This is a genomic window from Marinobacter xestospongiae, from assembly GCF_023156385.1.
Lineage (GTDB): Bacteria > Pseudomonadota > Gammaproteobacteria > Pseudomonadales > Oleiphilaceae > Marinobacter > Marinobacter xestospongiae.
On sequence record NZ_JAKZAK010000024.1, the window covers coordinates 1 to 57671 of the forward strand.

At 59.9% G+C, this 57671-nt stretch carries 52 protein-coding genes and 1 riboswitch (1 of these 53 running past the window's edge); of the genes, 26 read left to right on the forward strand and 26 right to left on the reverse strand.

The window, feature by feature from the left end:
* From MLD24_RS16645 to MLD24_RS16680, 8 genes are all read right to left on the reverse strand, one after another.
* Positions 1-1117, reverse strand: a 1117-nt coding sequence (locus MLD24_RS16645) for an ATP-binding protein (RefSeq protein WP_248168135.1), incomplete at its 3' end; no start/stop codon positions are given.
* Positions 1118-1155: 38 nt separating this feature from the next.
* The gene (aroB, locus tag MLD24_RS16650; RefSeq protein ID WP_248168137.1) at positions 1156-2253 is read right to left on the reverse strand and encodes a 3-dehydroquinate synthase; all 1098 of its coding nucleotides are present in this window, start codon (positions 2251-2253) and stop codon (positions 1156-1158) included.
* Entirely contained in the window at positions 2246-2812 is a 567-nt protein-coding gene (gene aroK / locus MLD24_RS16655; RefSeq protein WP_227172344.1) for a shikimate kinase AroK, read from the reverse strand. Before aroK ends, aroB begins: the two co-directional genes overlap by 8 nt.
* A gap of 122 nt (positions 2813-2934) precedes the next feature.
* Positions 2935-5016, reverse strand: a complete 2082-nt coding sequence (locus tag MLD24_RS16660; protein ID WP_248168252.1) for a type IV pilus secretin PilQ — start codon at positions 5014-5016, stop codon at positions 2935-2937.
* A gap of 66 nt (positions 5017-5082) precedes the next feature.
* A complete protein-coding gene (locus tag MLD24_RS16665; protein WP_248168139.1) occupies positions 5083-5634 on the reverse strand; it encodes a pilus assembly protein PilP in 552 nt (183 codons plus the stop codon).
* 2 nt (positions 5635-5636) lie between these two features.
* Positions 5637-6248 carry a type IV pilus inner membrane component PilO gene (locus tag MLD24_RS16670; RefSeq protein WP_248168141.1) on the reverse strand — a complete coding sequence of 204 codons (612 nt, stop codon included), beginning with the start codon at positions 6246-6248 and terminating at the stop codon, positions 5637-5639.
* A complete protein-coding gene (locus tag MLD24_RS16675) occupies positions 6248-6811 on the reverse strand; it encodes a PilN domain-containing protein (RefSeq protein ID WP_248168143.1) in 564 nt (187 codons plus the stop codon). The genes MLD24_RS16670 and MLD24_RS16675 overlap by 1 nt, the downstream gene beginning before the upstream one ends.
* Positions 6811-7875, reverse strand: a complete 1065-nt coding sequence (locus MLD24_RS16680; RefSeq protein WP_248168145.1) for a type IV pilus assembly protein PilM — start codon at positions 7873-7875, stop codon at positions 6811-6813. The genes MLD24_RS16675 and MLD24_RS16680 overlap by 1 nt, the downstream gene beginning before the upstream one ends.
* A 185-nt stretch (positions 7876-8060) precedes the next feature.
* Here MLD24_RS16680 and MLD24_RS16685 point away from each other — a divergent pair, with 185 nt between their 5' ends.
* A complete protein-coding gene (locus MLD24_RS16685; RefSeq protein WP_425562313.1) occupies positions 8061-10499 on the forward strand; it encodes a penicillin-binding protein 1A in 2439 nt (812 codons plus the stop codon).
* Positions 10500-10601: 102 nt separating this feature from the next.
* Here MLD24_RS16685 and MLD24_RS16690 read toward each other — a convergent pair whose 3' ends face one another.
* Both MLD24_RS16690 and rpmE read right to left on the reverse strand, forming a co-directional pair.
* Positions 10602-11867, reverse strand: a complete 1266-nt coding sequence (locus tag MLD24_RS16690) for a malic enzyme-like NAD(P)-binding protein (RefSeq protein WP_227172352.1) — start codon at positions 11865-11867, stop codon at positions 10602-10604.
* 308 nt (positions 11868-12175) lie between these two features.
* Positions 12176-12397 carry a 50S ribosomal protein L31 gene (gene rpmE / locus MLD24_RS16695; protein WP_227172354.1) on the reverse strand — a complete coding sequence of 74 codons (222 nt, stop codon included), beginning with the start codon at positions 12395-12397 and terminating at the stop codon, positions 12176-12178.
* A 221-nt stretch (positions 12398-12618) separates the two neighbouring features.
* On the opposite strand from rpmE, the gene MLD24_RS16700 reads away from it, so the two are divergent.
* From MLD24_RS16700 to MLD24_RS16730, 7 genes are all read left to right on the forward strand, one after another.
* Entirely contained in the window at positions 12619-14784 is a 2166-nt protein-coding gene (locus MLD24_RS16700) for a primosomal protein N' (protein WP_248168148.1), read from the forward strand.
* Positions 14785-14864: 80 nt separating this feature from the next.
* Complete coding sequence (locus MLD24_RS16705; RefSeq protein WP_248168151.1) at positions 14865-16889, forward strand: Ig-like domain-containing protein; 2025 nt, start codon at positions 14865-14867, stop codon at positions 16887-16889.
* Positions 16890-17047: 158 nt separating this feature from the next.
* The gene (gene argS, locus MLD24_RS16710; protein WP_248168153.1) at positions 17048-18733 is read left to right on the forward strand and encodes an arginine--tRNA ligase; all 1686 of its coding nucleotides are present in this window, start codon (positions 17048-17050) and stop codon (positions 18731-18733) included.
* 173 nt (positions 18734-18906) lie between these two features.
* Positions 18907-19419, forward strand: coding sequence for an SPOR domain-containing protein (locus MLD24_RS16715; RefSeq protein ID WP_316974650.1), 513 nt, complete (start codon positions 18907-18909; stop codon positions 19417-19419).
* A gap of 109 nt (positions 19420-19528) precedes the next feature.
* Positions 19529-20059 (forward strand): ATP-dependent protease subunit HslV, encoded by a 531-nt coding sequence (gene hslV / locus MLD24_RS16720; protein WP_227172362.1) that lies wholly within the window; start codon positions 19529-19531, stop codon positions 20057-20059.
* Between the two features lie 14 nt (positions 20060-20073).
* Complete coding sequence (hslU, locus tag MLD24_RS16725) at positions 20074-21405, forward strand: ATP-dependent protease ATPase subunit HslU (RefSeq protein WP_248168155.1); 1332 nt, start codon at positions 20074-20076, stop codon at positions 21403-21405.
* A gap of 79 nt (positions 21406-21484) precedes the next feature.
* A complete protein-coding gene (locus tag MLD24_RS16730; protein WP_248168157.1) occupies positions 21485-21844 on the forward strand; it encodes a gamma-butyrobetaine hydroxylase family protein in 360 nt (119 codons plus the stop codon).
* A 21-nt stretch (positions 21845-21865) separates the two neighbouring features.
* On the opposite strand, the gene MLD24_RS16735 is transcribed toward MLD24_RS16730, so the two are convergent.
* The 3 genes from MLD24_RS16735 to MLD24_RS16745 all read right to left on the reverse strand — a co-directional run bounded on the left by MLD24_RS16735 (position 21866) and on the right by MLD24_RS16745 (position 26070).
* Entirely contained in the window at positions 21866-23107 is a 1242-nt protein-coding gene (locus MLD24_RS16735) for a patatin-like phospholipase family protein (protein WP_282450695.1), read from the reverse strand.
* A 116-nt stretch (positions 23108-23223) separates the two neighbouring features.
* Positions 23224-25524: a phosphoenolpyruvate--protein phosphotransferase gene (gene ptsP / locus MLD24_RS16740; protein WP_248168159.1), complete on the reverse strand. Its 2301-nt coding sequence runs from the start codon at positions 25522-25524 to the stop codon at positions 23224-23226.
* Between the two features lie 18 nt (positions 25525-25542).
* Positions 25543-26070, reverse strand: coding sequence for an RNA pyrophosphohydrolase (locus MLD24_RS16745; protein WP_227172369.1), 528 nt, complete (start codon positions 26068-26070; stop codon positions 25543-25545).
* 269 nt (positions 26071-26339) lie between these two features.
* Here MLD24_RS16745 and MLD24_RS16750 point away from each other — a divergent pair, with 269 nt between their 5' ends.
* Positions 26340-26996 carry a histidinol-phosphatase gene (locus tag MLD24_RS16750; protein ID WP_227172371.1) on the forward strand — a complete coding sequence of 219 codons (657 nt, stop codon included), beginning with the start codon at positions 26340-26342 and terminating at the stop codon, positions 26994-26996.
* A 12-nt stretch (positions 26997-27008) separates the two neighbouring features.
* Positions 27009-27797, forward strand: a complete 789-nt coding sequence (locus tag MLD24_RS16755) for an imelysin family protein (protein ID WP_248168161.1) — start codon at positions 27009-27011, stop codon at positions 27795-27797.
* Here MLD24_RS16755 and MLD24_RS16760 read toward each other — a convergent pair.
* Positions 27777-28973, reverse strand: a complete 1197-nt coding sequence (locus MLD24_RS16760; RefSeq protein WP_248168163.1) for a class I SAM-dependent rRNA methyltransferase — start codon at positions 28971-28973, stop codon at positions 27777-27779. The two genes, MLD24_RS16755 and MLD24_RS16760, sit on opposite strands and share 21 nt — an antisense overlap.
* Positions 28974-29138: 165 nt before the next feature.
* On the opposite strand from MLD24_RS16760, the gene MLD24_RS16765 reads away from it, so the two are divergent.
* The gene (locus MLD24_RS16765; RefSeq protein WP_248168165.1) at positions 29139-30011 is read left to right on the forward strand and encodes an HDOD domain-containing protein; all 873 of its coding nucleotides are present in this window, start codon (positions 29139-29141) and stop codon (positions 30009-30011) included.
* 76 nt (positions 30012-30087) lie between these two features.
* Here the strand turns inward: MLD24_RS16765 and gcvH are convergent, their stop codons facing one another.
* The 6 genes from gcvH to thiC form a co-directional block, all read right to left on the reverse strand.
* Complete coding sequence (gcvH, locus tag MLD24_RS16770; RefSeq protein WP_248168167.1) at positions 30088-30480, reverse strand: glycine cleavage system protein GcvH; 393 nt, start codon at positions 30478-30480, stop codon at positions 30088-30090.
* A gap of 73 nt (positions 30481-30553) precedes the next feature.
* Positions 30554-31153 carry a YqiA/YcfP family alpha/beta fold hydrolase gene (locus MLD24_RS16775; protein ID WP_248168169.1) on the reverse strand — a complete coding sequence of 200 codons (600 nt, stop codon included), beginning with the start codon at positions 31151-31153 and terminating at the stop codon, positions 30554-30556.
* 2 nt (positions 31154-31155) lie between these two features.
* Positions 31156-31959 carry a 3',5'-cyclic-AMP phosphodiesterase gene (cpdA, locus tag MLD24_RS16780; RefSeq protein WP_248168171.1) on the reverse strand — a complete coding sequence of 268 codons (804 nt, stop codon included), beginning with the start codon at positions 31957-31959 and terminating at the stop codon, positions 31156-31158.
* Between the two features lie 213 nt (positions 31960-32172).
* A complete protein-coding gene (locus tag MLD24_RS16785) occupies positions 32173-32658 on the reverse strand; it encodes a DUF1249 domain-containing protein (RefSeq protein ID WP_248168173.1) in 486 nt (161 codons plus the stop codon).
* Position 32659: 1 nt separating this feature from the next.
* Positions 32660-33292 carry an NUDIX domain-containing protein gene (locus MLD24_RS16790; RefSeq protein WP_248168175.1) on the reverse strand — a complete coding sequence of 211 codons (633 nt, stop codon included), beginning with the start codon at positions 33290-33292 and terminating at the stop codon, positions 32660-32662.
* Between the two features lie 126 nt (positions 33293-33418).
* Positions 33419-35296: a phosphomethylpyrimidine synthase ThiC gene (gene thiC / locus MLD24_RS16795; RefSeq protein ID WP_248168176.1), complete on the reverse strand. Its 1878-nt coding sequence runs from the start codon at positions 35294-35296 to the stop codon at positions 33419-33421.
* An 80-nt stretch (positions 35297-35376) separates the two neighbouring features.
* A riboswitch (TPP riboswitch) is annotated at positions 35377-35486 on the reverse strand.
* 161 nt (positions 35487-35647) lie between these two features.
* On the opposite strand from thiC, the gene MLD24_RS16800 reads away from it, so the two are divergent.
* On the forward strand, positions 35648-37012 hold the full coding sequence (locus MLD24_RS16800; protein WP_248168178.1) for a TolC family outer membrane protein: 1365 nt from the start codon (positions 35648-35650) through the stop codon (positions 37010-37012).
* Positions 37013-37129: 117 nt separating this feature from the next.
* Here the strand turns inward: MLD24_RS16800 and waaA are convergent, their stop codons facing one another.
* Positions 37130-38410, reverse strand: coding sequence for a lipid IV(A) 3-deoxy-D-manno-octulosonic acid transferase (gene waaA, locus MLD24_RS16805; RefSeq protein ID WP_248168180.1), 1281 nt, complete (start codon positions 38408-38410; stop codon positions 37130-37132).
* Positions 38411-38624: 214 nt separating this feature from the next.
* Between waaA and lpxL the strand changes: the two genes are divergently transcribed.
* The 4 genes from lpxL to MLD24_RS16825 are packed head-to-tail and all read left to right on the forward strand — an operon-like array spanning position 38625 to position 42668.
* Positions 38625-39578, forward strand: coding sequence for an LpxL/LpxP family Kdo(2)-lipid IV(A) lauroyl/palmitoleoyl acyltransferase (gene lpxL / locus MLD24_RS16810; protein ID WP_227172398.1), 954 nt, complete (start codon positions 38625-38627; stop codon positions 39576-39578).
* Positions 39575-40513: a mitochondrial fission ELM1 family protein gene (locus tag MLD24_RS16815; protein ID WP_248168182.1), complete on the forward strand. Its 939-nt coding sequence runs from the start codon at positions 39575-39577 to the stop codon at positions 40511-40513. Before lpxL ends, MLD24_RS16815 begins: the two co-directional genes overlap by 4 nt.
* Positions 40510-41622: a glycosyltransferase family 4 protein gene (locus MLD24_RS16820; protein WP_248168184.1), complete on the forward strand. Its 1113-nt coding sequence runs from the start codon at positions 40510-40512 to the stop codon at positions 41620-41622. Before MLD24_RS16815 ends, MLD24_RS16820 begins: the two co-directional genes overlap by 4 nt.
* 2 nt (positions 41623-41624) lie before the next feature.
* The gene (locus MLD24_RS16825) at positions 41625-42668 is read left to right on the forward strand and encodes a glycosyltransferase (RefSeq protein WP_248168186.1); all 1044 of its coding nucleotides are present in this window, start codon (positions 41625-41627) and stop codon (positions 42666-42668) included.
* 124 nt (positions 42669-42792) lie between these two features.
* Here the strand turns inward: MLD24_RS16825 and MLD24_RS16830 are convergent, their stop codons facing one another.
* The gene (locus tag MLD24_RS16830) at positions 42793-43476 is read right to left on the reverse strand and encodes an SGNH/GDSL hydrolase family protein (RefSeq protein ID WP_248168188.1); all 684 of its coding nucleotides are present in this window, start codon (positions 43474-43476) and stop codon (positions 42793-42795) included.
* 212 nt (positions 43477-43688) lie between these two features.
* On the opposite strand from MLD24_RS16830, the gene MLD24_RS16835 reads away from it, so the two are divergent.
* From MLD24_RS16835 to MLD24_RS16875, 9 genes are all read left to right on the forward strand, one after another.
* Positions 43689-44357, forward strand: coding sequence for a YrbL family protein (locus MLD24_RS16835; protein WP_248168190.1), 669 nt, complete (start codon positions 43689-43691; stop codon positions 44355-44357).
* Between the two features lie 115 nt (positions 44358-44472).
* Positions 44473-45378 (forward strand): lysophospholipid acyltransferase family protein, encoded by a 906-nt coding sequence (locus MLD24_RS16840; RefSeq protein WP_248168192.1) that lies wholly within the window; start codon positions 44473-44475, stop codon positions 45376-45378.
* Between the two features lie 107 nt (positions 45379-45485).
* Positions 45486-46340, forward strand: coding sequence for a glycosyltransferase family 2 protein (locus MLD24_RS16845; protein ID WP_248168194.1), 855 nt, complete (start codon positions 45486-45488; stop codon positions 46338-46340).
* Positions 46341-46346: 6 nt separating this feature from the next.
* Entirely contained in the window at positions 46347-47510 is a 1164-nt protein-coding gene (locus tag MLD24_RS16850; protein ID WP_248168196.1) for a glycosyltransferase, read from the forward strand.
* On the forward strand, positions 47507-48607 hold the full coding sequence (locus tag MLD24_RS16855) for a glycosyltransferase family 4 protein (RefSeq protein WP_248168198.1): 1101 nt from the start codon (positions 47507-47509) through the stop codon (positions 48605-48607). The genes MLD24_RS16850 and MLD24_RS16855 overlap by 4 nt, the downstream gene beginning before the upstream one ends.
* 53 nt (positions 48608-48660) lie before the next feature.
* Positions 48661-49416, forward strand: a complete 756-nt coding sequence (locus MLD24_RS21700; protein ID WP_248168200.1) for a lipopolysaccharide kinase InaA family protein — start codon at positions 48661-48663, stop codon at positions 49414-49416.
* Positions 49417-49568: 152 nt separating this feature from the next.
* Positions 49569-50495 carry a glycosyltransferase family 2 protein gene (locus MLD24_RS16865; protein WP_248168202.1) on the forward strand — a complete coding sequence of 309 codons (927 nt, stop codon included), beginning with the start codon at positions 49569-49571 and terminating at the stop codon, positions 50493-50495.
* Positions 50496-50524: 29 nt separating this feature from the next.
* The gene (locus MLD24_RS16870) at positions 50525-51214 is read left to right on the forward strand and encodes a sulfotransferase family 2 domain-containing protein (protein ID WP_248168204.1); all 690 of its coding nucleotides are present in this window, start codon (positions 50525-50527) and stop codon (positions 51212-51214) included.
* Between the two features lie 62 nt (positions 51215-51276).
* Positions 51277-52071: a glycosyltransferase family 25 protein gene (locus MLD24_RS16875; protein ID WP_248168205.1), complete on the forward strand. Its 795-nt coding sequence runs from the start codon at positions 51277-51279 to the stop codon at positions 52069-52071.
* On the opposite strand, the gene MLD24_RS16880 is transcribed toward MLD24_RS16875, so the two are convergent.
* Both MLD24_RS16880 and MLD24_RS16885 read right to left on the reverse strand, forming a co-directional pair.
* On the reverse strand, positions 52034-53389 hold the full coding sequence (locus MLD24_RS16880; RefSeq protein WP_248168207.1) for an O-antigen ligase family protein: 1356 nt from the start codon (positions 53387-53389) through the stop codon (positions 52034-52036). The genes MLD24_RS16875 and MLD24_RS16880 overlap by 38 nt on opposite strands.
* Positions 53390-53462: 73 nt before the next feature.
* Positions 53463-54200, reverse strand: a complete 738-nt coding sequence (locus MLD24_RS16885; protein WP_248168209.1) for a 3-deoxy-D-manno-octulosonic acid kinase — start codon at positions 54198-54200, stop codon at positions 53463-53465.
* Positions 54201-54333: 133 nt separating this feature from the next.
* On the opposite strand from MLD24_RS16885, the gene MLD24_RS16890 reads away from it, so the two are divergent.
* A complete protein-coding gene (locus MLD24_RS16890; protein WP_248168211.1) occupies positions 54334-55407 on the forward strand; it encodes a glycosyltransferase family 9 protein in 1074 nt (357 codons plus the stop codon).
* Positions 55408-55453: 46 nt separating this feature from the next.
* Here the strand turns inward: MLD24_RS16890 and MLD24_RS16895 are convergent, their stop codons facing one another.
* Both MLD24_RS16895 and glnE read right to left on the reverse strand, forming a co-directional pair.
* Positions 55454-55858, reverse strand: coding sequence for a DUF6165 family protein (locus tag MLD24_RS16895; protein WP_227172429.1), 405 nt, complete (start codon positions 55856-55858; stop codon positions 55454-55456).
* Positions 55859-55971: 113 nt separating this feature from the next.
* Positions 55972-57671, reverse strand: partial view of a bifunctional [glutamate--ammonia ligase]-adenylyl-L-tyrosine phosphorylase/[glutamate--ammonia-ligase] adenylyltransferase gene (glnE, locus tag MLD24_RS16900; protein ID WP_248168213.1) — the 3' portion only. 1204 nt of this gene lie beyond the right edge of the window; the window shows 1700 of its 2904 coding nt (coding positions 1205-2904); its start codon lies off the right edge, out of view; it ends in the stop codon at positions 55972-55974.

Genomic DNA, 57671 nt, shown 5'->3' on the forward strand with positions numbered 1-57671 from the left:
CTGGCTCTGGCTCTGGCTCTGGCTCTGGCTCTGGCTCTGGCTCTGGCTCTGGCTCTGGCTCTGGCTCTGGCTCTGGATCAGTTTCCGGGGGAGACGCTTTTGTCGTCAAGGGCGCAGGCTCTTCTGTCGCCTCAAGCGACAGCGCATTCGGGTTATCCGGCCCCAGGGTAATGCTTCGACGGACAGGCTCCGGTACGGGCTCTGAAACGACGTCTTCAGACATCACCTGATCATACTGCCGGGACACCAGCCACCAGGACACGCCCAACAACAGCAGCGCCAACGCACTCCAGCGCAAAGCCCCAAGCCCCGGCAGTCCAAACGGCGAAGGCCAGCGCGGCTGCGCCATATCAAGCCAGATCGCGGGGGCCACGCGCTTAAGTCGCCCAAAGCTGCCCTGGCTCAACTCAGCCAATTGATCCAGCTTGCTACCGGAAAGCAGACTGTCGGGATCACCACCCACACGAACCAGACGCGGCGAGAGAAACGCCTTGATGTCCGCCGGTGTAAGTGGCGGCAGGCGCAGCAGGTGCAGGCCAGCGACGTCACCTTCCACGCCAGTTCCAGCTTCATTTGCCCCCAGGTTGGCGAGCAGGGCCTCTCCGCCGGTCAAAACCGGAACCGCAGCGAGGGAGGCATCGGCAGCCCGAAAACTGTGCAGCAATCGCTTGAGCAATGGGGAGGGCACCTGGTCGGCATTGTCCAGCAGCAGCACCTGTCGGCGCCCCTTTCGGGTGGCGGCTTCAGTCCACTGGAAGAACCCGGATAACGCGGTCGTTACGTCGGTAAACTGCTCGAGTGGTTGGCGGGAAATGGCAAGGAGATGGCGAACCAGAGCCTCGTCGCCGGTCAGTGCGGCGGCTTCCAGGTAGTGAAAGTCAAGACGACCGGATTCACTGCGAACCAACTCGGCGAGCAGCCGGGTCTTTCCGGAACCTCTGGCACCGACCACCGCGAGAGCTAGATCGCCGAACCCACATAAATGACGCAGGGTCTCCAACGCATGCTGGCGGCGAGCCTCGCCATAGAAAGGGGCCTCGATGGCCAGAGGATCGTCGCTCAGGCCATAGCGGTCCTGCAACCGGGCAAACAAGCCACCGGTTTCCAGTCCGTTCATACCCTTGTCACCGGACGTCATCCCCAGGCACCTGTCTGTCAGTCAGCTGTTTGGCAGAACGAAAGGAGGGTTTGCTGCAAGGCATCGGCATCAATGTCAGCGGTTACCACGGCGTCCCCCAGAGCGCGCATCAGTACCAGGCGAAGACTGCCGTCGACGTTCTTCTTGTCCACGGCCATCAGTGTCCTGAAATCGTCCGGGGTCATTCCCCCTGGTACCGTCGTGGGCAGTCCGGCTTTTTGCACCAGCCGCCGAACCCGATCATCGTCTTCCGGGGAAATCATACCCATCCGGCGTGACAGGTCCGCAGCCATCACCATGCCGCTCCCCACCGCTTCACCGTGTAGCCAATTGCCGTAGCCGGCGAACGTCTCGATGGCATGGCCGAAGGTATGACCAAGATTGAGGATAGCCCGCAAGCCTCCCTCACGCTCATCCTGCGCGACCACCTCTGCCTTGCAGGCGCAAGAGCGGTAAATCGCCTCAGCAAGGGCCACAGAGTCCAACCCCATCAAACGATCCATCTCGGATTCCAGCCAGGCCAAAAACTCGACATCTCGAATCAGCCCGTACTTGATGACCTCAGCCAGTCCCGCTGAGACTTCCCGCGGGGGCAATGTCGCCAGCGTCCGGGTATCGATCAGCACCACCTCTGGCTGATGAAACGCACCAATCATGTTCTTGCCCAGCGGGTGATTGATGCCGGTCTTGCCACCCACCGACGAGTCCACCTGAGAGAGCAAGGTGGTGGGGATCTGGATAAAAGGCACTCCCCTCTGGTAGGACGCCGCAGCAAAGCCCGTCATGTCACCAACCACACCGCCGCCCAGAGCCACCAATGTGGTCTTACGGGAGTGTCGACGCTCGAGCAGCGCATCGAAAATCCGGTTCAGGGTTTCCCAATCCTTGTAACGCTCACCATCCGAAAGGATTACAGTATCCACCGCCTTGCCCGCAAAACAGCGTCGCGCAGCGTCAAGGTACAGCGGCGCGACGGTCTCATTCGTGACAATCATTACCTGATTGCCTGCAACGTAGCGCCCCAGATCACTCACCCCCAGCAGACCATCGCCGATCAGAATAGGGTAACTGCGATCGCCCAAATCAACCTGCAGCTGCTGCTTTGACTCAGTCATTCTTTCTCACTTCCTTTTTTACCTGACGACGATGACGCGGAGTTCTGGGATTGAGTTTGTTCATCAACTGACGAACCACCAGGCGAGGGCTCTTTTTATCCGTCAGCATGACAATATCGGCGAGTTTGCGATAAATAGGGTCTCGAAGGGCAAACAGGTCTCGCAGCACCGCCTCGGGATTATCGTTCTGCAGCAGAGGTCGATTGCGATCCTTCCGGGTCCGCTCAACCTGTTGTTCGATGGATGTGCAGAGGTACACCACAACGGCCCGATGCTTGAGCAGGCTGTGATTGCCGGGCGCCATGACTGCACCGCCCCCCGTCGCCAGAACCGTGCCGTCCTGCTCCGCCAGTTCTGCCAGCATCGACGATTCCCGCTGACGAAACCCCTGCTCGCCCTCGACATCAAAAATCCACGGAATGTTGGCTCCGCACCGTTCCTCGATCATACGATCGGAGTCCAGGAAACGATACCCCATTTCCCGGGCCAGCAATCGGCCAATGGTGCTTTTTCCCGCACCCATCGGGCCCACTAGAACTACTCGCTTCGGCAACGCCATGACTCTCGCTCTCACCACATTCGGCGGGTGAGAATAGCACAGGGCGAAATTTTGTATAACGCTGCTAACCAATGGGCAGGCACAGAAAAGAAAAAAGCCGCCAGGATTGGCGGCTTTTATCATCAGCGGATGAGGTCGTTCTTCATAATCTTCGGGGTGATGAAGATGAGGAGCTCGCTGCGTTCATCGGTCTGAACAGTTCGCTTGAACAAGCGACCCAAGTATGGGATATCCCCCAGGAATGGTGTCTTGGTTGTGGTCGTCGCTGTCTCAGACTGAAAAATACCGCCAAGCACAACCGTTTCCCCATTGCCAACCAGTACCTGAGTTGTCACCTCATTGGTATTGATTGAAGGGATGCCGGCCGTTACCTCGCCCCGGGAATCCTGGTTTACGGTAAGATCCATGATGACCTTGTCATCCGGGGTAATCTGCGGAGTAACTTCCAAAGACAGCGCTGCCTCCTTGAAAGAAACCGAGGTCGCACCGCTGGATGAAGCCTCCTGATAAGGAATCTCTTCGCCAGACTTGATTTTCGCAGTCTGCCGATCAGCGGTTACAACCCGAGGCTGGGAAACCACTTCGGCCTTACCATCAGAAGCCAGGGCAGAGATCTCCATATCAACCAGGAAGTCGCTGCTGCCAAAGCCTATCGCAAAGGATGACGCGCCATCGCCGGAGACACCTAGATCGACCCCCAATGCGCCAGGAAATGTAATCGTTCCTGCACCACCACTGGCGGCTTGGCGAGCTTCTTCTACAGTACCAAGCGACCCGCCAATAGACACTATACTATCGCCACTAACATCATAGGCAGCCCCCCCCCAGCGAATCCCGAGATTCTCGGCGACGTTGGTTTCTGCCCGAACAATCCTAGCTTCAATAGACACTTGTCTAACGGGAATATCCCAAGTGCCAATTAATCGGCGAATCTCTTCAAGCTTCTCAGCGGTTTCCCTGACACTAATAGTATTAGTTCGCACATCTGAAGAAATAAAGCCTCTTTCAGATATTAGTTCTTCATCTTCGCTGATCAGAGCAACTATATCAGCAGCTTTCGCGTAATTGACCTGAATTATATCCAGGCGCACTGGCGCCAATTCGGCAATCTGCTTATTGGTTTCCAGTTCAAGCTTTTCCCTGGCCGCAATTTCATCAGCGGGAGCTACAAGCAATACATTTCCAATTTGTCGCTTATCCAGTCCTTTGGTTTTCAAGATCAGGTCCAACGCTTGATCCCAGGGTACGTTCTGAAGCCGCAGAGTAATACTCCCTGTCACTGTATCACTAGCTACAAGATTCAGCCCGGTGAAGTCCGCAATTAACTGGAGTACAGAGCGTACCTCAATATTCTGAAAGTTCAGGGATAGCTTCTCGCCAGAATATGGAAACTTTTCTTCACGGCGAGACTGAGCTTCTTCTTCGGTCAGCTGTTCGACGCTAACCACAAACTCTTTGCCTGATTGATAGGCAATATAGTCGTAGTCGCCTTGGGGGCGAATTTCGACAACCGCCGCATCACCCTCAGAGTATGTGTCCACACGGGTTACCGGCGTCGCAAAGTCAGTAACATCAAGCCTGCGACGAAGCTGCTCCGGCACCTCAGTATTCGCAATCGAGAGCTTAATTTTCCCTCCAAGCTCCGATAGATCCACTGAGCGGTTAGATGCCCCTAGATCAACGACTATCCTCCCCTCTCCATTTTCTCCACGACGAAAGTCCACACCAGAAAGACCCATGTCACCATCGGGACCTTCAGATAACGGCACTCCCGCCGACGCGCCCGCAACGCTGGCAGTTGAGGCGACCTCTCCTAGGCTACTGTCCCCCCCCCCGATCACCAAAACAAGAGAGCTATCATTTCGAGTCGCCCGATATGGGCGCAATTCAACCAAATTAAAAATGAGTCGGGTCCGATCTTTCGTCTCTACGACCGTCATGCTTCGAGCATTACCGTTACCGAGCGACAATGTACGCGAGCCCAGACCGCTATCAGTATCTTTTAAATCGATCGCGATTCTGGCAGGACTCTCGATCGTATAGCCTGATGGCTCGGGAGGCTCTCCATCAAACTGAAGAGTAACCTCCGTCTGCTCTCCGGGAAGCGCCGAAAACGAGACATCTTCCAGAGTAACCGCTTGTGCCAGGCCAGACACCAGTCCGAGCGTTACTGCACCGGCAAATACGTTGAGTTTTCTGAACATCGCGAGCCTCGACCCCAAACTGAAAATTGCGTACATTGATTCCTGTCTATTCATTGCTGCCGCTCCCTAGCCCTCGCTTTGATCTAGTGACAGGGAACGGGGCCTCTCTACCCAGCCTCCCCGGCCGTTAGGAACGATCTCTATCAATTCGATCCGACTTTCACTGACACCTATAATCCGACCATAGTTGGTACCGATGTAATTGCCAGCTTTCACTCTGTGAATTCCGCCTTCACTATCTGAGATCAGGGCAAACTGATCCCCATCCAAGCCGCTGAGCGTACCGACCATCTCAAGTTCATTCAGGCCGTAGTTTTCAAGCACCTCTCTTGGGCGATCCAAATCGGGCTCTATATTTGATTGAGGCTCCTGCCTCTCAGTCATCGTCAACTGGACATCCACAGGCACCTCAAACGGAGAGCGTCTGTCTGACGAAGTATAATTGAAAGCTTCATAAGCTTTGAATTCAGGCAACGGCTCTACGTACCCTCGAGGCTTTGAGCGTGTCTCATCCATAAAACGATCTAGGTCGCCGAACCCAGCACTATCAGAACAAGCAGCCAATGTGGAGGCCAAAATCACACCAGACACTAGCTTTCCCAGACGACTAAATTCCATGCTCAATCTCCCGCTCGGTAGCGGTAGGTGCGAGCGGTAACCTGCATTCCAAGTTCTTCCCCGTCACCACCAATCGGTTTTATGGTCAAATCATGCAAAGTAACAATCCGCGGAAGAGCTGCAACACTACTTACAAAGGTAGCCAATTCATGATACGAACCAGAAACTTGTATATTAATAGGCAGCTCGGCATAAAAGTCACGCTGTTGTTCAGGCTGCAACTTAACTTCCTGCAAAGACAAACCACTACCCAGTGCAGTATTGGTTATATCCTCTAGCAACCCTGGAACCTCGGTATCACTTGGCAACTGCTGCACCAACGCCGAAAACGTCTCCTCCATCTCGGCCATCTGGTTTTTGAAAACCTGAAGGTTTGCCACTTTATAGGCCTTACTTTCGTACTGCTGCTTCAGTTCTACCTCTGCAGACTTTACCTGCTCCAACCTTGCGAACTGATCCTTGACAAAAAACCAATAGCCGCCGCCCAGAATCAATCCAAAAACTAACAGGGCAACAATTAACTTAACCGGAGCGGGCCAAATCCCGGCATTATTGAAGTCCAAATCATTGACATCAAACTCATTAATACTTTTCAGGGAGTCTGCCAAGCTCATTATTTTGCCCCCCCATCATCACTCGGCGCTTGCTGTTTAACAGAAAGATTAAAGCGGCTATAACCAGCACGCTCGCTGTCAGCAGCCGAAACATTTGAGAGGCTTGGAGCTGTAAACCACTCAGACTCATCAAAAGCACGCATGAGCCCTGAAACTCGACTGTTAGATTCAGCCATTCCAGCCAACTTCAACGTATCGCCCTGTCGAACCAAGTCACTGTAGAAGACACCATCCGGTAGCGTTTGAACCAGCTCATCAAAAACTCGAACAATAACAGGACGCTTACCCTGAAGATCCTGGATCACCTTCATTCGAGCAAGTAGCTCGTCCCGCTTACGCTTTAGGTCCTCGATCTCCTTGATCTGGGAGTCCAAGTCTTTCATCGCCGTTTCAATATAAGCGTTACGGGACTGCTGGTAAGCAATCCGATTTTCCATATCCGACTTCCAAAGAAAAGCCAAGCCGACAGCCAAGACAGCCGCCCCAACAATCATCACCACAAACTGCTGCTGCTTCTCCGCCCGCAGTTCCTCACGCCAAGGTCTGAGGTTAATCTTTGCCATCAGTCAAAGCTCCTCATTGCCAAGCCGCAAGCAATCATCAGCGACGGCGCGTCATTGCCGAGTGCAGATGCATTGACCCGAGAGCCTACCGCCATATCCGCAAACGGGTTGGCCACCAGAGTCGGCGTGTTCGTCTTCTCTTCCACCATTTCTGTCAGCCCCTGAATCGAAGCAGTACCACCAGCCAGGACCACGTAGTCCACGGCATTGTACTGGCTTGCACCGAAGAAGAACTGCAAGGCCCTAGCGACCTGCTGCACCACCGCCTCACGAAACGGTGTCAACACTTCCGTCTCGTAATCATCGGGCAGGCCACCCTGCTTCTTGGCAAGCCCGGCCTCTTCCAGAGACAGTCCATAACGGCGCTGGATTTCCTCGGTCAGCTGTTTGCCACCAAAAATCTGCTCGCGGGTATACACGGTCTGTCCATCCGCCAACACGCTCAGTGTGGTCATCGTGGCGCCTATGTCCACCACAGCCACTACCAACTCCTCACCATGGGTGTCGAGCTGTGACTCGATCAGCGTGTAAGCACGCTCCAGTGCGTAGGCTTCCACGTCCACAACTTTGGTGGTCAGAGAGGCGATATCCAGAGCATCCTCACGAACATCCACATTCTCTTTCCGGCAAGCTGCCAGCAGAACGTCCACCTGGTCCGGGTTACTCTCAGACGGCCCCTGCACTTCAAAATCAATCGCCACTTCGTCCAGCGGGTATGGAATGTATTGATCTGCCTCGAGGGCAATCTGGTCTTCCATCTCAAACTCGTTGAGGCCACCGTTCATCTGGATCACTTTAGTGATCACAGCAGAACCGGACACCGCCACTGCTGTCTGCTTGACGCTGGTGCGGGACTTGGAAGCCACCTTCTTGATGGCCTCCCCCACAGCTTCCACGTCGGTGATGTTCTTTTCCACCACCGCATTAGCCGGGAGCGGCTCAACGGCGTAGCTCTCGACTTTGAAGCGATCTCCCTGCCTAGAGAGTTCAATCAGCTTCACCGAGCTGGAGCTAATATCGACACCCAGTACTGCACTGGATTTTTTTCCAAACAATCCGAACACGCGCTCACCCTATACCTGGCTAGATGCACCCGGTTACGTATCTTTTAATTTAGAGAATTTCTGTCTGTTTCCGTCTACAATGCGATCTCTTCTTCCTTGGGACGAATTGTACCGGAGAGAGAGCGTTCTCATCCTAAAGCAATTTCTCAAATGATAGACCTATATCCAACAGTTGTCAGAAAAAAATGTCCCGATTACTCCGAATCTCCCGATCTCTCACCTGGCTGTTTTTGCTTGGGCTCAGCGCATCAGCAATCATGGCTGCCAGCTTCTACCTCTATCTGAGGCCTGGCCTTCCGGAAGTGGAACAGCTTGCGGACATCAAACTTCAAACTCCGTTGCGGGTCTACAGCGCAGACGAGAGATTAATAGCAGAATTCGGTGAAAAGAGAAGGGCACCCATCACAATCGAACAGATACCAACAATTCAGTTACATGCGTTCCTGGCGGCTGAGGATTCCAACTTTTACAGCCACATGGGCGTCGACTTCAAAGGCCTGCTGCGGGCTGCGGTTGAATTGGTCACCACCGGCCACATCCAATCCGGGGGCAGTACCATCACCATGCAGGTTGCAAAAAATTACTTTTTGTCACGCGACCGAACCTTTATCCGCAAGTTCAACGAGATACTGCTCGCTGTTCAGATCGAGCGTGAACTTGAGAAAAACGAGATCCTGGAGCTCTATCTGAACAAGATCTATCTGGGCAACCGGGCCTACGGACTTCAGGCCGCCGCCCAGGTCTACTACGACAAAAAGGTGGAGGAACTCAGCCTCGCGCAGATGGCCATGCTCGCCGGCCTGCCCAAAGCGCCGTCCGCCTACAACCCTCTGGTCAATCCGGAGCGGGCACGCATTCGCCGCAACTGGATTCTGGGCCGCATGCAAGAGCTGGGCTACATCTCTAAAGACGCCTACCAGCTGGCCAGCAACGCCGAGCTGACCGCCAGCTATAACGCGCCGGCAACCGAGGTCGACGCGGACTACGTCGCGGAGATGGCCCGCGCTGAAATGGTCAAGCGCTTCGGCGACGCCGCCTACACGGACGGCTATGTAGTGACGCTGACGGTGGACAGTCGCAAACAACAGACCGCAACAGAGGCCCTGAGAAACGGCCTGGAAGCCTACGAGGAACGGCACGGCTACCGCGGACCGATCGGCACCATTGAGGACCCAAGCCAGCCTGAAGCCACCCTGCTGGCCGAACTGAGCAATTACCCCCGCATAGAAGACCTGTCCCCGGCCCTGGTCCAGCAGGTCAATGATGAAGACAATCAGGCTCACCTTCTGGTCCGCGGCCTGGGCGCCGCCACCCTGGCCATGGATACCATGACTTGGGCCAGCCGCCACCGCACCGTCAACTACACCGGTCCCAAGCCATCCAAACCTTCCGATGTCGTCTCAGCCGGCGACGTGATTTACGTAAAAGAAGTCAGAGCAACCACTGCGCCAGAGGCAACGGCAGATGACAGCAGATCACAAACAAGGCCCAACAAGCCGACGGTTGCTTTGGCGCAACTCCCGGAAGTTCAGGGCGCACTGATTTCACTGGAAGCGGAGACCGGCGCCATCGAAGCCCTCTCCGGCGGCTACAGCTTTGGCCAGTCAAAGTACAATCGCGCGATCCAGGCCACCCGGCAACCAGGTTCCGCCTTCAAACCATTCTTGTACCTGGCCGCCCTGGAAAACGGCATGAGCCCGGCCACCGTCTTTAACGACGCCCCGATCGTCTTTGATGACGATCAACTGGCCTCCGCCTGGCGCCCAAAGAATTCCTCCGGGCAGTTCTATGGCCCCACCCGCCTTCGAGAAGCCCTTTACCGCTCCCGGAACCTGGTTTCAATTCGACTGCTCAGGGACCTTGGCATCGACACCACCATGAATTTCCTGGAGCAACTGAGAATCCCCACCGGCAATATGCAACGGGACCTGTCGCTGGCGCTTGGCAGCGGGCTTCTGACCCCGCTGGATGTCGCCAGAGGGTTTGCGGTCATTGCTAATGGCGGCTATGACGTCACCCCTTACTTGATTCAGCAGGTTAAAGATGGTCAGGGCAAGGTGGTGTATCTGGCCCCCGAGGTGGTTCACTGCAACTGGCGCTGCCCGGAACATGACCCTGAACACCCCGGCATTCGCTACGCCCAGCAGCTGGCCGACCCGAAAGCGGTTTATCTGCTGCACTCGATGATGCGGGACGTGGTCCGTCGCGGCACCGGTCGTCGCGCACTGGCGTTGGGACGCAGCGACATTGCCGGCAAAACGGGCACTACCAATGATCAGCGGGACACCTGGTTCTCCGGCTTCAACCATCGCATCGCCACAACAGTTTGGCTCGGCTATGATCAGCCCACGCCCATGGGACGGGGTGAGTACGGCGGCTCCACCGCCCTGCCCGTGTGGCTCGAGTACATGAAAGTGGCGCTCGAGGACACGCCCAGTGCCTTTATGCCTCAGCCCAACGGGCTGGTCAGCGTACGCATCGACCCCAGAACCGGACAACGGGCGCTGCCCGGTCAGGAAGGCGCGGTCTTTGAGGTTTTCCGCGAGGAGAATGCACCGCCGCCCCTGGAAACAGTCAACGGCAGCCACGGTAATGGCAACCACCTGCCTCAGGAACTGTTCTAACCAGAACAGCTCCGCACCAGCCTTTCCGTCCGCAGATGTAGGACACAAAAAAACCGGCGACCCAAAGGTCGCCGGTTTTTTTGCAATCGCTGCTGTAGCCGATTACTTGATGTCGTCCATAGACTTGAGCGGGTAATGCTCAGGATAAGCATTACGAGCAACGCCGGAGTCCACGGCTGCACGCGCAACAGCAGCAGGCACAACTTCCAGCAGTCGCACATCCATCGGCTTCGGAATGATGTATTCCTTGCCAAACTCGAAGTTCTCGACGCCATAGGCTTCGCAGATTTCCTGCGGCACCGGCTCTTTGGCCAGCTCACGGATGGCGTTAACCGCCGCCACTTTCATTTCCTCGTTGATTGCGGTTGCACGCACGTCCAGCGCACCACGGAAAATGAAGGGGAAGCCCAGTACGTTGTTTACCTGGTTGGGATAGTCTGAACGACCGGTAGCCATGATCAGATCATCCCGGGCCGCCAGGGCAACTTCCGGACTGATTTCCGGGTCCGGGTTGGAACAGGCAAACACGATCGGGTTTGGCGCCATTTTCTTCAGCTGGTCAGCCGACAGCAGATCCGGACCGGAAAGCCCCAGGAATACGTCCGCGCCATCAATTGCATCGTCAAGGGTACGACGATCCGTCTCGTTGGCGAACATCGCTTTGTACTGATTCAAGTCATCACGGCCAGAGTGGATCACACCCTTGCGGTCCAACATGAAGATGTTTTCGGACTGGATACCGCAGCTGATCAGCAGCTTCATACAGGCGATCGCCGCAGCGCCCGCGCCCAGACAAACCACCTTGGCTTCTTCGATCTTCTTGCCCTGGAGCTCCAGAGCGTTGATCATCCCCGCCGCCGTTACGATGGCGGTGCCGTGCTGGTCATCGTGGAAGATTGGCACGTTGCACTTTTCGATCAGGGCACGCTCGATTTCGAAGCATTCCGGTGCCTTGATGTCTTCCAGGTTAATACCGCCGAAGGTATCGGCAATACGCTCAACCGTCTCAATGAACGCCTGGGGACTCTCGGAGTCAACCTCGATATCAAACACATCAATACCGGCAAAGCGCTTGAACAGGACGCCCTTTCCTTCCATTACCGGCTTGCTCGCCAGAGGGCCAAGATTGCCAAGCCCCAGAATCGCGGAGCCGTCAGAGATAACCGCCACCAGGTTGCCCTTGGCTGTGTATTTGTAGGCGTTCTCTGGGTCTTTTGCGATCTCGCGGACCGGCTCGGCAACCCCGGGACTGTACGCCAACGACAGGTCGCGGGAAGTCTGGGTCGCTTTGGTGATTTCAACACTCAGCTTACCAGGCCGCGGGTGGGCGTGATATTCAAGGGCTGCTGTTTTCAGATCTTGAGACATTGCCACTGTTCCGTTTGTCACGTTAAAAGGACGGAGATACGTTGTTTCAGGCCTGCCACCCCACTGTTTCAATCAGTGTTATACGGTGACGACAGCTCTCGGGAGCCGGGCCCAGTATACTCTCAATAAACCTCCGCCAGGCCCCAAGCCCAACGGAGCGCGCCATTATGGCGCGATCCCCACACGCAAACAAGGGCCCACTGAACACAAATCAACCACCCGCTGTGCCATTTTCGCCCGCGCATTCGGGTTTGAAAAATGCATAAAAAAAGCGCCCCGAAGGGCGCTTTTCACGATCCGTTTTTCGGTCAGGCTTTCTTGCCGCCGATACGACCACCGAAACGCTTCTGGAAACGGTCGATACGACCACCGGTGTCCATAACCTTCTGCTTGCCGGTGTAGAACGGGTGGCACTGGGAGCAAACGTCCAGCTGCAGATCCTGACCGATGGTGGAACGGGTCTTGATGACGTTACCGCAGCTGCAGGTAGCGGTAATGTCGGCGTACTTGGGATGAATACCTTCTTTCATGGCGAACCTCTAAATAGGCAATGCCGCTACCTGATCAAGCTGCCAGGCACCGCATTTGAATCCATTGAAAAGACCGGGCACAATCAAGCGCCGGCCGAACAGACCGCGAATCTTACTTGCATCCGCAAGTCAAGGCAACCACTCCAGCGGTCTGCCTTACGTGCTCAGTATAGGCACTAGCCGTAACTGGAGCGACATCGCCCCGCTCTCCTGGAGCCCACGTGACCGCCACTGCCCGCATAGCCCTTAACCGCCCACTAAGACGCCTGTTCGATTACCAGATTCCCGATGGTTGTCGTATCGAGCCCGGTCAGCGAGTCCAGATTCCCTTTGGCCGACAGTTCGCTACCGGCCTGGTGGTGGACACCAATGTGACGCCGCCGGCCAACATACAGCTCAAGCCCATCAACCGGGCACTGGAGCCCTGGCCAGCACTGCCCGCTGAAACCCTCAAATTGCTGACCTGGGCTGCGGACTACTATCAACATCCGCTTGGAGAGAGCCTGTTCATGGCCCTGCCTCCGGCACTGCGAAGGGGGCAACCCGCGGCGCTGCCGAAGGAAACGTTCTGGCAACTCTCCGGGCGAGAGCACTCTTTGCCTAAGCAGGCTCACCGCCAGCAGGCCCTACTGGATTGGCTTGGCGGCGAGGGCAAACCACAAGCAACCCGGGATGTGCTCGCCGCCGGCTTTTCAAGATCCCAGCTCAAAGGGCTGGCGGAAAAAGAGCTGGTCACAGAATGCGAGCCGCCGGAACGCACCGACTCGGCCCCCCTGACACCCCCGCTGCCCCCACTGACTGAAGCTCAGCAACTGGCGTTTGCAAAACTGCCTCCAGTAGACGGGAAGTTTCACTGCACCCTGCTCTACGGCGTGACTGGCAGCGGCAAGACCGAGCTCTATCTGCATTACCTGCAAAATAACCTGACGGCAGACGACCAGGCACTGGTACTGGTCCCCGAGATCAACCTCACCCCCCAGACGGTTGCCCGCTTCCGGCAGTATTTCGGTGACCGTATTGAGGTCTGGCACTCCGCCCTGAATGACGGACAGCGATTGGCAACCTGGCTGAGAATCCGCGAGGGCAAGCCGGTGATCGTGATCGGCACCCGGTCGGCGGTACTCCTTCCTTTTATTAAGCTGCAAACCCTGATCGTGGACGAAGAACACGACAGCTCCTACAAACAGGGGGAAGGCTTTCGTTATTCCGGCCGGGATCTGGCGGTGTTCCGCGGACACCTGAACCAATGCCCGGTCATCCTCGGTTCGGCCACGCCCTCACTGGAATCCTATGCCAACACGCAGAACGGCAAATACGGCCTGGCACGACTGGAACAACGGGTTGGCAGCGCCACCGCCCCGAAGGTCCGCTTGCTGGACATCCGCAGCCGCCCCCTAGAGGGCGGCGTGTCACAGCCAGCGCTAAGCGCCATCCGCCGTTGCCTTGATAGCGGTCAGCAGGCTCTGGTGTTCGTCAATCGCCGCGGGTACGCCCCGGTCATGATGTGTTTTGACTGCGGCCACCTGATGGAGTGCCCCGATTGCGACAGCCGGCTGACCTACCATCAGCGGGATCGCGCCCTGCGCTGCCACCACTGCGATTACCAGCAGGCGGCACCGACGGTTTGCCCGAGTTGCCAGAGCGAGGCCTTCAAGCCCATCGGCCAGGGCACCGAACGCACTGAAGACACCTTGACCAGCCTGTTTCCCGATGTGCCGGTCATCCGGGTCGACCGCGACAGCACCCAGCGCAAAGGCAGCATCCAGTCCATTCTGGAACGGGTAAACAGCGGCGATCCCTGCATCCTGGTCGGCACCCAGATGCTGGCCAAGGGCCATGACTTCCCGAAAGTCACCCTGGTGGTGGTGGTCAATGCGGATGGCGGCCTGTTCAGTATCGACTTTCGCGCCCCCGAACAACTGATACAGACCCTGTTGCAGGTGAGTGGTCGCGCGGGCCGCAGTCGCGACCCGGGCACGGTACTGGTACAGACCTGCCACAGTGATCATCCGCTTCTGAACTCGCTACAACAGGGTCGTTATCTGGACATCGCCCGGCAGCTGCTGGGCGAGCGGGAAACCGCCCAACTACCGCCGTTCCGCCCCATGGCAATCATCCGTGCGGAAGCACCGGAAATGTCAGAAAGCCTCGCCTTCCTTGATCAAATAAGAAACACCCTGACGCAGGACGCCCTGGAAGTCTGGGGCCCACTGCCGGCCCTTATCGCCCGAAAAGCGAAGCGACACCGGGCCCAGTTAGTTGTATTGTGTGAGCAACGCCGGGGCATCCGCGAGGCGCTGAAGGCGGCATGCCAGCAGGCCGAACAGTTGCGCACCAGCCGCGACTTCCGCTGGCAGATCGACGTGGACCCTCAGGAAACCGCCTGACGGCCGCAACAGCAGCGTCAAAAAATTGGTTACAAATTTTTTCTTAAGTTAGACGAGCTAGGCACTTGGCCAGGCAGGCCATGTGCTATGATTTCAGCAAACTAAGTGGCACTCTTGCTAAACTGCCTCAATTTGCGGTTCTCGTGCAGGGAATGCGTGAAATGTATAGCCGAAATTCGGAAAGTGGAGAAACAATGATGTCAGGGAAATTCCTTGCGCGTGCGTCGGCCTTCTCGCTGACGCTGTTTTTGGCGGCCTGCGGTGGGGGAGATGGCTCTTCACCGTTGAACGGTGGGCCAGGTAACGGTGATGGTGACCAGCCAGATGTCGGCAGCATTCAATTACTGGCCTCTCCTGTCAGCATTGGAAGTTCGGAAGCATCGACATCGGACCTGACTGTCTTAGTCAAGGATAATAAAGGGGTATTGATGAACGGCGTAGACGTTGAGTTTTCCTCAACCAACGCTGGCACCCTACAGGTTGAGCGCGGCACAACGGACGAATCGGGAACGGCAATTGCGACGCTATCTCCAACCGGCGACCCTCGTAACCGTACTGTAGAAGTGAAAGCGATAGCGGGCCGCCTAAGTGATTCGGTAGATATTGAGATATCCGGCACGGCCCTTTCAATCTCCGGCCCATCATCTATTGCTTTTGGTGACTCAGCCTCTTACCGAATTCAGCTAACCGACTCAGATGGAAATGGCATCGCCAACCAGGCTGTCAATCTTTCCAGCAACAGCCAACTGGAGACGTCTTCACTTACCACGGATGCCAACGGCACTATCGATGTAACCCTGAACGCTGGCACGACCGGCGGGACCGATACACTGCGCGCGAGCGCATTCAGTGGTGACGCAACTGTCTCGGCAGCGAAGACCATCTCGATTTCCAGCGACCAGTTTGAAATCGTCTCCCCTGCTGCCAACACCGAAGTGCTGCTGAACACTCCTCAAACGATCACGATGAGATGGCTTGAGAATGGAACGCCCGTAGCAGATGGCCGGATTGTCTCTTTCTCAGCCACACGAGGTACGCTGTCTCCGACCAATGGATTGGCCCAAGTGGCCAATGGCCAAGCCTCTATTCAGGTCCGCTCAGCGAATGCAGGACCGTCAACGATTACGGCAACTGATCAAACTTCAGGACTGTCAACCAATGTCATGATTGAGTTTGTCGCCACTACACCAGACACGCTAAATCTACAAGCGACAAAAACTCAAGTCGGACTAGGCGAAAGCACCGAAGTCATTGCCACGGTTCGCGACCCGGAAAACAATCTCGTTAAAAATCAAGTTGTTACCTTCCAGATCAAAGAGGATGGCAGCAATGGCTCACTATCTACAAGCACCGATGTTACGGATTCTCAAGGTAAGGCACGGGTAATCTACACTGGTGGAGGGACTGGTAGTGGACGCGACGGTGTAACAATCATAGCTAACGTTGGCACAAACATCTCAGACCAAGTGAACTTGACGGTGGCAAAGCAGGCACTGCGTCTTGCTATTGGTACCGGCAACCAAATTGAAGAGCCTGATACGGTACGCTACATCAAGTCCTATCTAGCAGTTGTAACCGACTCAAACGGCGCACCAATTGATGGAGCAGAAGTTGAGCTCAGCGTGCTTCCTGTGAGGTATAGAAAAGGCGAGTATCTCGCTACTACAGATGGCTGGGTTCCTATCGCCACACCAACACAAGCAGAAAGGGATGCTGCCGAAGCCAGTGGAGAACCTTTGGAACCCCTGAATCCTGTGGAATGTGCCGCTGAGGACAGCAATGGCAATGGAGTTCTGGATGCTGGAGAGGACTTTAATGGCAGCGGGTCGCTGGAGCCAACCAACTCGGCATCGACCAACACCCCCCGAGTAAACACAGAGTCTGACGGAACAGCCACTTTCGACTTGGTTTACCCGCAGAGCCATTGTACTTGGGTCAGAGTCCGACTTACTGCAACTGTGCGGGTAGAAGGAACAGAGAGTGTAGAAACCTCGGAATTCTACCTTTCTTGTCTCGCTGATGACCTTAATGACACTGATGTTGAAGCACCTGGCGGCAAATATAGCCTGTACGGAAACGCAAGAAGCTGTTCGAATCCGAACTAAGTCACTAATGATTGGCTAGGAGGGAGAATCCTCCTAGCCTCTCACGATTGAGTCTCCCCCCCCTTTCCGCGATAATACGCCCTTCCCCTTTGAATCAACCCCCGGCGGTTATTCGCCCAGACTTCAAAGTCACTTCGTTGAATTGAGCTTCCGATCGCATGAAAGACACCGTTACTGAGCTGCTCTCATCTGCCCTGGCGACCCTGCAATCCGAAGGCACCCTGCCTGCGGAGCAGACGTTCTCGCCCCAGGTTGGCAACACCAAGGACAAATCCCACGGCGATTACGCCTGCAACATCGCCCTGGTAGCAGCCAAGGCCGCAGGCTGTGCGCCGCGACAATTGGCGGAAGCCCTGGTGGAACGCCTGCCGCAGAGCCGGGCCGTCGACAAGGTCGAAATTGCAGGCCCGGGGTTCATCAACTTCTTCATGAGCACCGCGAGCGCATTCAGCGTGGTGGAAACCATTCTGGAGCAGGCCGGTGAGTACGGTCGCAACCAGAACGGCAAGGGCGAATCGGTACAGGTGGAGTTTGTCTCCGCCAACCCCACTGGCCCTCTCCATGTTGGCCATGGTCGTGGTGCGGCGATTGGGGATTGTCTGTGTCGGCTGCTGGAAGCAAGCGGCTACAACGTTACCCGGGAGTTTTACTACAACGACGCCGGCGCCCAGATCAACAACCTGGCGCTGTCAGTACAGGCACGAGTCAAGGGCTTGACCCCGGACGATAGCAACTGGCCAGCCGATGGTTACCGGGGTGATTACATTGTCGACGTAGCCAAGGCTTACCTGGCAGGCAACACCGTGACCGCCGATGACCGTGAAGTCACGGCCAAGGCCGATGCCGACGACCTGGACGCCATCCGCGAGTTCGCCGTTGCCTACCTGCGGCGGGAGCAGGACCTCGACCTGAAAGCCTTCGGTGTCGAATTCGACGTCTATTTCCTGGAGTCTTCGCTTTACCAGGAAGGCAAAGTCGAGGCCACCGTGGAGCGCCTGACCGCCAACGGCTACACCTACGAACAGGATAGCGCCCTGTGGCTGCGCACCACCGAGTTCGGCGATGACAAAGACAGGGTAATGCGCAAGAAAGACGGTGGGTACACCTACTTCCTCCCGGATGTCGCCTACCACCTGGACAAATGGCAGCGCGGCTTTACCACCGTTATCAACGAACAGGGTGCAGACCACCACTCAACGGTTACCCGTGTCCGCGCCGGCCTCCAGGCTCTCAAGGCCGATATTCCCCAGGGCTGGCCGGATTATGTACTGCATCAGATGGTGATGGTGACCCGCTCCGGCCAGGAGGTCAAAATCTCCAAGCGCGCCGGCAGCTACGTCACCCTGCGGGACCTCATTGATGAGGTTGGCCGGGACGCCACCCGTTTCTTCCTGGCGGCACGCCGGGTGGATTCCCAATTGACCTTCGATATCGACCTGGCCCGCTCCCAGACCAATGAAAACCCGGTCTACTACATCCAGTATGCGCATGCACGGATCTGCAGTGTGCTTCGCAAGCTTGCCGCCGACGGCGTTGAGCGCGGCCGGAACCAGTGCCAGGGTGATCTCGCCCGGCTGACCCTGGACGAAGAGAAAGAGCTGGCCAACCAGCTGGCGCGTTATCCGGAGCTGATCGCCAACAGCGCCGCCACCCGCGAGCCGCATCACCTGACGCACTACCTGCGCGATCTGGCCGGCCAGTTCCACACCTACTACAACGCCCACAAAGCGCTGGTGGAGGATGTCGAACTGCGGGACGCCCGCCTCAGCCTCTACCTGGCGATTCGGCAGGTCATCGCCAACGGGCTGGAGCTGTTGGGCGTCAGCGCCCCGGAGGAGATGTAACCCTCCGCCAGGCCAGCGTACGCTGATAACCGAGACCCATCCGCATGTCGCGAGACTACGCCAGGAAAAATCGCCCCAAGCCGTCGCCAACCTCCGGCGGCGGCAAATCGGGCAAGGCTCGCAAGCCCCCCGCGAAACCTTCACCCGGCCACCGCCAATCGGGAGGACTCTCTGTGCGCTGGATACTGTCACTGGCCGCCGTCGGCGGATTCATTGGCTTTATTGTTTACCTCAACAGCATTGATCCCGCCACGACCAGCGCGCCGCCAAAGGCCACGGCAGTCCCTTCGGCGCCCGCTGCTGCCAAACCGGCGACCACCGAGCCAGCCAAGCCACGTCAGCAGGAGGAACCGCAAAGCTTCCGGTTCTACGAAATGCTGCCAGACTCCGAGGTGGTGCCGCCGGATGTGGAAGAGTATGCGCCCGGCCCCGCCCGCCAGCAGTACGACTATCTGGTCCAGACCGGTTCCTTCCGCAAGCCCGAGGACGCCGAACGCCAGCGGGCCCAGATTGCCTTCCAGGGTATGCGGGCCCAGGTGAGCCGGATCGATCTGGACAGTGGCTCCACCTGGTACCGCGTCAACGTTGGCCCGTTCACGTCCCGCACCAAGATGAACGCCGCGCTGGACAAGCTGGTGTCGATCAACATCCAACCGCTGGTGCGAAAGATTCCCAAGGAGGGCTAAGCCCTCCCCGGGCCAATTGCCCCCGACAAATCCACGCCTCGGCTTGAAATTCGCGGTGTTGCCTCCATAACTCCCGGAACTGCTTTTCACCCCGGCAAAGGGAGCCAACATGACTACGATTCTTTCCGTACGGCGCGATGACGAAGTTGCCATGGGCGGCGATGGCCAGGTATCCCTGGGCAACACCGTCATGAAGGGAAACGCGCGCAAGGTACGGCGACTGTATAACGGCCAGGTACTGGCCGGATTTGCCGGCGGCACCGCGGATGCCTTCACCCTGTTTGAACGCTTCGAAGCCCAGCTGGAAAAACACCAGGGTAATCTCACCCGGGCTGCCGTCGAACTGGCCAAGGACTGGCGGACCGACCGCGCCCTGCGACGACTGGAAGCCCTGCTGGCGGTTGCCGACAAGACCGCTTCCCTGATCATCACCGGCAATGGCGATGTTATTGAGCCGGAACAGGGCCTGATTGCAATCGGCTCCGGGGGCGCCTTTGCCCAGGCAGCCAGCCGCGCACTGCTGGAAAACACCGAGCTCGGTGCCAGGGACATAGTCGAGAAAGGCCTGGATATCGCCGCCGACATCTGCATCTACACCAACCACAACCGCACCCTGGAAGTGCTGGCCACCAACAACTGAGCCGGAGCCACACCATGTCAGCCATGACTCCCCGTGAGATTGTCCACGAACTCAACAAACACATCGTTGGCCAGGCCGAGGCCAAACGGGCGGTGGCCATTGCCTTGCGCAATCGCTGGCGTCGGATGCAGCTCGATGCAGACCTTCGCGACGAGATTACCCCCAAGAACATTCTGATGATTGGCCCCACCGGCGTCGGCAAGACCGAGATTGCCCGTCGCCTGGCCAAGCTCGCCGACGCGCCTTTCCTGAAAGTGGAAGCCACCAAGTTCACTGAGGTTGGCTACGTTGGCCGTGACGTCGAATCCATCATTCGCGACCTGGTGGACGCCGCCGTTAAGATGCTGCGTGAAAAGGAAATGAAGCGCCACGAAAACCAGGCGCTGGATGCTGCGGAGGAGCGCATCCTCGACGCCTTGCTGCCACCGGCCCGGGATTTCCAGGAAGACAGCAACCGCAGCGGCAACGACTCCTCCACTCGCCAACTGTTCCGCAAGAAACTGCGCGAGGGCGAGCTGGATGACAAGGAAATCGAGATCAATCTGGCGAACAGCAGCGCCGGCGTTGAAATCATGGCGCCCCCGGGCATGGAGGAGATGACCTCCCAGTTGCAGAACATGTTCTCCAGCATGTCCTCAGAACGCCGCAAGACCCGCAAACTGAAAGTGTCTGACGCCCTCAAGCGGGCGAAAGACGAGGAAGCGGCCAAGCTGGTCAACGAAGAAGAGATCAAGCAGAAGGCGATCCAGGCGGTGGAGCAGAATGGCATCGTCTTTCTCGACGAAATCGACAAGGTGGCCAAGCGCTCAGAGAATGCCTCGACCGACGTCTCCCGGGAAGGGGTCCAGCGTGACCTGCTGCCGCTGATTGAAGGCAGCACGGTGAGCACCAAATTTGGATCGGTGCGCACCGATCATATTCTGTTTATCGCTTCCGGCGCGTTCCACCTGTCCAAGCCCTCAGACCTGATTCCCGAGCTTCAGGGCCGGCTGCCGATCCGGGTGGAACTGGAAGCCCTGACGCCGGAGGACTTCAAACGCATCCTCACTGAGCCGGACGCCTCCCTGGTGCAACAGTACGAAGCGCTGCTGGGCACCGAAGGTGTCAGCCTGAAGTTCACCGATGAGGCAATCGCACGCCTGGCGGAAGTGGCCTGGAAGGTGAACGAGAGCACCGAGAACATCGGCGCCCGCCGTCTCCATACAGTTCTGGAACGACTGCTGGAGAGCCTCTCCTTCGACGCAGGCGACAGCGTAACCGAAGCGTTCGAAGTCACCGCCGCCTACGTGGACGAGAAGCTCGGCGACCTGGCGGAAGATCAGGACCTGAGTCGCTACATCCTCTGATAGCGCCTCGAATCAGCACGGGAGCGGGCCACCAGGCCCGCCCCAATCTGCACGCCCCAACTTCAGGGAGTCATATCCCGTGACCAACCAACGTCCCACCGACATCCGTATCCGCAAGCGTAGCCGACAGCTGGAACTCCACTACGCCGACGGCCATCAGCTTGCCCTGCCCTTCGAACTGCTGCGGGTCTACTCTCCGTCAGCCGAGGTCCGCGGCCATGGCATGGGCCCTGGCGTCCTGCAAACCGGGAAGCGGGACGTCGCCATCACCCAGGCGGAGATGGTGGGCAACTACGCCCTGAAACTGAGTTTCGACGATGGCCACGATTCCGGACTGTTCACCTGGGACTATTTGCAGGAGCTGGGACGGGAGCAGGAACAGTACTGGCAACGCTACCTAGCGCGCCTGGCTGCCGAGGGTGGCAGCCGTGATCGATAACCTGACGGGTCAGCTGGGACGCTACAGCGCCTTCTGAATCATATCGGAGACACCATCCAGACCAGCGCCAATCACCGAGCGCTGGCCCTTCTGCCGCTTCTTGGCCACGTACAACGGCAGCATCTCGCCATACAGGCTGGTGCTGATCGTACGCTGCTCATCCTCCAGCCGGTCCCGGCGTAACCGTATACCATAGCGCAGCAGCTTGGGTTCCAGCTCATCGGCCCGGGCCAGCAGGTCACGGCGGGTCATCTGGTAGGCATGTTCACAGACCATACGCCGGGACTGGAAGCTGAATACGTTGGAAAAGAACAATTTGGCGTCGTCCCGGGTGGGCTCGAACAGCAACAGATCCTTGTCGGGATAATCCCGGGTGTACTGGGCAATGCCCGCCTGCATCCGCGAGTACACCATGGTGCGGAACATCTGGGACAACAGGTTGGGCATGCCGGAATGGGTCAGGGTGCCCGGACTCATACTCCCGGCGCGGACCGCCGCACTGGCATCAATCGGTACCTGGGGGTTTACCGCAAACACCAAGTCGGCGCCATCTTCGAACGCCACCGACGCATGCAACGCCTTACGCAATGTGCCATCGACGTAATAGCGGCTGTCAATGGAAACCGGCACGTAGATGCCCGGTGCCGCCGTGCTTGCCTGGATTGCCCGGGAAATGGGGACGTGATCAAAGCCGGGCGCACCGAAACAAACCGCTTCAGTGCTTTCCACGTCTGTCGCCACGATGTAGAGGCTGCGCTTGAGTTGGCGAAAATCGTTGGCTCGCCCCAGCATGGTGAAAGCGCTCTGCAGATAGTCGTGCAGGCCTTCATTGTCGAACAGACCGGAGGGCGCCGCCTGGGCCAGGATGGTGAGAGCCTCCAGCAGGCTTTGATCGTAGGGATTATTGACGAAACGGGAAAGCGCCGTGGTGACCAGGCGCGGCACCGACAGCAGCCGGCGGCCTATTTCCTTCAACGCCGGGCGATAAAACACATCGGGATGGAACGGATGCACTTCCGCCTCGTTGCGCACAAAGATCCGGCACAACTGGGCAGTGGTCACCTGGTTCGCCAGGTTGGCAGCGACAAAAGAACCGGCGTTGACCCCTACGTAGACATCAACGTCATTGAAATCCAGCCCATCCAGCGCCTCGTCGAGGGCTCGCAGGGCGCCGATCTCATAGATACCACCAAGCGGACCGCCGCCGCCCAAGGCCAGGCCGATGCGGGGCTTGGGTTTGATTTCCGTTCTTGTTGCCACCATCGCCGTCCATCCAAAGGGTTACGGTTGCAGAGTTGCTCGATCAACCTTACCAGCCACATTTAGAGTGCACACCCTATTTGCGGGCCAACTTCGCCCTGACGTGGTGCGCCAGGGGATCAGGACTGCTCCAGCAGCACCGAGGCGGAGGTTCGGCCCGGCCGCAAGTAGCGACCAAAGCCGGCACTGCGCAGCGACAGATCGACACAACTCTTGATGACGTGGGGGGAATCCAGCAACAGCACGTCTTCCAGCAGCTGCGCCGCCCATTCCCGACTCAGGCTCCGCAGCACGGATTTGACCTTGGGCAAACTCGCAGCGTTCATCGACAGGGCGTCGTAACCCATGGCCATCAGCAACACGGCACCACCCGGGTCCCCGGCCAGTTCGCCACAGATACTGACCGGCTTGCCTACGGCGTGGGCGTCATGGGCAATCCGCACCAGCGCCTGCAGCACCGCCGGGTGGTAGGAGTGGTACAGCTGGGCCACCCTGGGGTTGTTGCGATCCACCGCCAGCAGGTACTGGGTCAGGTCATTGGAGCCCACGGACAGGAAATCCACCCGGTCGGCCAGCTCCCGCACCTGGTAGACCGCCGCTGGCACCTCTACCATCACCCCTACCTTGGGCATGTGGATGTCGTAGCCCTCTTCCCGGACTTCGTGATAGACCCGATAAATCAGGTGCAGAGACTCCTCCACCTCCGAGATATTGCTGACCATGGGCAGCATGATCTGGAGGTTGTTGAGCCCCTCGCTGGCCTTCAGCATTGCGCGGACCTGGACCAGGAAAATCTCCGGATGGTCCAGCGTCACCCGGATACCCCGCCAACCCAGGAACGGGTTTTCTTCCTGGATTGGAAAGTAGGTCAGCGCCTTGTCCCCACCAACGTCGAGCGTACGCATGGTGACCGGGTTGGGGGCAAACGCCTCCAATTGCTCCCGGTAGTACTCCCGCTGTTCCTGTTCGGAGGGGAAACGGTCCTTGATCATGAACGGCACTTCGGTTCTGTAGAGTCCGATTCCTTCAGCGCCATGGCTGAGCGACCGCACGACATCGGTCATCAGCCCGGTATTGACCAGCAACGACACCCGGTGGCCATCGGTGGTCTCACAAGGCTTGTCCCGCAGCACTTCCAGGCCACGAACCAGCTCGTCCTCCTCGTCGCAGATCTCCTGGTAGAAGGCTCGCAGGTCTGGTGACGGCGTGGCGTAGATCTGGCCCTCGAAACCGTCGACGATCAGCTCCTTACCATCGAGCTGGTTGACGGGAATATCCACCAGTCCCATGACCGTGGGGACCCCCATGGCCCGAGCCAGGATGGCAACGTGGGAATTTCCGGAACCACGCACCGACACCAGACCCACCAACTGCTCCCGCGGCACTTCGCCCAGCATCGCCGGGGTCAGTTCCTCGCTTACCAGCACGGTGCGATCGGGATAATCCTGCTCCTGCTGGTCACCCTCCTGGAGGTGGGACAGGAGGCGCCGTCCCAGATCACGGATGTCCACCGCCCGTTCCCGCAGGTACAGGTCGTCCATCATCTCGAAGTGACGCACGTACTGCTGCACTACCTGTTTCAGGGCGCCCTGGGCCCACAAGCCTTCCCGGATGCGATTGTTCACTTCCGCCGGCAGGGCGTTATCGCCCAGCATTCTCAGGTACACCTCGAACAGCGCCTGTTCTTCCGGGCGCAACTGGGACGCCAGGCGCCGGGCCACCCGCTCAATGTCCTCGCGGACCGCAGTGACTGCGCCGGCAAACAGCTGCAGTTCCTGATCGATGTCTTCGGTCTGCTTCTCCGGCACCACATCCAGATCGGCAGCGGGATAGACCACCACGCCCTGGCCGATCGCGACGCCAGGCGCGCCGGCAACCCCGCTGAAACTGACATCTCGGGCCTCTTCGCCGGTCAGGGACAGGCCACTGATCGCCCCGGTCGCTTCACTGTGGGCAATCACCCCCGCCAACTGGGCGGAGACCGTGACCAGGAACGCTTCTTCGCCCTCGTCGAAACAGCGGGAACTCTCGCGCTGTTGTACCACCAGCACACCCAGTACCCGGCGGTGGTGAATGATCGGCACCCCCAGGAACGATCGGAAGCGTTCTTCACCGGTTTCCGGGAAATAGCGATAACGGGGGTGGGAGGTGGCATCTTCGAGGTTGATGGGCTCTTCACGAGACCCCACCAGCCCGATCAAGCCTTCGGAGTGACCCAGGCTGACCTTGCCCACCGCTTCGCGGTAGAGCCCTTCGGTCGCCATCAGGATATAGCGGTTGGAAGACGGGTCCAGCAGGTAAACCGAGCATACCTCGGTCTCCATGGCGTTCTGCACCCGCGAAACAATGATCTCCAGCGCCTCCTGCAGGTCTCGGGCGCTGTTCACTTCTTGTACCAGATTTCGCAGTATGCCTAGCATCGCCGGCTCAGTCCGTCATCATGAATGGGTATGCTCCCGGAGCCCTGCTTCACCGCGACGAAACCGCTCCAGGTCATGGAACAGTCGTGGTGCCAGCTCCCTGAGTGCGCGTCGGTAAACCTCGCGTTTAAAGGAAACCACCTGGCCCAGAGGGTACCAATAACTTACCCACTGCCAGCCATCAAATTCCGGAGAATCGGTTCCATCGACACGCACCTGCGCGTCCGGCGAAAGCATCCGCAACAGGAACCACTTTTGCTTCTGGCCTACGCAGACCGGGTGCGAATTGTGTCGCACCATGCGTCGCGGAAGCCGATAGCGTAGCCAGCCCCGAGTACAGCTGATGATCTCGACATCGGCCGCACTGAGGCCCACTTCTTCCGCCAGTTCCCGATATAACGCCTCTTCCGGTGACTCATCGTGCTTGATGCCACCCTGGGGAAACTGCCAGGAATCCTGCCCAATTCGCCTTGCCCAGAGGACTTCCCCCCGGTGGTTCGCCAAAATGATTCCGACGTTGGGCCTGAAACCATCTGCATCGATCACGGCACAGCCCTCTGATTCATCTGTACTCGACGCTCCGGACCCGCCCTGCCCCTGACCGGGGTGGCAACTGGCACCGGAGCCTGAGAACAAGCACTCCCTAGAGTGCGGTTCTTGTCGGTAAAAATTGTCCAAGTTAGCTTCATTCTTACAGAAAGCCCAGGATTCGGCAAACCACGCCGGCCCCTGCAAAGGCCGTGATACACTGGCGGTTTGCCGCCGGTATGGCAGCCACCAATCATCCGAATTCAAACCAACCGAAGGAGTACCCGGTGACTCTCGCCATCTTTGACTTGGACAAGACCCTGCTCGCGGGTGACAGCGATCACGCCTGGGGGGAGTTCCTGGTGGAACAGGGCATTGTCGACGCCGAACTTTACCGCCGTGAGAACGACCGCTTCTATCAGGAGTACCTCAGCGGCCAGCTCGATATCGAGGATTACCTGAGTTTCGCCCTGGCCCCACTGGCTGCCCACGATATGGCGCAGCTCCAGCAATGGCGTGAACAGTTCCTGGCAGAAAAGATCCGGCCCATGATGCAGACCAAGGCGACCGATCTGATCGACCAGCACCGCAATCAGGGCCATACCCTGATGATTATTACCGCCACCAACCGTTTCATCACCGAGCCCGTCGCCGGGTTACTGGGCATTGAGCACCTGATCGCCACCGACCCGGAGCTGCAGGATGGCCGCTATACCGGCCGGGTAGCTGGCACGCCCAGTTTCCGCGACGGCAAGGTCAGCCGGTTGAACAGCTGGCTCGACGAACACAGTGCCAATCTGGAGGGCGCCTGGTTCTACAGCGATTCCCACAATGACCTGCCACTGTTGCGCCAAGTGGCCAACCCGGTGGCGGTCGACCCGGACCCGGAACTCCAGCGCACCGCCCAGCAACAGGGCTGGCCGATTCTGTCACTGCGAGACTGACGGACCCGCGACATGACCCTACGTCCCGCCACGATTGCCCTGGCCACCGTCTTGCTGGCGGCGTGCAACCCGCCCGCGGAGCCTCCGCCAGCCCAACCGGGCTCATCCGCCGCGCCCACGCCCGAGGTGAGTGCCCGCAGCGACAGGGCCTGCCAACTGGCGACCGATCTGGAGCAGCAGATCCGGCACTTCGTCTCAGAACCTGAGACAGCCCGCCTGATGGATGTCCGCGCGGCCTGGCGACAGGCCCATGAGCAGTATCGTCTGGTCTGGTCCGACTACCAGCAGGCAGGGTTAACGCTGCCCCAGCACGGCGATGACCGGGACACCCTGGATGCCTGGCCGATGCTCCCGGGGTACCTGGATCAGGTACCAAGCTATCCCAAGAGCGGCCTGGTACACGCCGACCTCGCGCTGTCGCAGAGCTTTCTGGCGCTCGAACACCAGTCCACCGACTTCCACTATCTCACCCGGGGCTTTCATCCTATCGAGTTTCTGCTGTGGGGGGAGCCGGCAGAGGCCGCTGCCGACCGGATAAAGCATTTCGTCAGCCCGGAGCCGGCACCGGCCATTGACGCAGCCCAGCGGCGAAGACAGTTATTGGGGCTGATGGCGGAGGACCTGACCGCACAGCTGCAGACCGTGTGCCGCCCTTCAGAGCAGGGAAAACTGAGCCAGGCGCTGGCAAGTCAGGAAACGGTGATCAAGCTGACCACCGTCGCCAACGACGTCGATCACGGAGGCTGGTCACAGCAACCGGCCGCCGATGGTGGCGCGGCGTCAGAAGAAGCCGGTCAGTGAACGGACGAAGCAGGCCTTTATGTAATCGGTTTCCGGAATGCCGGGGATGGTTGGGTGATCCGGCGCCTGATGGCCCTGCTCCAGCAACTGCACAAAGCGGTCAATCTTGCGGCCACTGCCACGAATGATGTCCACCAGTCGGTCCTGGGACAGGTGCATGGAACAGGACGCCGACACCAGAACGCCGTCCCGGGCAAGTAACCGCAGTCCAAGCTGGTTTAGACGGGCGTAAGCCTGCTCACCGGCTTTCTGGTCCCGGCGACGGGGAATCAGCGCTGGCGGATCAAGCACCACCACATCGAATTTTTCCTTCTCCGCCGTCAACGCCTTAAGGGCATCAAAGGCGTCACCTTCCAGTGTGTCGACGGTGTCGAGTCCGTTCAGTCCGGCGTTGTGATGAACCGCCTCGATGGCCACCGGAGAACTGTCAACACAGGTCACAGCGCTGGCGCCAGCGGCGGCGGCCTGAATGCCCCAACCACCGACATAACTGAACACATCCAGCACACGCTTGCCGGCAACATAAGACTGCAGCCGCTGACGGTTCATCCGGTGATCGTAGAACCAGCCGGTTTTCTGGCCACCTGCCAGGGGTACCTCAAAACGAACGCCATTCTCGATGACCGACAGGGTCTGTTGTTCCGGCCCATGGGCCTGCTCAATGTAGCTCTCCAGCCCTTCCACCGAGCGCATCTTGCCGTCGTTCTTGAGCACAATGGCCGCCGGCTGCACCAGGCGCTGGATTGCCCGAACAATGGCGTCCTTCATGGATTCCATGCCGGCGGTGGAAATCTGCACCACCACGGTGTCGCCAAAACGGTCCACCACCAGCCCGGACAGGCCATCGCTATCGCCAAACACCCAACGGTAGAAGGGCTCAGCGAACAGCCGCTGACGCATCGACAGGGCGGCCTCCAGACGCTGGGTCAACCGCTGGGGCGTCATACCATGAGCCGGGGCGCGACTGATCAGCCGCCCACAGATAAGAGCATGGGGATTGACGAACAGGGTACCCAGCGGCCGGTCAGATGCCGACCGCAACTCGGCCTGGCTTCCAGCCTCAAAGTCCGTCAACGGCGAACGCCGGGTATCCACCTCGTTGCTGTAAACCCAGAGGTGACCCGCCTTGATACGACGCTCAGCGCCCTTGCGGAGATAGAGAACCGGAAACTTCATCACTGCACCTGCTTCATCAAAAGAGCGCGGATTATACACAACCCCACCCCATCGGTGGGGTTGGAGCGGTAGGCAAACACCGTTACAGACTCACCGGTCACTGTAACGGTGCTGCTGCGTCTGTGAGATTAGACTGTGAAAGCCGACAGCGTCGAGACATCAACCATGCCGCCACAACTAACCGACGAACAGATCCAGCATGTTCTGCAAGGTATCCGGGTTCCGCCCCAGCCCCAGATTCTGGTAGACCTGCAGATGGAGCAGGCCATGCCCTCCTCCGACAACAGCCAGATCGCCCGCCTGATTCGCCAGGATGTTTCGCTGTCCGGGATGATGCTGAAATTCGTAAACTCACCGTTCTACAGCCTCAAGAACAAGATCACCTCCATTGAGCAGGCCCTGGACCTTCTCGGACCAACCACGGTGGTCAATATCGTCAATGGCCTGTCCATCAAGGGCGAGATGTCCGACGAGGCCATCGTCCGCCTGACCCGGTTCTGGGACACGGCGACCGACATCGCCATGGCCTCCGCCACCATCGCCAAGCAGATTGGCGCCCGAAATCCGGACGAAGCCTACGCTCTCGGCCTGTTCCACAACGCCGGCATACCGCTGATGCTGACCCGCTTCCGGGACTACGAGGATGTGATGATCGAGGCCTATGGTCAGTCCGAGACCGCCATCACGGACACCGAGAACCGCTATTTCAACACCAACCATGCAGTCGTGGGCTATTACACCGCCAAATCCTGGAACCTGCCCCGCCATATCTGTGAAACGATCGCCGAGCACCACGGTAGCGACCGCATCTTCTGCAACGGCGATAGCACCCAGGGCCAGAAGAAAACCCTGCTGGCAATCCTCAAGATTGCCGAACACCTGTGCGGCAACTACCGCATTCTGGGGCAACAGTCAGACGATTATGAATGGCGGCGAATTGAAAAGGGCGTGCTGGAATACGTGGGGCTGAGTTCGTACGACCTGGAAACCATGGCCGAGAACTTTCGGGATCTGGGGATCGAGATTCACGGGCACTGACCCCGATCAAGACAAACGGGCACCCGGCATAATGAGAACCAGAGCCCGGACGCATCGGCGCCCGGGCATTCAGGGATTACTCCTGCTCAGCCACTTTCTCGGCGTAAGCTTCGGCATCCAGCAGACTGTCCAGCTCACCGGTATCCGCCAACCGGACCTTGAACAGCCAACCGTCACCATACGGATCTTCGTTCACTTTCTCCGGCTCGTCTTCGAGACTCTCGTTGATCGCCAGTACCTCGCCGGTGACCGGGCTGAAGACGTCCGAAGCGGACTTGACGGATTCCGCCACACCGGCTTCCTCTCCGCCGTTAACGGTCGCACCGACCTCCGGCAGACCGATGTAGACAACGTCGCCCAGCTGTTCCTGGGCAAAGTCGGTGATGCCGACGGTAGCGGTTCCATCACCCTCATCCCGAACCCACTGATGGGTCTCGATGTATTTTACGTTGGCAGGCATTTCGCTCATTTTTGGTGTTCCTTGGCGTGCTTTTTCGCGCAGTTTACCCGAAGTTACCGGAAAGACTCCACGCTACCGGTGCCTAATCAGCAACCTTGGGAGCCTGGCCCATGCCCAGGAATGCCAACATCGCGGGCACGACCCGCTCCAGCCGCTGAAAACGGTGATCACCGCCGGGCTGAATCCAGCTGGGCACGCCCCGGTAGTAGGCCAGAGCGTCCCGATAATCGAGGGTTTCGTCACCGGTTTGTAGCAACAATAGCAGATTCTCGGGGGCGCTCAGGCTCTCGGGCTCCAACACCTTCAGGGCGGCCATGTGGGCCTCGGTCAGGGTGTAGTGTTCGTCGGTGTAGGGGTTGTACTGGGCCCCCAGGTAATCCCAGAGCAGATCGTAGGGACGCACCGCCGGGTTGATCAGTGCTGCCGGCACATCGAACCGCTGGCTGAGGGCGGTTGCGTAAAAGCCCCCGAGGGAACTGCCGATCAATCCCAGCGGCTGCCCCGCGCGCGCCTGAATCAGGTCGGCCGCCCGCGAGTAGGCCTGATCCGGATCAAACCCCAGCTCCGGCACGATCAGCTCAATACCGGGATGGAGCTGTGGCAGCCAGTCGCGCAGTTCACTGGCCTTTTGCGACCTGGGGGAACTGTTGAATCCGTGCAGATAGAGAATGGTGGCAGACAACGTCAGTACCCGGTGCTGTCGAGGTCAATGGAAAACTCGAAGTTCTCGGCCCGCACCACATCGGTGGCCAGCGCGCCATCCGGATGGAGTTCGAACCAGCGGTAACCCGGTGCCAGGTCCGCCACCGCAAAATCGGCCGATCCCGCCGCGAACTGAATGCAGGTGGAAGGCGAGGCCAGCAGGCGCACGTCCCCGCGTTGCTGATCCAGGGGCTGATGGATATGCCCCCACAGCACCACTCTGACCTGGGGAAAACGATCAACGATGGCCCAGAAGGCATCCCGGTTCCTGAGGCCGATGTTGTCCATCCAGCGGGAGCCCACATCCACCGGATGGTGATGCAGGGCGATCATGGTAGGCAGCTCCGGTGACCGGGCCAGAGCCCGCTCAAGAAACGCCAGTTCCCGGTCTGAGAGTTCGCCATGGACGTGCCCCGGCACCGAGGAATCCAACAGCAGGAATTGCCAGCCCCCCATCACAAGCTGCTTCTGGCCACCGACCGCGCCGGCCGCATGCCCCAGCACCACCGCATCATCATGGTTGCCCGGCAGCCATAGCGCCGGACACGCAAATTGCGCCAAACGCTCTGTCAGCACCTGATAGGCTTCGGCGGAACTGTCCTGGGCCAGATCACCGGTTGCCAGAATCAGGTCCGGTTCCCGGCCATCCACCTGTACCTGGGCGATGACAGCATCCAGACTGTCTCGGGTATTGACCCCCAACAGCTCCCCGTGCGGGTCCGCCATCAGATGGGGGTCCGTCAGCTGCAGCACCTGCAAGGGACGATTGGGCTTTGATTGGGTCATGACACCTGGCTATCCGGCAGAGCGTACTACCACCTTGCAGTACGTTTCAGACCGAGGTTATTGACTTTATTGGCAAGTTTCCTGAATAACGGTCACATTCTGTTCAATGTGGCGTCTGTAGCGCCTTAGCCTTTAGGCTAATACGATCCTTCAGGAAGCACCAGAGCGGCACCCCGCCCGTGAGGCCAGACCGGGAACCCAGCGTTAAAGGATCTAGGGCGCCTCACGCCTGGCAGGCCCCAGGTTGAGCTCAAACGGCGTATGGCCAAACTTGAGGCAGTAATCGAGCCAGTCCGCCAGGAAACTGTTGACCTGTACCTTTTCATCCGGGTGATGCATGTAGCGATTGGGGTAGTCGTTGACCGGCGCAATACGGCGGTCACGATAGCAGCTGATCACCTCCGCCAGGCTGGCGTCGTGGTATACCCGTACCGTCAGTTGCGGGTTGTTGAGCCAGCGACCACTGTTGTGGACCTGCTCAAGATAGAGGGTCTCGGTGTAGCGGGCGGCCTGCAGAACTTCAATACGCACCCGGCCCAGATAGAGATCGCCCCGATGCAACTCGAACTCAGACACCGGGCGTTCTTCCTGCTCCAGGTGGCGCAGCCGCTGCAGGCGCCGATAGTTTCCCTCTCCCAGCGCGCCCAGTCGCCGCAGGTCCGGAACATAACGCTTGGGCTTCATTACCCACTCGGTCATCTCAGGCCCAGGCCTCCCGCAAACGTTGGTGATTGAGCTGCAACCATTGCAGACCAATGATCGCAGCGGCGTTGTTGATCCGGCCGTCCGCCACCATGGCCAGCGCCTCGACCACAGGCACGACATGAACCCGGATGTCCTCATGCTCTGCGGCAATGCCATGGAGCCCGCCCGCACGGGAAGCGTCCACCCGGCCACAGAACAGGTGAATCATTTCATCGGTGCCGCCGGGGGACACCAGATACTCACAGATTTTTTCCAGTGTCTGGAAGCTAAGGCCAGCCTCTTCATCGCCTTCGCGCTGGGCCACCTGCTCTGGAGTTTCTCCCACCTCGTTCATGCCCGCCACCAGCTCCAGCAGCCAGGGCGACTGGTCGCGACCGATCACACCAGCACGGAACTGCTCCAGCAACACCACCTCGTCCCGCTGGGGATCGTAAGGCAACACGCAGGTGGCATCTCCCCGCAAGAAGAGTTCGCGGGTGAACTGAGGCATCCGGCCGCCATCAAAACGGGGATGGCTGAGCCACAGTTTATCCATCCGGAAGAACCCCTGATAGACCGTCTCCCGACGATCCACAGTAACATCCTGCTGGCCAAACCGGGCGGAGCCGGCACCTTGTTGCTGGGACATGAACAAACCTGTTGAGCGATGGGGACGAAAAAGACCGGCCTGGCTTCGCCAGACCGGTCTTGTCTGAAAACAAACGATAGCCGGACCCTGCCCGGCATTGCAAGGCAGGGTCTACACCTTCGTCAGCTACACCTTGTCGTAGAGCTTGCTACCCGACGCCCGGAACTGCTCGGACATTTCCTGCATTCCCACGTCCACCGCCTCAGCCTCAGCGACGCCCTTCTCAGCAGCGTAGTCCCGGACCTCCTGAGAGATCTTCATGGAGCAGAACTTGGGGCCACACATGGAGCAGAAATGCGCCACCTTGGCGGAGTCCTTGGGCAGGGTTTCATCGTGGTAGGCACGGGCGGTGTCCGGGTCAAGACCGAGGTTGAACTGGTCTTCCCAGCGAAACTCGAAGCGGGCCTTGGACAGCGCATTGTCACGCACCTGGGCACCAGGATGGCCCTTTGCCAGATCGGCCGCATGGGCAGCGATCTTGTAGGTGATGATGCCGGTCTTGACATCGTCCTTGTTGGGCAGGCCCAGGTGTTCCTTCGGGGTGACGTAGCACAGCATGGCGCAACCGTACCAGCCGATCATAGCCGCGCCGATACCGGAGGTGATGTGGTCGTAGCCCGGTGCAATGTCGGTGATCAGCGGCCCCAGGGTGTAGAACGGCGCTTCATCGCAGCACTCCAGCTGCTTGTCCATGTTCTCCTTCACCAGGTGCATGGGCACATGGCCAGGGCCTTCGATCATGACCTGAACGTCGTGCTTCCAGGCGATCTTGGTCAGCTCACCCAGGGTTTCCAGTTCACCGAACTGAGCCGCGTCGTTGGCATCGGCAATGGAGCCGGGGCGCAGGCCATCACCAAGACTGAAGGACACATCGTAGGCCTTCATGATCTCGCAGATTTCCTCGAAGTGCTCATACAGGAAGCTTTCCTGATGATGCGCCAGACACCATTTCGCCATGATCGAGCCGCCCCGGGAAACAATTCCGGTAACCCGGCTGGCGGTCAGCGGTACATGGTGCAGTCGCACGCCGGCATGGATGGTGAAGTAGTCAACGCCCTGCTCCGCCTGCTCAATCAGGGTGTCGCGGAAGATTTCCCAGGTCAGGTCCTCAGCCACACCGCCCACTTTCTCCAGCGCCTGATAGATCGGCACGGTACCGATCGGCACCGGTGAGTTGCGGATGATCCAGTCCCGGGTTTCGTGGATGTTCTTGCCGGTGGACAGGTCCATGATGGTATCCGCGCCCCAGCGAATGCCCCAGGTCAGCTTCTCCACCTCTTCTTCAATCGAGGAAGTAACGGCGGAGTTGCCGATGTTGCCGTTGATCTTCACCAGGAAGTTGCGGCCGATGATCATCGGCTCGGTTTCCGGATGGTTGATGTTGGCGGGGATGATGGCGCGTCCACGGGCCACTTCGTCACGGACAAACTCCGGGGTGATTTCCTCCGGCAGCGAAGCCCCCAAGGGTTGTCCCGGATGCTGGGCTTTCAGCAGGCCTTTTTCCCGGGCCTCCTGCAGCTTCTGGTTCTCGCGGATGGCGATGTATTCCATCTCCGGTGTCACGATGCCCTGGCGGGCGTAGTGCATCTGGGTCACGTTCTGGCCGGCCTTGGCCCGCAGCGGCTTGCGCTCGTCCATGAAGCGGAGCGGGTCCAGCTGTGGGTCCTGCATGCGGCGACGGGTAAAGGCGGAGGTGTAGCCCTCAAGACGCTCGACATCACCACGCTCTTCAATCCAGCCGGCACGCAGTGGCGCCAGGCCTTTGCGCAGATCGATCGTTGCTTCGGGATCGGTGTAGGGGCCGGAAGTGTCGTAGACCACCACTGGCGGATTGGCTTCGCCACCCATTTCGGTAGGCGTATCGGAGACCTCAATCTCCCGCATTGGCACCCGGATGTCGGAACGGCTGCCTTCCACGTAAATCTTGCGGGATTTGGGGAGTGGCTTCACGGCAGCGGAATCAACCTTCGCCGAATCACTCAGGTAATCTGGTATCGTCGTCATCAGAGCGCCCCTGCTTGTGTGATTGTCATTGGGTCGCGTATGACGGCGCCTGCCCGCCATGGCCGGAGCCCTGGGCAGTGCGAAGATCTTGCCTCGAATCCCTACGCCGGTATTAACCGGTTCAGGTCAGCGGGTTCTGCCAAGCAATCTCAGCCAGCCGTAACTATGGCCAGCACCCCGTCAAGACGCGATATTTTGTAGCGGTACACCCTTGCAAGAGTGCCCGCTGCAAGTGTAGAGATCATCCCCAATATTGTCCATAATGACCGCGCCTGCCCGTTCAGGACCCACTGTAAGGATTTGAGCTTTCAACAGATTTGGCCGGGCGTTGATAATGATTCAGGAGATGACATGAAAAAACGACTGCTCTCGGGACTGATCGGCCTGCTGGTGGCGCAGCCGGCACTGTCCGTGGATCTGATGGAGACGTACCAGAAGGCTCTGTCCTACGATTCCGGCATCGCCGCCGCCCGAGCCACCTACGAGGCCCAACAGGCCAACGTGGATGTCAGCCAGAGTACCCTGCTGCCACAGATTGGCGCTTTTGGCTCCGCAGGTTACACCGACCAGGACGGTCCCAACGTCGATAACGGCTCCCGTACCCTGTCCTACGGTGTGCAACTGACCCAGCCGGTGTTCCGGGCCGACAACTGGTACCGCTACGATGCCAGCCAGTTCCAGAGCGAATCGGCCCGTGCCCAGTACAATCTGGCGCAGCAGCAACTGATGCTGGATGTGGCCACCGCGTATTTCAATGTCCTGCGGGCTACCGACAACCTGACCACAACCCGGGCCGCCGAAACCGCCATCCAGCGCCAGTACGAGCAAGCCCAGGAACGCTTCGATGTTGGCCTGATTGCCATCACCGAAGTCTATGAAGCCCGCGCCAGCTACGACACCGCCAAGAGCACCCGCATCGCCGCTGAGAGCAACGTCGACATTGCCCGTGAGCAACTGGCCCGTCTCACCGGTGAATTCACCGAAGACCTGGAGAATCTGGAACAGACCTTCCCGCTGAATCGGCCGCAGCCAGGCAACCCCACCGATTGGGAAAGTACCGCACTGGAGCAGAACTGGCGCATCCAGTCAGCCCAGTACGACCTTGATGCCAGCGAGTCAACGCTGAAGACCGCCAAAGCCGGCCACTACCCGACGGTCAATCTGGAAGCAGCCTATGGCGATGCCGATGTGGACGGCGCCATGACACCCCAGCGTGACGGCTCCACCACCGAGTCCTCCATCAGCCTGACTGTGAACGTACCCCTGTACATGGGCGGTGGCACCGAGGCCGGCGTGCGGCAGCAGCGCTCGCTGGTGGAAGTGGCCCAGAAAAGCCTGGAAACCGTGCGGCGGGATGTACGGGTGAATACCCGCAGCCTGTTCCGTACCGTCAACACCAACATCGAGTCCGCCGCTGCGCTGGAGCAGAGCATTGTCTCCCGGCGCAGTGCCCTGGACGCGACCCGGGCCGGTTACGAGGTCGGCACCCGTAACATCGTCGAGGTGCTGGATGCCGAGCGCGCCTACTACGTAGCCCTGCGTGACTATGCCAACGCTCGCTACGACTACGTCATCAACTCCCTGAGCCTCAAGCAGGCCGCCGGTACTTTGAGCCCACAGGATCTGATGGACCTCAATAACTGGCTCAGTGCCACCGCCCCCGGCATTGAGGCCCTCGCCAACGACGACAAAACCCACGACCCGATGGCGCAGTAAGCTCTACCCGAAAACAGTAAGCTCTGCGCAACAAAAAGGGATGCTCTCGGGCATCCCTTTTCTGTTCTTTGCAAAGCCCAGCAGGCGTCAACGCATCCCACGCCACCCGCAAGCCACTCAGGCCGCCCCGGCTCCCTCCTCCTGGGCGCGGCTGATAATGCCATCCACCACCCGGTTCAACGCCCCCCGGTTGGCATCCACCACCGCCAGCGCATTGCGGCCCGCCAGCTGCGCGGTCGCCGGCTCCCGAATGAATTCGGCCAACCGCTGGTGCAACGCCTCGCTGTCTGCCACTACAGACACACCTGCGCCCTGTTGCAGATGGCCATAAATCGTCTCGAAGTTGAACACATGGGGCCCGGACAAAACCGGGATGCCCCAGGCAGCCGGCTCCAGCGGATTATGCCCACCCCGTTCGATCAGCGATCCGCCCACGAAAGCCAGATCAGCCGCACCATACAGCATCAGCAGTTCCCCCATGGTGTCACCGAGGTAGACCTGGACACCCGAGCCGTCATCGTTCCTGGAACGGCGCGCCAGCGTCAGCCCCTGGCTCTGGATCAGTCGGGCAACCGACTCAAAACGCTCGGGATGGCGGGGCACAATCACCAGCAGCGCCTTGGGAACGTCCTCCAACAACCGCTGATGTGCGGCCAGGATCTGCTGATCCTCGCCATCGTGGGTGCTGGCGGCAATCCACATCGGCCGATCCTCACCGAGCCGGGTTCGCAGGGCTCGGGCCTGTTGTCGAACCGCATCGGTGATATCCACATCAAACTTGATGCTGCCGGTGACCGACACCGTTTCCGGCTTGGCGCCGATGCGCAGGAACCGGTCCGCATCGTCCTGCGCCTGGGCCGCGATCCAGCGGATGCTGGCCAGCAGCGGCGTCACCAGCGAGCCGATCTTGGCGTAGCCCCTGGCCGAACGCTCCGACAGGCGGGCATTGATCAGGAAAATCGGCACTTGCCGCCGACGGGTCAGGGCAATCATGTTGGGCCACAGCTCGGTTTCCATGATCACCAGCGCGCGGGGATTGATGCGGTCGACAAAACGTCGCACCGAACCTGGCGTGTCGTAGGGGGAATAGGCGTACTTGACCTGGTCGCCGAAGATGGCCTGGGCCCGCTCAAGGCCGGTGACCGTCATTGCCGTCATCAGGATGGTGGCATCGGGATTACGCCGTAACAGCGTCTTCACCAACGGCGCCGCAGCGATGGTTTCGCCGACAGACACCGCATGAACCCAGATCACCGGCTCCCGGAACCGCTGCACCAGGCCAACCCGCTGCAACCAGTGCCGCCGGATCTTGGGGTTGTCACGCCCACTCCACCACAGCCTCACCAGCACAAATGGCAGGGCCAGGCGAAAAACCAGGGAGTAGAAAAAGTGCAGCATGTTGATCCTGTCCTGAAAGGCCAGCCTGGACGATAACCGGCAAAATGGGCGTTCACAGCCCGGGCATTCTACCGGAATGGCCGGGCTGTGACCCGCCCTGCCCCGGTCCATCATAAAGAACCGGACTTGCCTCACATCACTCGAGAAGCGTTTGACTGTAGCCAATAACGGCGACCCTGTTAGAATTCCGGCCAACCCTGTTATGAGCCGAACTATGACAGCCAGACGCCAAAAGAAAATCCGCGACACCCGTTACAGCCACTACCTGTCACCCCGCTGGTGGCCCACCTGGGCACTCGTGGGACTGATCTGGCTGGCGGCACAGCTGCCCATCAGTTGGCAGTGGCAACTAGGCAGGGCGCTGGGCGAAATCGCCTATCGGCTGCTTCCCCGTCGTCGCCACATCACTGAAACCAACATTCGCCTGTGTTTTCCGGAGCTGTCGGCGGAGCAGCAGCAAGCGCTGGTAAGGAAGAGCTTCCATTCAAACGGCATTGGCATCATGGAGATTGGCTTGGCCTGGTTCCGCAATCCGGAACGCTTCCGCGCCATCACCCGGGTCCACGGCCTGGAACACGTTGAGACCGCGCTGGCCCGGGGCCAGGGAATCCTGCTACTGGGCGGCCACTACAGCACGCTCGATCTTGGCGGCAGTCTGGTGTCGCTGTTCATCGATGCCGACGTCATGCAGCGGGACCACAACAACCCACTGATGAACGCGGTGATGACCCGGGCCCGGGAGCGCCGCTACGGCGTTGCTCTCGGCGCCAAGGACCTGCGGGGACTGCTGAAACGGCTGAAGCAAAATCGCATTGTCTGGTACGCCACAGATCAGGACTATGGTCGCAAGGGCATAGTGTTTGCACCGTTTTTTGACGTCCCCGCCGGCACCATCACCGCCACGTCCCGCATTGCCGAACGCAGTGGCTGCACCGTGCTGCCTTTCAGCCACTTTCGGCGCGACAGTGAGGTCGGTTACGACATCTATTTTCATCCACCGCTGGCGAACTTCCCGTCCGGTGACGACCTCGCCGACGCCTCCCTCGCCAACCTCACCATTGAGCGGGAAATCCGGCGTTTTCCGGACCAGTACCTGTGGATGCATCGCCGCTTCAAGACCCGGCCATCGCCGAATGACCCCGACCTGTACCGGGAAACCGCACAATGACCACCGCAGCCACCGCCAAAACGCCGGTGGTCTGGCTGCTGACCGACGGCAAACCCGGCCACCGCAATCAGCTGCGGGGACTGGCCAGCCGACTGCAGGTGTTGCTGGGCGCGAGCCTCTACTGGCTGTCGACTCCCGAGATCGCAGTGAGTTTCTGGCAGGCCCTGAGAGCACGGGCTCCGGACATTGACGCCCCCAGCCCGCACCTGATCCTGGCGGCGGGCTCCGGTACCCACCGCCTGCTGCTAGCGCTGCGGCGACAACCGGGATGCCGCACGGTGGTGCTGATGAAGCCGGCGTTCCCACGACGCTGGGTCGACGCCATGATCCTGCCCCAGCACGACCGGGTACCCGCCAGTAAACGGGTATTCACCACCCTTGGCGCGCTCAACGCCATAACCCCCCTGGGCCAGCTTACCGGCAAACCCGAAGCGCTGCTGTTGATTGGCGGCCCATCGAAACACTTTGTGTGGGACAGCGACACCATTCTCGACCAGGTCCGCACCCTTATACAGCGCTACCCGGACTGGCGCTGGACCCTGGCCAACTCCCGTCGTACTCCGGCACCGCTGAGCCATGCCCTGAACGCGCTGGAAGACGTTCACATCACCTGGGTCGACCACCAACAGACAGATGCTGACTGGGTGCCTCAACAACTGGCCCGTTCGCGGGCGGTCTGGGTCACCCCGGACAGCAACTCCATGGTGTTCGAAGCCTTGACCGCGGGGGTGCCAACCGGGCTGTTCTCCTTGACGGCAAAGCCGGGCAGCCGCCTGGCAGCCGGCCTCGGTGCCCTGGTGACAGATGGTTATGTTACGCTCTGGGACCAGCAGGCAACGCTGATGTCATCTTCCCCCCGGCGCCCACCGCCCCTGTGGGAAGCCGATCGCGCCGCACGCTGGTTGATCCAGGAGGTTCTCGGGAGTCAACTATGAGAGTTCTGCAGGTATTGCCGGCACTGGAAAGTGGCGGCGTGGAACGGGGTACCGTGGAGTTCGCTGCCGAGCTGGTGCGCCAGGGGCACGAATCCCTCGTGCTGTCCGCCGGCGGTCCGCTGGTGGAGCTGCTGCATCGCCAGGGTTCCCGGCACATCACCATGCCAGTACATCGCAAGTCACTGGCCTCTTTCGGTCAGATTCGGCCAGTACGCCAATTGCTGAAAGAGCTGCAGCCGGACATTGTCCACGTCCGTTCCCGAATGCCGGCCTGGATCGTCCGGCTGGCCTGGAAAGGCCTGCCTGCCGACCAGCGTCCGGCACTGGTGTCGACCTTTCACGGCATGTACTCGATCAACCCCTACTCCGCCATCATGGCCAAGGCCGACCACATCATTGCGGTGTCCGAGTGCGTGCGGGACTACGTCCTAAACCACTACCCGGTGGACCCGGCCAAACTGACGGTGATCCAGCGCGGAGTCGATGTGGATGCGTTCAGCGGCCCCACACCTGACCCACAATGGCAACAACGCTTCTTCCAGACCTACCCTCACCTGGTGGGTAAACAGCTGATTTTGATGCCAGGGCGGATCTCCCGCTGGAAAGGCCAGCTGCTGTTCCTCGATGTCATCGCTGACCTGGTGCGCCGGGACAGCCGTTTCCACGGCGTTATCGTGGGCGGCCCGGAGGCCGGCAAGCAACGGTTTATGCGGGAACTGGAAACCCACTGCACTGAGCTCGGGCTGGACAGTGACATCAGTTTCCTGGGGCAGCGCTCCGATATTGCCGAGCTCTATCGCATTGCCACCCTGGTCTGTCACATGTCCACCAAACCGGAGCCCTTCGGCCGCACGGTCACCGAGGCGCTGGCCGCCGGTACGCCGGTGGTTGCCTTTGATCGCGGCGGCGCAGCGGAAACCCTGAAAGCCTGCTTCCCGGACGGTCTGGTACCGCCGGACGACCTGCGCAGCTTTGCCGAGCGGGCCATGGCACTGGCACAACGGACGTCCCACAGTATCCAGCTCCCGGAACGGTTTCGACTATCGGCGCAAACCTCGACCACAATCGCTATCTATCAGCAACTGCTGGCAAGCCAGCGCGGTCGCTGACCATGGCCAGCCCACTGCAGATTGCCCAGGTCGTCGCTACCCCCGGCACCACCTGGGGCGGCATGGAGCAGCACACCGCGGACCTGTGTGCCGGTCTGAGCCAACGGGGACATCGGGTCACCGTGCTGGCCCACCCGGACTACCGTGCGGAGTTTCAGGCGGTCGCCGAGTTCCTGCCAGTCCCGACCCAGCTGGGACGTCGCCACCCGCGACTGTGGTGGTCGCTGCGAAAGCGGTTACTGACCCTACAACCCCAGATTTGCCATGCCCAGGGCAACAAGGCCGCCCAACTGTGCCGCCATGGCCTGCGATTGTGGCCCGGGAACGTCCCCCACCCACGGCTGATCGGCACGGTGCATGGTCACAAGTCGTCGATGAGCGCCTTCCAGAATCTCGACGGCGTGATTGCCGTCAGCGATGAGCTCGCCCGGGCCCTGCCCGAGAACCGGGTCCGGCGCATCTACAACGGCCTGCCCAACCCACGTAAGGGCGCGCCCGATCTTGCCATTCCCGCCACCCGCCCACTGCTGCTGGCGGCCGGCCGGCTGGAACCGGTCAAGCAGTTTGATCGGCTGATTCAGGCCTGGGCGCAGCTGACACGACAGGGCGCACCGGGCTTACTGGTGATCCTTGGCGAGGGCTCGCAGCGCCCCGTCCTGGAACGCCTGATAACAACCCTCGGCATGACGTCACGGGTCCTGCTGCCGGGTCGGGAACACAACCTGACCCCCTGGTACCAGGCGGCGGAAGCCTGTGTGGTGAGCTCCTCCCGGGAAGGCTTTGGCTACGTCATCGCCGAGGCGTTGATGGCGGGCTGCCCGGTGCTGTCGACGCCGGTCGGGATCGCACCGGCGCTGTTGCCTGCCGACGCCCTGAGCACGGGCACCACCACCGATGAGCTGGCTGCCCTGCTCCAGCACCAATGGCAGCACCGGCAAGGCTTGCGACAGCTCCAACAGCAAAGCATGCTGCAGTCTCGTCAGACCTTCACCCTGGAGGCCATGGTCCGCGAGACCGAGCGCTACTATTTCGAGATGCTTGTTTGAGCTACTTGTTTGAGCTGCTTGTGTGAGCTGGAGGGAACCGCCTAAAACTTCTTGGCACTCGTTCGAGCCGGCTGGAACCGGCTAGCGGCATTGAACGGGTGAGCGGCTTCAAACAGGGCCGTGGTCAAACGCTTGAACCGGGAATCGTTTGCGCGTTTGCCAGCGACGCCAGCACCTGCTCGGCCACCAGTTGATGACCAATTGCTGTCAGATGGGTGCCATCCGCCATCAACGCCTGTTGCCGCTGTTGCCAGAGGAGATCGTAGGTAGCCACGTAAACCACGTGGTCATAGCTGGCCGCCACCTGCGCAAGAATGGCGTTGTAACGCTGGATTCTGGAGTTCCGGGGCAGGTCCATATTGGGAGCGGTGTCGACCAGCACAAACGGGGTCTGTGGTGCGGATTGCACCAGTGCTTCCAGGCGCTGGCGGTACTCCGCCTCAGGCACCTGCTCGACCGCGCCCAGACGCTCATGCCAGTGCCACTGACGCGCCCGCTTCTTGAGCTTCTTGACCAGCTTGCGGGCGAGCTTGCGCAGCGGGTTATCCGGGTAGTACAGCACGTAGGGAGCCCCCCGGAAAGTCAGCCAGGAATCCACCAGACCGTACTGCACCATGGCCAGATCGTAGCCCTGCGGAGGGTGGCTGATGGCGTACCGGCCCAGTTCCCGGGTGGTGCTCATGGTGTGGCCGCAATTGGTCAGGGTGAGGCCAAGGCCTATGGCAACCCGTTCCGGCCACAGCGCCAGCGGCGCCTCCCGCAGACCTTCGGTATTGCAGTCACCGTAGGCAATGCAGCGTCGTGTCATTGGGTACTGTGCTCCTATCTATCACCCCATCCTATCCCCCCATCAGGCCATCACCCCGTCCAACCACCACCGGGAGCGTCGGCAAACCTCCGGCTTGCGGCAGGGATGCCTGATTCCCGGACGTGGAAACCGGCACAATCATCACCGGAGTCGCCGACGTGATAGGGTACCATCTCTGTCCCAGCACACCACCGAGCTCACGCACCAACACCATGATCGATCTGACCGGGCACACGCCCTTCGCCGCCGGCTACAACCGCCACTGCTACCAACATCCCGACCAGCCGGATATCTGCCTCAAGGTGCTGATCCCAGCCAACATTGAACGGCGCTTCCAGCGTCAGCCGCTGGCAAAAAAACTGCTGGGACGAAGCCGTCTGGATGACAACCGCCAGGAAATCCGGGCCCATCAACAGCCGGCCATTCGCCACCTTCTGAGCGCAGGCCAGGCATCCACGGTCTGGCAGCACCTGCCCCGCTTCGACGGCAGCGTCGACACCAGCCTGGGGCCGGCCAACGCCAGCGAACTGGTGAGAACCGCTGACGGCCAGCCGGCACCAACCCTCGAAACCCTGTTGGCCCAGGGCCAGTGGCAACCGACGCTGATCGAGGCCTGCGATCGCTTCCAGCAATGGTTAATGCGCTACGGCATCCTGACCCGCAACCTGCTGCCTCACAATCTGGTGGTGACCGATCGCAGCGGCCGCCAGGAGCTGCTGCTGGTGGATGGCCTCGGTGCACCCACTCTGCAACACCATCTGGCAACGATACCGGCACTGCGTCAACGCTATCTGGAACGCAAACTTCAGCGGTTTCACCGCCGCATCCAGTGGGAACTGGCCGGTCGCCCGACTCGCTGGCAGGACGCTGAAAACAGCTAGTGTCCGGTTCGGTCGGTTCGCCGCCCAGTCCTGGCCCAGACACGCTTGCCGGGCCCCTGCGTAAGTGGTAGCTTGCCCGGCTACTGTTTCCTTGCAAACCGGGATTCTCGCCACCGTGGCCATCACCAAAACCTCATTGCTCATTACGCTACTGAAACTCGCCGGTAAGCTGCCGCTGCGCCTGGCACAGCGGATTGGCATGACCCTGGGTTGGCTGGGCTGGGTGTGCCGCACGGAATCCCGCCGTGTCACCGAGATCAATCTGGCCATGTGCCTGCCCGAGCTTAGTGACCAGGAGCGCCAGGCGCTGGGCCGCGTCAGTCTGCAGCAGACCGGCGCCACGCTGATGGAAATTCCGCTGATGTGGGAATGGCCAGTGGAACGCTGCCTGTCGCTGATCACCGAGATTGAAGGTGAACATCTGTTGGCCGAAGCACAGGCCAACGGTGAGGGGCTGATCCTGCTGGCACCACACTTGGGCAACTGGGAGCTGGCGGGCCTGTACTTTTCATCCCGTTACCAGATGGCGGCGCTGTACAGCCCGCCACACCTGCCGGAATTCGAGGACTACATGATTCAGGTCCGGGGACGCCTGGGCTCGGAACTGGTGCGGGGCGATCGCCGCGGCCTCGCCCGGATGACCGCATTGCTGCGGCAAGGGGGCATCGCCGGCATCCTGCCGGATCAGTCACCCCGTGGCCAGGGCCGTGCCATGGCGCCCTTCTTTGGCATTGAGGTACGGACCATGACCCTGGTCAGCAAGCTGATGCAAAAGACCGGGGCCCGCGCCCTGCTGACCTACGCCGAACGCTTGCCGGACGGCCGTGGCTTCCGGCTGGTCATCCGTGACGTTGAAGCCGGGCTGGCCGATGCCGACCCGGTCGTGGCCACCACCGCCCTGAACCGTTCGATCGAGCAGTCAGTGCGCCGGGTACCGGAGCAGTACCAGTGGGAATACAAACGGCTACGCCACCGTCCCAGCGGCGAGGTCAATCCATACCGGCCCCACAAGGTGTGCTGACAGCCGGCTAGCCGGTAGAAAGCGGCCCACACACGAGGCACCGTAACCCTGTATAATCCGCCTGGCGCCCTGTTCGGCGCCCCGCAATTCACTGTCAGGCAGAAACCATGCACCCGCAAAATCCCGGTGTGGTGATCACCACCTACAATTCCCCGCTCTGGCTCAGCAAGGTCCTAATGGGCTATGAGGTCCAGTCCACCCCGGATTTCCGGGTGATCATCGCCGATGACGGCTCCACCGACGACACCCGCCAGGTGATCGAGACCTTCCGAACCAGGGGCCGTCTGACCATCGACCATGTCTGGCACGAGGACCAGGGCTTTCGCAAATGCCAGATCCTCAACAAGGCCATTCGTGAGACCGACTGTGACTATCTGATCTTCACCGACGGTGACTGCATTCCTGAACCGGACTTCATCGCGACCCATGTGCGTCTCGCCCGGCCAGGTCATTTCCTGTCAGGCGGTTATATCAAGCTCACCATGCCGGTCTCGGAGCTGATCGGGGAAGATCACATCCGCTCTGGTGAAATATTCCGTGCCGACTGGCTGGTGCAACACGGCCAACCCAAGAACCACAAGCTCTGGAAACTGGCCGACTCCCAGCGATTTCGGGACTTCATGAACTGGGTGACGCCAGCAGCGGCGAGCTGGAACGGCATGAACAGCTCCACCTGGACAGAAGACCTGCGAGCAGTGAATGGTTTCAACGAAGACATGCAGTACGGTGGTCTGGATCGGGAACTGGGGGAGCGGCTGTGGAACTACGGCCACAAATCCATCCAGATCCGCTACAGCACAGTATGCCTGCACCTAGATCACGCTCGTGGTTACTCCAAGCCTGAGATCTGGGCCCGTAATCGCGCCATCCGCAAGACAGTGAAACAGCAACGCATCACCTGGGCGCAACACGGTATCGAACCACCGGCCGCGGGCACCAACGAACAACCCAAGGGCCAATAGTCCACCATGCGAACCCTGGTCATCATTCACAGCCTCAAGATGGGCGGTATGGAACGGGTAGCTGTCAACCTGGCGGACGCGTTCGCCGACGCCGGCCACGACAGCCACCTGATCACCTGCCGTCGACGGCCGAGGGACCTGGCGCCTTCAAACCCTGAAGTACAGCTGCACCAGTTTGACCAGTTCCAGGCCCTGCTGAAATCGGTTATCGGCATCCCGGTGTTCCTGCTGTCGCGGCTGCTGCTCGGCGTACTGCTGCCCAAGTCCCACTTCATCTGGACCGGCTGGCTTACCGGCTGGCTGCTGAAACGTCGTATCCGCCAACTGGAAAAGCAGCACGGTCGATTCGACCGGATCGTTTTCCGTGGCCTGGGTACCTTCAAGTATTTCTGGTCGTTCCGGGACCCACGCAACATCTACGTGCTCGAGAACGTGATTCACCACGACCGTCCGGCCTGGCAAAAACGGCTGGAATGGAAGCTGGTGTTTGATCAACGTCACTTGGTGTGCGTGTCGTCCGGGGTCAAAGCCTCCGCTGAAGCTGCCTTCAGCCAGGGTGGAATCGAGCCTCTGAGCCTACGGGTTATTACCAACCCCTGTCCTGAACAGCAGATTCGCCAGCGAGCCTCAGAGCCGTTGCCGGCCATACCCGACGAGCCCTTTATCCTCAACGTCGCACGCCTGGTGCCCCAAAAGGGTCATTCACGACTGCTGGAGGCCTACGCCAAAGCCCTGCCGGCGCATAAACTGGTGATTGTCGGTGAAGGTCCCTGTCGCCAGGCGCTGGAGCAACAGGCACAGAGCCTTGGCATTGCCGACCGTGTGCTGTTCGCCGGCCAACAGGCCAACCCCTACGCCTGGATGGCTCGCGCCGACCTGTTTGTGCTGTCGTCTGAGTTTGAAGGACTGGGCATTGTGCTCACCGAGGCACTGGCCTGCGGTACACCGGTCATTTCCGTCGACTGTCCGGGCGGGATTCGCGATGTCTTCAAGGGCGACCTTGAAGCCTATCTCTGCCCGATGAATGCGGACGCCCTCGCAGATCTGATCCGGAAAACTCTGGCACAACTGCCTATTGAGGTAAAACCAAGCTGGCTGGCGGACTTCCAGCCAGCGGTTATCGTTGATCGCATGCTTGCCGACCCGGCGGAGGGAGCAACAACACCATGATGCCGTCCCTTCAGCTGGACCATCTACGTCTACTGTTCATCAAAACGAGGCTCGATGCAGCCGAGTTTGATTTGATTCGCCGTCTCCACGAGCTCGGTCTGACCCTGAAGGTCATGTGTCAGCCACAAGGCGATCATCAGCGTCAGTTCCTGCAAGAGCAGGACCTGCTCATCGAGCCCCAGCGAAGGCGCGGCAAGCTCGACCCGCTCTTCATCCGGCAAATCCGCGGCATCATTCGCCAACATAACATCAACCTGATCCATGCCACCGATTCCACCTCGCTGGCCAATGCGATCTGGGCGAGCTACTTCACCGACGTACGGCTGATTGGCTACCGCGGTACCAGTGCCCGAATTCGCAAGAGTGATCCCACCTACTGGCTTGGCATCCTGCATCCGAAGGTCAAGCTGATTCTATGTGTCAGCCGGTCGGTATACGATTACATGAAAACGGTGGTCGAAGAGTCCCGACTTCGGCTCAACTACAAGGGCTTTGACGCCAATTGGGTCGCCCCCCAGGCACCGGTACCGGACGCCTTTCCAGTGGACCCCAAACAGCACTTTGTGGGACTGTTCATGGGCAACAGCAAGGGCCGTCCCCATAAGGGACTGGAAGTACTGATCCAGGCTTTTCATCAGGTGTCGGACCCGCGCAGTGTGTTGGTAGTTCTGGGTAACTTCAGTCAAGAGGCCGCCCGACTTGCCAAGCAGGGACCAAACCGGGAGCGGATTCATCTGATGGGGGAACACGCCAACGCGACTCAATGGCTGGCACAGGCCGATCTGTATGTCCAGCCGTCGCTGCAGGAAGGCCTGCCCCGCTCCGTCAAAGAAGCGATGGCCCTCTCACTGCCGATCATCATCACGGATATTCCCGGCCCGACCGAACTGGTGGAACACGGCTCCTCCGCTCTCGCCGTTCCCGCCAACCAGGCCGAGCCGCTGGCCCAGGCCTGGGATCGGCTGGCCGCAGATCCTGCTTTACGACAGCAGCTTGGCAGCGCTGCCCGTACCCGGCTGGCCCAACACTTTTCAGCCACACGCTTTGTCGATAACACCATCGCCGCCTATCTGGATGTTTTACCGCCAAGGCCTTGAATTGGTGGAAAACGACAATATTAAGACGCAGTCAGATTACGAGAGAGAGCATTGTGAATGACCTCCAGCCCAGCCCACCTGACTGGTCGCCTGAGGAGATTCGATTTCTGTCCGACATAGGGGCAATCGACCATCCAGGCCAGATTGAAGATGTCGAGCTGATCAAACGACGCTGGGTTTACCGGACACTGCGGGAAGTGTTCCGCACTCCGAATGGCTTCATCCTGAAACGGTACGCCAATGCTCCGGGCCGCAACGATATGCGACGGGTCTGGCAACGCGAAGATGGCGCTCTGCGGGAACTGGAAGGGCTCCCCGTGCCAAACACCAGCGGCTTCATCCAGTTCCGCAATCACTGGGGCAAGCAGTCGATTCTGTACGCCCGTAGCATGGTGCCCGGATCACCAATCACGGACATCAATCAGCCATTGCTGGAAAAGATCGGTCACCTGCTTGCCAGCTTTCACCAGCGCGGCATCATCACCCAGGACGCCAGCCCGGATAATTTTCTGCTGGAGGAAAACACCGATCAGACCCTGTGGTTCATCGACTTCGGCCGCGCCCGTCATTACCGCTCCGCCAACGCCCTGTACTGGACAAGTATCGGCAAGGAGTTTGCCTTGTTGCAGTACCACTTTGGTCTCAGCAGCGCGCAGATGACCTCCCTGCTTGCTGCATACTGGCAAAAGAGCCCGCATTCCCGGCTGGGGCAAACCTTCATCCTCTGGCGCTTTCACCGCCTCCAACGCCGATACGTCAGGCGAGCACACACCCGTTTACTGAGCATGACCGACGTTACCAAGCCGTAACCGATTCCGCATCAGCAGGGCAGTTCTCAGTCCATATCATCCTGTCTCCGACTGGGGGAAGACGGTATAATCGCCCCTCATTGATATGAGCGCGACTGGGCAGTAGCAGTCACGTTGCTCACCCCCTGATCCCTCAACCGTTGAACCGTCGCATGTCGCAGCAGCGCCCCCACCAGTTTTCCGTCATTGTCACCACCAAGAATCGGGATCAGTACCTGCAGCAGGCGCTGGACTCTATCCTTGCCCAGACCCGGGCAGCTGCCGAGGTGGTGGTCGTGGACGATGGCAGTGATGTCGCCGTGGCGGACCGGCTCCCCGGCAGCGACCGCTTCCGACACGTTCGCCACACAAACAGCCTGGGGGTTTCAGCGGCCCGCAATGCCGGTGCCCGGGCCGCCCGCAGCGACTGGCTCGTATTTCTGGATGACGATGACTGGCTGGCTGACGATTTTCTGGAGCATATAGCGGCCTTCCTCGAGGGCGCCAGCAAGCCGACCGCCTTTGTCTGGTCAGGCAAAACCAAGGTGTTCGAACGCAAAGGCAAACGGGTTCCGGTCCTCCTGCCAGCAGTGCCAACAGATCACCCCCCCTCTCCTCAGGACTGGACCAGCCTGATGGACGTCACCTGTTCAGGCATGGCCTTCAACCGGGAGGCATTCCTGGCAGCCGGTGGTTTTGATGAGCAACTCACCATGACCGAGGACCGGGATCTGATGTTCCGCTTGCTGGCAGCGGGCGTTGTGGGGTTTCCTTGCCCCTCGGCCAACCTGTTCTTCCGGATTCACGATGGCTCCCGCCTCAGTAACGAAGGTCATCGCAGGATTGGTGCCGAGTCCGATCTCACCGTGCTCCAGCGCCACCAAGCCTTTCTGGAACAGCACCCGATCCTGGCCGAACGCTTCATGGGCCGGGTGGCAAAACGGCTCTGGGATGCCGGCTACTACGATGAAGCCATCGCCATCAACCAACGGCTGTGTCACATTACGCCCGGGTCACAAAGAGGCCGCAGACGGCAGTTTTTATGGGCTTTGCAGCGGCGCTTCAGACCTCAGATCAAACAGCTGAGCGGATTCCACTGACACTCGCCGTGCCGGGAAAGGACCCAGACATGACTGATCGAATACTGAAATTGAAACTGCAACTGAAGCACTGGCTGAGATACCGCTATCACCGCCGCTTGCGGAACTCGTTCCGAAACCAGCCGTTCAACGAACGCGACATGCTGTTCGTACACGTGCCCAAAGCGGCCGGCACGGCTGTCATAGAGTCCCTGTTTGGCCGCTCTGCCGGCATGGGCCATACCACGGCGAAAAAGTATCTCCAGATCTTCGGCGGCGCCCACTTCTATTCCAAGTACCGGTTTACGTTCGTACGCAACCCCTACGATCGCCTGGTGTCTGCCTACGAGTACCTGTGTCGGGGCGGCAACAACTCCTACGACCTGATGTTCAAGCAGCGCACAATGGACAGGTTCTCAGATTTCGATGACTTCGTGCTGAATGGGCTACGCCACGACCCTGCGGTGCAGAACCACGTGCATTTCCGCCGTCAGACCGATTTTCTGTACATCGGCAGCAGCCTGGCGGTGGACTTTGTCGGCCGCTATGAGAACCTCGATAAAGACTTTTCATACTTGGCTGCCATCGCTGGCGTTTCCGCCACCCTGGAGCAGAAGAACCCCAGCCAGAGATCCCGCACGGTATCGGATTACTACCAGAACCCGGAGGTCCGTCAGGCCGTCCGCGAGTTCTACCAGAGCGACTTCCAGGCCCTGCAATATGACGACGCTGCCCTGTAGTCACCGAATACACGGACAGATCCGCCATGCCTGAGAGCCAGCACACAAGCCCCCGGACCATCATGCCAAACTCCCTGCCTATCTATCTGGTATCACTGGACAAGGATCATCAACGACGACAGCAGTTGGCAGCAATGCTGCCCAGCCACCACCAACAGTTCCGGCGCATCAGTGCCGTCGACGGTCGAGAGCTGCCCGCACGGGAGTTCTTCAGGTTGGCGTTCGGGGCCATGAAACAGGGGCATCGGCTGATGCTGCCCGGGGAAGTCGGTTGTTCATTGAGCCACATTCAGGCCCTTGAGCAGTTCCTCGACTCAGGCGCCCGCGCAGCCCTGATTGTTGAGGATGACATTATCGGCACCGATGAAGACCTCAACGCCACACTCGCACTGTTGCCTGAGCTGCCGGAGAACGGTGTGCTGATCTGCGGTGGCCAGGAGGGCATGCCAGCGCGCAAATTTCTGTTCGGCAAAGCCACGGAAACGCCGGGGCTGTTCCGCCTTGCGCGATATTCCCATGCTTACGTCTTCCGGACCTGCTGCTACGCGGTGACCCGGTCGAGCGCCCGCCGTATTCTGGACGCCCACGCCGAACACCTGAAACTGGCGGATGCCTGGGGCAGTTTCTTTCGCCACACCAACATCGACATTTACTTCGCCAACCTGTTGGCACACCCGGAAGATCTGGACAACAGCCATCTGGAACAGGAACGGACGCTGTTCCACACCGCTGGTTCAGCCCGAAAACCGTCAGTCCTGAGCTGGCTGGCCCATCGCCTGCAGCGACTGAAGCGGAAATGGGGCGCCCTGATGTGCCGACTCAAGGGCTATCAGCAGCTGCTTCCCCGGCGTCATTAGCCCTCCTCTTCCCGGCATAGGACATGGACAACGCACACCCCATCACCAGGGTGTAAAGGTTCAGGCCATGGTCGTCACTGAACAGCAGGCCATAGACCAGTGAACAGCACATAACGAATCCAATACTGGTCACCGAGAACAGATAGAAACCAATCTCCATGCCGCCGCCATGATAGGCCACGCGACAACGCCAGAGCACCCAGCCGAACAGGCCGACGAGAAGCAGCATCCCACCCATGCCGTAGCTGATACCGGCCTCAAGGTAAGAGTTGTGAAGCTGCCGATAGCCGCGGAATTGTGGTGACTCCCGGGCCGCCTGCTCCAGAAAGTAACGGGCCGAGCGATAGCCCCAGCCGGCCACAGGCCGTTCGGCTATGCGCTCTACCCCCAGCTGCCAGAACTGGACCCGCAACCCCCAACTGCTGTTCGGTATCTCGAGCCCCTCATCGCCGGAGGTAACTGCATCAATCACGCCCGCTTCCGACTGAAACCTCTGAACGTTGCTACCCAGCAGCCCGGACTGGACCACCATCCCCCCAATCGCAACCAGCAGACACAGCCCACCCAGCCAGTAGCGGAGAGGCAATCGCCGCAAGCGAGGCAGACTCCGCAGGGTCAGAACGGCCATAGTCGCCAGCATCAGCACCAGAGCCAGCAGCACGCCCCGGGTTTGTGTCATCAAGATGACCACGGCAGCGTAGGCCATCAACCCACCCCATAACCCCAGGCGCAGCCAGGAAAACGTTGGAGAGGCGACCAGAGGCCTGACAAAGGCCATCAGTCCCAACATCACGACTGAGAAGTAGAGGGCCGTGCGGATGGGATTCAGACCAAAACCGACACGGCCTCCCGCCAGGCCTAGGCGAAAGTCGACCCAGCCATTGCCAAGTACCCATGGCATCAGCAGTATCAGCACCGCGGCGCTCCCCAACAGCGCCGCCACCCATCGGCGTTGGCCGGCGAGCGCCAGTGCCAGGAACAGGAATAGGAACTTGTCGAGGAAGTCCTCAAGCGTGGGGCCGCTGCGGGCGAGATCGGGAAAATCCAGCATCAGCAAGGCCCAGGTAATGACCAGTTGCAGGGTGACAAGCCCCAGCAACCAGGGTGCCCCGCCTCCACGGGCCAGCGGGCTGTAACGGACGAACCCCACCAGCCCTATGGCCAGGAAGGTAATATCAATCAGTTTGGGGCGCTCGAGGGGTGTAAACAAAACCAGTGCGTAACCAAAGGCGGCTACCACAAAAAGCCAACCCAACCAGCGCGGCAAACGGGGTGCCAGAGGGTTGTGCCACAGCTCACTGGACAGCATCTTACTCATACCTTTATCAGTCACCGCGCACTCGTCACTCCGGGATATCCATGACCACCGGATGGCAGGCCAGGAGCTGCAATTATGAACAGTCAGGGGCGTAGGCTTCGGTCAGAGCCTGCCAGAGCCCTCTCCGATCTTCCTCAGAGAGATCCCGGCATCGCTTCTCGACGGATCGCCGAAGCCTGCGGATATTGTTTGCCTGCCAGCCGCCACCGGATTTCTGTCGCAGGCGGCAGCGATCGAAGTCGATCAGGTAGACCCGTTCGCCGGACACCAAAATGTTGTCGACATTGAGATCGACATGATCCAGGCCAGCATCATGGAACCGGCGAATCGTGGCACCGACCTGAGCCCAGAGCGCCTCCTCACGGTAGCGGGGACTGGCTGGCAGCGGCACCGCCCCGGGAATACGCCGAATCAGGATAGCGGCCCGATAGAGCCAGGAGGAGCGCCGCTGGCAGAGCGCGGCCACCGGCTCAGGAACCGGTAAGCCCCGAACCTGCAACGCCATCAGCAACTGGAACTCGGCAAACGAGCGGGCCTGCCGCTGCGAGGAATACAGATAGCTGCGCCTGGACAGTTTGGCCGGCAAACCACCCCGGCGGTAATGCCGCAAAACCCAGTCCTCACCAGCATGATGGACAAACCAGGCACCACCACGCCCGCCGGTACTCACCGGGCGGGCCTGGTCTTCCCAGAAATCAGGATCAAACCAGTCGGTCGTGATCTGCTGCGCCACGTCAGCGCGGGCCAGTATCGCCGCGCGCTGATCAGGCAGCTGGATTTCTCGCGCAGGCGACGAGTCGTTTCGGGTCATGGTGCTCACAGGTATAAATGCCCGAACGGTCCGGGACGCCTTTTCGGGAGTGCGTTAAAATGGCGCCCAGTTTAGCAACGAACCCTGGGCCGCCGCCACAGCGCGGGCCAGGCCAGCACGGAACCCACTGTCTATGAAGTCCATTTGCATACTCCGCCTGTCCGCCATTGGTGACGTGACCCATGTGGTTCCCGTCGTCCTCAGCTTGCAGGAACAATGCCCGGGCATTCAGATCACCTGGATCATCGGCAAAATCGAGGCCCGTCTGGTCGGCGACCTGCCGGGCGTTGAATTTATCGTGTTCGACAAGAAGGCGGGGCGTCAGGCCTACAGCGATCTGCGCCAACAGCTCAAAGGGCGCCGTTTCGACGCCCTGCTGCACATGCAGGTGGCGTTTCGTGCCAACCTGGTTGCCGCCTGCATCCCGGCGGACATCAAGATCGGTTATGACAGGGCCCGCAGCAAGGACCTCCACAGCTTATTTATCAACCGTCGCATTCCCGCCACCCCCAAACAACATGTACGCGACTGCCTGGCGAGCTTCCTGGAGCCTCTGGGGTTACAGCCGGCGCCGCCCAGATGGGCGTTCCCCCTCAGTGACGAGGATCATGCCTTTGCCCACGACCAGTTGGCCCACGACCGGGTCAACCTGGTGATCAGTCCCTGCGCCAGCCACATTCTCCGAAACTGGTCAGCCGAGCGATACGCCGCCCTGGCGGACTACGCCATCCAGCACCACAACGCCAATGTGATTCTGGTGGGCAGCCCGGCTCCCTTTGAAAAGGCCATGTGCGAGCAGATTGCAGCCGCGATGAAAGAACGCCCGCACAATATCTGCGGCCAGGACACCCTGAAGCAACTGACGGCGCTGCTCAGTCATGCCGACTTGCTGGTTGCGCCGGATACCGGTCCAGCCCATATCGCCAGCGCGGTGGGCACCGATGTGCTTGGACTCTACGCAGGCAGTAACCCACAACGCTCCGGCCCCTACCAGTCTCTGGCGTGGTGCGTTGACCGCTACCCCCAGGCGCTGGAGCAGAACTGCGGCAAAACGGTGGAGCAGGTGCGCTGGGGCACCAAGACCGAATATGAAGGGGCAATGGATCTGATCACCGTCGAGGACGTCACGGCCACACTTGACCGCTGGATGGCAGAGCGTTTTCAGGGGCCCGGAAAGCCCTACGCCAAAGCCCCCGAGGCTTCGTAAGAGGAGTGCCGCCGGAGCTGGCTCCGGCGGTCACTGTCAGGGCTGATCAGCTACGGGCGGTGTAGTCCTGGTAGGACTTTTCTTCCACAAACCGCGAGCCCAGAGCCAGGTTGATGTCTTTCTTGATCGCGGCACGTTTGTCGTTGGTGACATAGACCGCCCGCGCCAGTTCGATGAAGCGGTCGCCGAAATCTTGGGCCGCCTCCTGGTCACGGATGTCATCCTCGATTTCCCACAGCTGCTCATTCACCATTTTAAGCTGCTGCCGCAGCTCGGCGATGGCGGCCTGGTCAGCAACCGCTTCGTCCCAGGTCCGGCTCAGCTCTTCCAGCTCCAGCCGCACGTTCTTGACCTTGGTCTCATCCGCAATGCGCTCGGACTTGATCTCCAGAATGGTGATCTTGTCGAGAACCTCGCCGAAGGAGACCGGCACCTTGATTACATCAGTCATGGGATGCTTCCTGAATTTGGGGTTCGTACCGTTGCTTGAAAGCCGCCATTCTAGCAGGAAAGCACAAATCGGGGCATGGGCTTACCAGATGGTAAGCCCTATCCGATCACGCACTACGCCAACATGATCCGCCGCCACAGAGTCTGGATGTAACGGCGTTCGCTGGGAAACGCCTCGCCATCCACCTGGCTATTGAGGTTCTGCAAAGCGCGACGGTGGATGGTGGAGCGCAGGTTGATGAAGGCTTCACGCAGTCGCTCAGTGTCAGCCACCGGCAGCACCCCCGCCCGGCCCAGTTCCTCCAGCTGGCGAATGTTATCGGACCACTGGGTCAGTTCTGGATGATCCGCGCTGTAGGCCAGCACCAGATACTGAACCAGAAACTCAATATCGACGATCCCGCCCCAGTCGTGCTTGATGTGAAACACCGCAGGCGGCTCTCCCGCAACCGTACGGGTGCCCAGGCTCGCCCGCATTTTCTCCCGCATCTCAGCCACTTCCCGGCGCAGTTGGGCGCGATCCCGAGACTGGCAGAGAATGCCGTGACGCAGCTCCTCAAACGCCGCCAGGGTCCGCGGGCAACCTGCCACTCCCCGGGCCCGGGCCAGCGCCTGATGCTCCCAGGTCCAGGCGTCCTGATGCTGGTAACGATCAAACGCCGACAGGGTGCTGACCAGCAGCCCGGAATTGCCAGAGGGCCGCAACCGCATGTCCACCTCGTAGAGCTGTCCCGAAGGCGTCTGGGTACTGAGTATGTGCACGATACGCTGGCCCAGCCGGGTGTAGAACACCGCGTTGTCGATGGCACGATCACCATCGGTCGACTGTTGCGGATCGGCATCGTGGATAAAGACCAGATCCAGGTCCGAGGTGTAGCCCAGCTCGATCCCCCCCAGCTTGCCGTAGCCGACCACCGCAAAATCGGTGTCGCAGGCGCTCCCGTCCGCCCGTTGCGGATAACCATGGCGACTGACCAGATTGGCAAAGGCCACATCCACCACATGATCGAGCACCACCTCGGCAATCCAGGTCAGGTAGTCGCTGACTTTCATCAGCGGCAGTGTGCCTCGCAGCTCCGACGCCGCCACCCTGAGCACATGGGCCTTCTTGAAGTGGCGCAGGGATTCCATCTGCTCTTCCAGATCCTCATAGGGAATCCGCAGCATCTGCTGGCGCAGGTCGTCCTGCAATTCGCTCTTGGCCGGCGGGTGATAAAGGCTTTCGGCGTTCAGCAGCTCATCCAGCAGCAGCGGCGTCTCTGCCAGCAGGCGGGCGATCCAGGGGCTCTCGCTGCACAGTTTCACCAGTTGCCAGCGCGCCCCCGGGTTCTCCAGCAAAAGCACCAGGTAAGCCGTTCGCCGCAGCACCGCCTCCACCAGTTGCATCACCCTGGCCAGAGTCTCCGACGGATTGTCCACCTGGGTCACCGCCTCCAGCAGCACCGGCATAAACTGATTCAGGCGCTGGCGCCCCTGGGTCTGCATGGTCTGGGTCTGGCGCCCCTGCCGCAGTTCCTCCAATACTTTCAGCGAAGCCTCGGGCGCCTCGTAGCCATGCTCGGACAGCCAGGCCCCGGCCGCCTCCGCATCCAGCTCACCGAGCCACAGTGACGCCCAGCCTTCGTCGAGAGTCTCGGTGGTTTCAGCGTCCTCGTCGAGCGTGATGATGTCGGCGAAATGCCGCGCCACTTTCTCGCGGTGTGCGTTCAGCTCGTCCAGGCAGGTCTGCCAGTCATCGAACCCCAGAATCAGCGCCACCCGGGCCTGATCGATCCCGGTGTCGGGCAGCAACTGGGTCTGCTTGTCGGCGATAC

Bases quoted from the DNA above. Each gene is read 5' to 3' on its own strand.
- aroB (WP_248168137.1), bottom strand. From the start codon at position 2,253: ATGACTGAGTCAAAGCAGCAGCTGCAGGTTGATTTGGGCGATCGCAGT.
- aroK (WP_227172344.1), bottom strand. From the start codon at position 2,812: ATGGCGTTGCCGAAGCGAGTAGTTCTAGTGGGCCCGATGGGTGCGGGA.
- MLD24_RS16660 (WP_248168252.1), bottom strand. From the start codon at position 5,016: ATGTTCAGAAAACTCAACGTATTTGCCGGTGCAGTAACGCTCGGACTG.
- MLD24_RS16665 (WP_248168139.1), bottom strand. From the start codon at position 5,634: ATGGAATTTAGTCGTCTGGGAAAGCTAGTGTCTGGTGTGATTTTGGCC.
- MLD24_RS16670 (WP_248168141.1), bottom strand. From the start codon at position 6,248: ATGAGCTTGGCAGACTCCCTGAAAAGTATTAATGAGTTTGATGTCAAT.
- MLD24_RS16675 (WP_248168143.1), bottom strand. From the start codon at position 6,811: ATGGCAAAGATTAACCTCAGACCTTGGCGTGAGGAACTGCGGGCGGAG.
- MLD24_RS16685 (WP_425562313.1), top strand. From the start codon at position 8,061: ATGTCCCGATTACTCCGAATCTCCCGATCTCTCACCTGGCTGTTTTTG.
- MLD24_RS16690 (WP_227172352.1), bottom strand. From the start codon at position 11,867: ATGTCTCAAGATCTGAAAACAGCAGCCCTTGAATATCACGCCCACCCG.
- rpmE (WP_227172354.1), bottom strand. From the start codon at position 12,397: ATGAAAGAAGGTATTCATCCCAAGTACGCCGACATTACCGCTACCTGC.
- MLD24_RS16705 (WP_248168151.1), top strand. From the start codon at position 14,865: ATGTGCTATGATTTCAGCAAACTAAGTGGCACTCTTGCTAAACTGCCT.
- argS (WP_248168153.1), top strand. From the start codon at position 17,048: ATGAAAGACACCGTTACTGAGCTGCTCTCATCTGCCCTGGCGACCCTG.
- hslV (WP_227172362.1), top strand. From the start codon at position 19,529: ATGACTACGATTCTTTCCGTACGGCGCGATGACGAAGTTGCCATGGGC.
- hslU (WP_248168155.1), top strand. From the start codon at position 20,074: ATGTCAGCCATGACTCCCCGTGAGATTGTCCACGAACTCAACAAACAC.
- MLD24_RS16735 (WP_282450695.1), bottom strand. From the start codon at position 23,107: ATGGTGGCAACAAGAACGGAAATCAAACCCAAGCCCCGCATCGGCCTG.
- ptsP (WP_248168159.1), bottom strand. From the start codon at position 25,524: ATGCTAGGCATACTGCGAAATCTGGTACAAGAAGTGAACAGCGCCCGA.
- MLD24_RS16755 (WP_248168161.1), top strand. From the start codon at position 27,009: ATGACCCTACGTCCCGCCACGATTGCCCTGGCCACCGTCTTGCTGGCG.
- MLD24_RS16760 (WP_248168163.1), bottom strand. From the start codon at position 28,973: ATGAAGTTTCCGGTTCTCTATCTCCGCAAGGGCGCTGAGCGTCGTATC.
- MLD24_RS16765 (WP_248168165.1), top strand. From the start codon at position 29,139: ATGCCGCCACAACTAACCGACGAACAGATCCAGCATGTTCTGCAAGGT.
- gcvH (WP_248168167.1), bottom strand. From the start codon at position 30,480: ATGAGCGAAATGCCTGCCAACGTAAAATACATCGAGACCCATCAGTGG.
- cpdA (WP_248168171.1), bottom strand. From the start codon at position 31,959: ATGACCCAATCAAAGCCCAATCGTCCCTTGCAGGTGCTGCAGCTGACG.
- MLD24_RS16785 (WP_248168173.1), bottom strand. From the start codon at position 32,658: ATGACCGAGTGGGTAATGAAGCCCAAGCGTTATGTTCCGGACCTGCGG.
- MLD24_RS16790 (WP_248168175.1), bottom strand. From the start codon at position 33,292: ATGTCCCAGCAACAAGGTGCCGGCTCCGCCCGGTTTGGCCAGCAGGAT.
- thiC (WP_248168176.1), bottom strand. From the start codon at position 35,296: ATGACGACGATACCAGATTACCTGAGTGATTCGGCGAAGGTTGATTCC.
- MLD24_RS16800 (WP_248168178.1), top strand. From the start codon at position 35,648: ATGAAAAAACGACTGCTCTCGGGACTGATCGGCCTGCTGGTGGCGCAG.
- waaA (WP_248168180.1), bottom strand. From the start codon at position 38,410: ATGCTGCACTTTTTCTACTCCCTGGTTTTTCGCCTGGCCCTGCCATTT.
- lpxL (WP_227172398.1), top strand. From the start codon at position 38,625: ATGACAGCCAGACGCCAAAAGAAAATCCGCGACACCCGTTACAGCCAC.
- MLD24_RS16815 (WP_248168182.1), top strand. From the start codon at position 39,575: ATGACCACCGCAGCCACCGCCAAAACGCCGGTGGTCTGGCTGCTGACC.
- MLD24_RS16820 (WP_248168184.1), top strand. From the start codon at position 40,510: ATGAGAGTTCTGCAGGTATTGCCGGCACTGGAAAGTGGCGGCGTGGAA.
- MLD24_RS16825 (WP_248168186.1), top strand. From the start codon at position 41,625: ATGGCCAGCCCACTGCAGATTGCCCAGGTCGTCGCTACCCCCGGCACC.
- MLD24_RS16830 (WP_248168188.1), bottom strand. From the start codon at position 43,476: ATGACACGACGCTGCATTGCCTACGGTGACTGCAATACCGAAGGTCTG.
- MLD24_RS16835 (WP_248168190.1), top strand. From the start codon at position 43,689: ATGATCGATCTGACCGGGCACACGCCCTTCGCCGCCGGCTACAACCGC.
- MLD24_RS16845 (WP_248168194.1), top strand. From the start codon at position 45,486: ATGCACCCGCAAAATCCCGGTGTGGTGATCACCACCTACAATTCCCCG.
- MLD24_RS16850 (WP_248168196.1), top strand. From the start codon at position 46,347: ATGCGAACCCTGGTCATCATTCACAGCCTCAAGATGGGCGGTATGGAA.
- MLD24_RS16855 (WP_248168198.1), top strand. From the start codon at position 47,507: ATGATGCCGTCCCTTCAGCTGGACCATCTACGTCTACTGTTCATCAAA.
- MLD24_RS16865 (WP_248168202.1), top strand. From the start codon at position 49,569: ATGTCGCAGCAGCGCCCCCACCAGTTTTCCGTCATTGTCACCACCAAG.
- MLD24_RS16870 (WP_248168204.1), top strand. From the start codon at position 50,525: ATGACTGATCGAATACTGAAATTGAAACTGCAACTGAAGCACTGGCTG.
- MLD24_RS16875 (WP_248168205.1), top strand. From the start codon at position 51,277: ATGCCAAACTCCCTGCCTATCTATCTGGTATCACTGGACAAGGATCAT.
- MLD24_RS16880 (WP_248168207.1), bottom strand. From the start codon at position 53,389: ATGAGTAAGATGCTGTCCAGTGAGCTGTGGCACAACCCTCTGGCACCC.
- MLD24_RS16885 (WP_248168209.1), bottom strand. From the start codon at position 54,200: ATGACCCGAAACGACTCGTCGCCTGCGCGAGAAATCCAGCTGCCTGAT.
- MLD24_RS16890 (WP_248168211.1), top strand. From the start codon at position 54,334: ATGAAGTCCATTTGCATACTCCGCCTGTCCGCCATTGGTGACGTGACC.
- MLD24_RS16895 (WP_227172429.1), bottom strand. From the start codon at position 55,858: ATGACTGATGTAATCAAGGTGCCGGTCTCCTTCGGCGAGGTTCTCGAC.